51 protein-coding genes, 4 pseudogenes and 1 riboswitch (1 of these 56 running past the window's edge) are annotated in these 57,671 nt (G+C 44.7%); of the genes and pseudogenes, 45 read left to right on the top strand and 10 right to left on the bottom strand.

Going from position 1 to position 57,671, the window contains the following annotated elements; translation table 11 throughout:
- Both HPT30_RS08880 and HPT30_RS08875 read left to right on the top strand, forming a co-directional pair.
- Nucleotides 1-43, top strand: the final stretch of a protein-coding gene (locus tag HPT30_RS08880) for an alpha-helical endospore appendage domain-containing protein (protein WP_175371045.1). Its footprint begins 359 nt before the window's first position; 43 of the gene's 402 nt are visible here — the last part of the coding sequence; its start codon lies off the left edge, out of view; the stop codon is at nt 41-43.
- A 27-nt stretch (nt 44-70) separates the two neighbouring features.
- Nucleotides 71-328 (top strand): hypothetical protein, encoded by a 258-nt coding sequence (locus tag HPT30_RS08875; RefSeq protein WP_175371044.1) that lies wholly within the window; start codon nt 71-73, stop codon nt 326-328.
- 106 nt (nt 329-434) lie between these two features.
- On the opposite strand, the gene HPT30_RS08870 is transcribed toward HPT30_RS08875, so the two are convergent.
- Complete coding sequence (locus tag HPT30_RS08870) at nt 435-1,046, bottom strand: TetR/AcrR family transcriptional regulator (RefSeq protein ID WP_175371043.1); 612 nt, start codon at nt 1,044-1,046, stop codon at nt 435-437.
- A gap of 137 nt (nt 1,047-1,183) precedes the next feature.
- Here HPT30_RS08870 and HPT30_RS08865 point away from each other — a divergent pair, with 137 nt between their 5' ends.
- Entirely contained in the window at nt 1,184-2,716 is a 1,533-nt protein-coding gene (locus HPT30_RS08865) for an FAD-dependent oxidoreductase (protein ID WP_175371042.1), read from the top strand.
- Between the two features lie 142 nt (nt 2,717-2,858).
- Complete coding sequence (locus tag HPT30_RS08860) at nt 2,859-3,677, top strand: alpha/beta fold hydrolase (RefSeq protein WP_312876320.1); 819 nt, start codon at nt 2,859-2,861, stop codon at nt 3,675-3,677.
- Nucleotides 3,678-3,740: 63 nt separating this feature from the next.
- On the opposite strand, the gene HPT30_RS08855 is transcribed toward HPT30_RS08860, so the two are convergent.
- Nucleotides 3,741-4,064: a DUF2178 domain-containing protein gene (locus tag HPT30_RS08855; RefSeq protein ID WP_175371041.1), complete on the bottom strand. Its 324-nt coding sequence runs from the start codon at nt 4,062-4,064 to the stop codon at nt 3,741-3,743.
- Nucleotides 4,061-4,270 (bottom strand): helix-turn-helix transcriptional regulator, encoded by a 210-nt coding sequence (locus HPT30_RS08850; protein WP_175371040.1) that lies wholly within the window; start codon nt 4,268-4,270, stop codon nt 4,061-4,063. Before HPT30_RS08850 ends, HPT30_RS08855 begins: the two co-directional genes overlap by 4 nt.
- Nucleotides 4,271-4,904: 634 nt before the next feature.
- Here HPT30_RS08850 and HPT30_RS08845 point away from each other — a divergent pair.
- Nucleotides 4,905-5,555, top strand: coding sequence for a DUF5071 domain-containing protein (locus tag HPT30_RS08845; RefSeq protein ID WP_175371039.1), 651 nt, complete (start codon nt 4,905-4,907; stop codon nt 5,553-5,555).
- Nucleotides 5,548-6,189: an NUDIX hydrolase gene (locus HPT30_RS08840; RefSeq protein ID WP_175371038.1), complete on the top strand. Its 642-nt coding sequence runs from the start codon at nt 5,548-5,550 to the stop codon at nt 6,187-6,189. Before HPT30_RS08845 ends, HPT30_RS08840 begins: the two co-directional genes overlap by 8 nt.
- A gap of 174 nt (nt 6,190-6,363) precedes the next feature.
- On the opposite strand, the gene HPT30_RS08835 is transcribed toward HPT30_RS08840, so the two are convergent.
- On the bottom strand, nt 6,364-7,689 hold the full coding sequence (locus HPT30_RS08835) for an APC family permease (protein WP_175371037.1): 1,326 nt from the start codon (nt 7,687-7,689) through the stop codon (nt 6,364-6,366).
- 233 nt (nt 7,690-7,922) lie between these two features.
- Nucleotides 7,923-8,032, top strand: a riboswitch (guanidine-I (ykkC/yxkD leader).
- A gap of 69 nt (nt 8,033-8,101) precedes the next feature.
- Between HPT30_RS08835 and HPT30_RS08830 the strand changes: the two genes are divergently transcribed.
- From HPT30_RS08830 to HPT30_RS08795, 8 genes are all read left to right on the top strand, one after another.
- Complete coding sequence (locus HPT30_RS08830) at nt 8,102-8,815, top strand: urea amidolyase associated protein UAAP1 (RefSeq protein ID WP_175371036.1); 714 nt, start codon at nt 8,102-8,104, stop codon at nt 8,813-8,815.
- A gap of 1 nt (nt 8,816) precedes the next feature.
- On the top strand, nt 8,817-9,491 hold the full coding sequence (locus tag HPT30_RS08825) for an urea amidolyase associated protein UAAP2 (protein ID WP_175371035.1): 675 nt from the start codon (nt 8,817-8,819) through the stop codon (nt 9,489-9,491).
- Complete coding sequence (gene uca, locus HPT30_RS08820) at nt 9,484-13,104, top strand: urea carboxylase (protein ID WP_175371034.1); 3,621 nt, start codon at nt 9,484-9,486, stop codon at nt 13,102-13,104. The genes HPT30_RS08825 and uca overlap by 8 nt, the downstream gene beginning before the upstream one ends.
- Nucleotides 13,101-14,834 carry an allophanate hydrolase gene (locus tag HPT30_RS08815; RefSeq protein ID WP_175371033.1) on the top strand — a complete coding sequence of 578 codons (1,734 nt, stop codon included), beginning with the start codon at nt 13,101-13,103 and terminating at the stop codon, nt 14,832-14,834. Before uca ends, HPT30_RS08815 begins: the two co-directional genes overlap by 4 nt.
- Nucleotides 14,835-15,612: 778 nt before the next feature.
- Nucleotides 15,613-16,623 (top strand): LacI family DNA-binding transcriptional regulator, encoded by a 1,011-nt coding sequence (locus tag HPT30_RS08810; protein ID WP_175371104.1) that lies wholly within the window; start codon nt 15,613-15,615, stop codon nt 16,621-16,623.
- 135 nt (nt 16,624-16,758) lie between these two features.
- Entirely contained in the window at nt 16,759-17,688 is a 930-nt protein-coding gene (locus tag HPT30_RS08805) for a carbohydrate kinase family protein (RefSeq protein WP_175371032.1), read from the top strand.
- A gap of 56 nt (nt 17,689-17,744) precedes the next feature.
- Nucleotides 17,745-19,115, top strand: a complete 1,371-nt coding sequence (locus HPT30_RS08800; protein ID WP_175371031.1) for a family 4 glycosyl hydrolase — start codon at nt 17,745-17,747, stop codon at nt 19,113-19,115.
- A gap of 27 nt (nt 19,116-19,142) precedes the next feature.
- Nucleotides 19,143-20,075, top strand: a complete 933-nt coding sequence (locus tag HPT30_RS08795; RefSeq protein WP_175371030.1) for a sugar phosphate isomerase/epimerase family protein — start codon at nt 19,143-19,145, stop codon at nt 20,073-20,075.
- 83 nt (nt 20,076-20,158) lie between these two features.
- Here HPT30_RS08795 and HPT30_RS08790 read toward each other — a convergent pair whose 3' ends face one another.
- Both HPT30_RS08790 and HPT30_RS08785 read right to left on the bottom strand, forming a co-directional pair.
- Nucleotides 20,159-20,785, bottom strand: coding sequence for an HXXEE domain-containing protein (locus HPT30_RS08790; RefSeq protein ID WP_175371029.1), 627 nt, complete (start codon nt 20,783-20,785; stop codon nt 20,159-20,161).
- Nucleotides 20,786-20,809: 24 nt separating this feature from the next.
- Nucleotides 20,810-21,391: a TetR/AcrR family transcriptional regulator gene (locus HPT30_RS08785; protein ID WP_175371028.1), complete on the bottom strand. Its 582-nt coding sequence runs from the start codon at nt 21,389-21,391 to the stop codon at nt 20,810-20,812.
- 414 nt (nt 21,392-21,805) lie between these two features.
- On the opposite strand from HPT30_RS08785, the gene HPT30_RS08780 reads away from it, so the two are divergent.
- The 4 genes and pseudogenes from HPT30_RS08780 to HPT30_RS08765 all read left to right on the top strand — a co-directional run bounded on the left by HPT30_RS08780 (nt 21,806) and on the right by HPT30_RS08765 (nt 23,933).
- On the top strand, nt 21,806-22,573 hold the full coding sequence (locus HPT30_RS08780; protein WP_175371027.1) for an S-layer homology domain-containing protein: 768 nt from the start codon (nt 21,806-21,808) through the stop codon (nt 22,571-22,573).
- A 248-nt stretch (nt 22,574-22,821) separates the two neighbouring features.
- Nucleotides 22,822-22,987, top strand: a pseudogene (locus HPT30_RS29570) (winged helix-turn-helix transcriptional regulator); the annotation flags it as partial.
- Between the two features lie 49 nt (nt 22,988-23,036).
- On the top strand, nt 23,037-23,345 hold the full coding sequence (locus HPT30_RS08770; protein WP_175371026.1) for a hypothetical protein: 309 nt from the start codon (nt 23,037-23,039) through the stop codon (nt 23,343-23,345).
- Between the two features lie 51 nt (nt 23,346-23,396).
- The gene (locus HPT30_RS08765; protein WP_175371025.1) at nt 23,397-23,933 is read left to right on the top strand and encodes a GNAT family N-acetyltransferase; all 537 of its coding nucleotides are present in this window, start codon (nt 23,397-23,399) and stop codon (nt 23,931-23,933) included.
- Between the two features lie 148 nt (nt 23,934-24,081).
- Here HPT30_RS08765 and HPT30_RS08760 read toward each other — a convergent pair whose 3' ends face one another.
- Nucleotides 24,082-24,756: a stalk domain-containing protein gene (locus tag HPT30_RS08760; RefSeq protein ID WP_175371024.1), complete on the bottom strand. Its 675-nt coding sequence runs from the start codon at nt 24,754-24,756 to the stop codon at nt 24,082-24,084.
- Nucleotides 24,757-24,834: 78 nt separating this feature from the next.
- Nucleotides 24,835-25,467, bottom strand: coding sequence for a hypothetical protein (locus HPT30_RS08755; RefSeq protein WP_175371023.1), 633 nt, complete (start codon nt 25,465-25,467; stop codon nt 24,835-24,837).
- Between the two features lie 251 nt (nt 25,468-25,718).
- On the opposite strand from HPT30_RS08755, the gene HPT30_RS08750 reads away from it, so the two are divergent.
- The 11 genes and pseudogenes from HPT30_RS08750 (at nt 25,719) to HPT30_RS08700 (ending at nt 35,209) form a co-directional block, all read left to right on the top strand.
- A complete protein-coding gene (locus tag HPT30_RS08750; RefSeq protein ID WP_175371022.1) occupies nt 25,719-26,513 on the top strand; it encodes an SHOCT domain-containing protein in 795 nt (264 codons plus the stop codon).
- 430 nt (nt 26,514-26,943) lie between these two features.
- Complete coding sequence (locus HPT30_RS08745) at nt 26,944-27,315, top strand: iron chaperone (RefSeq protein WP_175371021.1); 372 nt, start codon at nt 26,944-26,946, stop codon at nt 27,313-27,315.
- Between the two features lie 500 nt (nt 27,316-27,815).
- Nucleotides 27,816-28,454, top strand: coding sequence for an FMN-dependent NADH-azoreductase (locus tag HPT30_RS08740; RefSeq protein WP_175371020.1), 639 nt, complete (start codon nt 27,816-27,818; stop codon nt 28,452-28,454).
- An 80-nt stretch (nt 28,455-28,534) separates the two neighbouring features.
- Complete coding sequence (locus HPT30_RS08735) at nt 28,535-28,909, top strand: ArsR/SmtB family transcription factor (protein WP_246316997.1); 375 nt, start codon at nt 28,535-28,537, stop codon at nt 28,907-28,909.
- A gap of 14 nt (nt 28,910-28,923) precedes the next feature.
- Nucleotides 28,924-29,376, top strand: coding sequence for an SRPBCC family protein (locus HPT30_RS08730; RefSeq protein ID WP_175371019.1), 453 nt, complete (start codon nt 28,924-28,926; stop codon nt 29,374-29,376).
- Between the two features lie 227 nt (nt 29,377-29,603).
- Nucleotides 29,604-30,212 carry a TetR/AcrR family transcriptional regulator gene (locus tag HPT30_RS08725; RefSeq protein WP_175371018.1) on the top strand — a complete coding sequence of 203 codons (609 nt, stop codon included), beginning with the start codon at nt 29,604-29,606 and terminating at the stop codon, nt 30,210-30,212.
- A gap of 137 nt (nt 30,213-30,349) precedes the next feature.
- Nucleotides 30,350-31,693, top strand: coding sequence for a metal-dependent hydrolase family protein (locus tag HPT30_RS08720; protein ID WP_175371017.1), 1,344 nt, complete (start codon nt 30,350-30,352; stop codon nt 31,691-31,693).
- Nucleotides 31,656-32,588 (top strand): sensor histidine kinase, encoded by a 933-nt coding sequence (locus HPT30_RS08715; RefSeq protein ID WP_175371016.1) that lies wholly within the window; start codon nt 31,656-31,658, stop codon nt 32,586-32,588. The genes HPT30_RS08720 and HPT30_RS08715 overlap by 38 nt, the downstream gene beginning before the upstream one ends.
- 373 nt (nt 32,589-32,961) lie before the next feature.
- Nucleotides 32,962-33,858, top strand: a complete 897-nt coding sequence (locus HPT30_RS08710; RefSeq protein WP_175371015.1) for an aminoglycoside phosphotransferase family protein — start codon at nt 32,962-32,964, stop codon at nt 33,856-33,858.
- 341 nt (nt 33,859-34,199) lie between these two features.
- A pseudogene (locus HPT30_RS08705) lies at nt 34,200-34,442 on the top strand (GNAT family N-acetyltransferase); the annotation flags it as partial.
- 26 nt (nt 34,443-34,468) lie between these two features.
- Nucleotides 34,469-35,209 carry an alpha/beta fold hydrolase gene (locus HPT30_RS08700; RefSeq protein ID WP_175371013.1) on the top strand — a complete coding sequence of 247 codons (741 nt, stop codon included), beginning with the start codon at nt 34,469-34,471 and terminating at the stop codon, nt 35,207-35,209.
- Nucleotides 35,210-35,240: 31 nt separating this feature from the next.
- On the opposite strand, the gene HPT30_RS08695 is transcribed toward HPT30_RS08700, so the two are convergent.
- Nucleotides 35,241-36,224, bottom strand: a complete 984-nt coding sequence (locus tag HPT30_RS08695) for a biotin--[acetyl-CoA-carboxylase] ligase (protein ID WP_175371012.1) — start codon at nt 36,222-36,224, stop codon at nt 35,241-35,243.
- Between the two features lie 237 nt (nt 36,225-36,461).
- Between HPT30_RS08695 and HPT30_RS08690 the strand changes: the two genes are divergently transcribed.
- The 15 genes and pseudogenes from HPT30_RS08690 (at nt 36,462) to HPT30_RS08620 (ending at nt 52,902) form a co-directional block, all read left to right on the top strand.
- On the top strand, nt 36,462-37,013 hold the full coding sequence (locus HPT30_RS08690; RefSeq protein WP_175371011.1) for a biotin transporter BioY: 552 nt from the start codon (nt 36,462-36,464) through the stop codon (nt 37,011-37,013).
- Nucleotides 37,014-37,139: 126 nt separating this feature from the next.
- On the top strand, nt 37,140-37,937 hold the full coding sequence (locus HPT30_RS08685; protein ID WP_175371010.1) for an energy-coupling factor transporter ATPase: 798 nt from the start codon (nt 37,140-37,142) through the stop codon (nt 37,935-37,937).
- Nucleotides 37,922-38,782 carry an ATP-binding cassette domain-containing protein gene (locus HPT30_RS08680; protein ID WP_175371009.1) on the top strand — a complete coding sequence of 287 codons (861 nt, stop codon included), beginning with the start codon at nt 37,922-37,924 and terminating at the stop codon, nt 38,780-38,782. Before HPT30_RS08685 ends, HPT30_RS08680 begins: the two co-directional genes overlap by 16 nt.
- The gene (locus tag HPT30_RS08675; RefSeq protein ID WP_175371008.1) at nt 38,772-39,560 is read left to right on the top strand and encodes an energy-coupling factor transporter transmembrane component T family protein; all 789 of its coding nucleotides are present in this window, start codon (nt 38,772-38,774) and stop codon (nt 39,558-39,560) included. The genes HPT30_RS08680 and HPT30_RS08675 overlap by 11 nt, the downstream gene beginning before the upstream one ends.
- A gap of 244 nt (nt 39,561-39,804) precedes the next feature.
- Entirely contained in the window at nt 39,805-40,899 is a 1,095-nt protein-coding gene (locus HPT30_RS08670) for a phosphotransferase enzyme family protein (protein ID WP_175371007.1), read from the top strand.
- A gap of 217 nt (nt 40,900-41,116) precedes the next feature.
- The gene (gene ppsA / locus HPT30_RS08665) at nt 41,117-43,717 is read left to right on the top strand and encodes a phosphoenolpyruvate synthase (protein ID WP_175371006.1); all 2,601 of its coding nucleotides are present in this window, start codon (nt 41,117-41,119) and stop codon (nt 43,715-43,717) included.
- A 29-nt stretch (nt 43,718-43,746) separates the two neighbouring features.
- Nucleotides 43,747-44,681: pseudogene (locus HPT30_RS08660) on the top strand (AraC family transcriptional regulator).
- Nucleotides 44,682-45,118: 437 nt separating this feature from the next.
- Nucleotides 45,119-45,475 (top strand): annotated as a pseudogene (locus tag HPT30_RS08655) (SDR family oxidoreductase); the annotation flags it as partial.
- Between the two features lie 363 nt (nt 45,476-45,838).
- On the top strand, nt 45,839-46,984 hold the full coding sequence (locus tag HPT30_RS08650; RefSeq protein WP_175371005.1) for a YdcF family protein: 1,146 nt from the start codon (nt 45,839-45,841) through the stop codon (nt 46,982-46,984).
- Nucleotides 46,985-47,241: 257 nt separating this feature from the next.
- Entirely contained in the window at nt 47,242-48,096 is an 855-nt protein-coding gene (locus HPT30_RS08645) for an alpha/beta fold hydrolase (RefSeq protein WP_175371004.1), read from the top strand.
- A 156-nt stretch (nt 48,097-48,252) separates the two neighbouring features.
- Nucleotides 48,253-48,441, top strand: a complete 189-nt coding sequence (locus tag HPT30_RS29565; protein WP_217622316.1) for a hypothetical protein — start codon at nt 48,253-48,255, stop codon at nt 48,439-48,441.
- Nucleotides 48,442-48,507: 66 nt separating this feature from the next.
- On the top strand, nt 48,508-49,326 hold the full coding sequence (locus HPT30_RS08635) for a MerR family transcriptional regulator (RefSeq protein ID WP_175371003.1): 819 nt from the start codon (nt 48,508-48,510) through the stop codon (nt 49,324-49,326).
- 73 nt (nt 49,327-49,399) lie between these two features.
- On the top strand, nt 49,400-50,083 hold the full coding sequence (locus HPT30_RS08630) for a DUF554 domain-containing protein (RefSeq protein ID WP_175371002.1): 684 nt from the start codon (nt 49,400-49,402) through the stop codon (nt 50,081-50,083).
- A gap of 137 nt (nt 50,084-50,220) precedes the next feature.
- Nucleotides 50,221-50,661, top strand: a complete 441-nt coding sequence (locus HPT30_RS08625; protein WP_175371001.1) for a DUF6097 family protein — start codon at nt 50,221-50,223, stop codon at nt 50,659-50,661.
- Between the two features lie 249 nt (nt 50,662-50,910).
- A complete protein-coding gene (locus HPT30_RS08620) occupies nt 50,911-52,902 on the top strand; it encodes a Na+/H+ antiporter (RefSeq protein WP_175371000.1) in 1,992 nt (663 codons plus the stop codon).
- Nucleotides 52,903-52,995: 93 nt separating this feature from the next.
- Here HPT30_RS08620 and HPT30_RS08615 read toward each other — a convergent pair whose 3' ends face one another.
- A complete protein-coding gene (locus HPT30_RS08615; RefSeq protein ID WP_175370999.1) occupies nt 52,996-53,988 on the bottom strand; it encodes an arsenic resistance protein in 993 nt (330 codons plus the stop codon).
- Nucleotides 53,989-54,202: 214 nt separating this feature from the next.
- Between HPT30_RS08615 and HPT30_RS08610 the strand changes: the two genes are divergently transcribed.
- Nucleotides 54,203-57,499, top strand: a complete 3,297-nt coding sequence (locus HPT30_RS08610; RefSeq protein ID WP_175370998.1) for a chitinase N-terminal domain-containing protein — start codon at nt 54,203-54,205, stop codon at nt 57,497-57,499.
- Nucleotides 57,500-57,671: the final 172 nt, after the last annotated feature.

Genomic DNA, 57,671 nt, shown 5'->3' with positions numbered 1-57,671 from the left:
AAGACTACTTCATTGGGAAGGGGAGGGGGATTCCGATTCATAAGAAGAGAAGTTGGGAGGAGTTACAAGTATGGCACGTAACAAGGAGCTTGCCTGGTCAGAGCTGCAATTAGCTGGTGAAGATACACTGAAAAGCCTTCACCTGCTACAAATCAAATCCAGTAATCATGTACCTCTGTTAAAGGAATCAGCATTTCGGATCCAGCCAGTGACTGAACGATTACTTCAGTATATCCATGTCATACAGGGTGACTCGGACTCTGTGTCCAAGCTTTCAGCCGCTGAGCCGAGAACGGCTCACAAACCGACGTTATTTTTCAGAAAATAACTATTCAGGTAATATCATACCCATATGTTGGACAAGACCCTCTGCCGAATTAACGGCCTAGGGTCTTCTAGTGTGCAAGGATACATATATCCAATAGGATTCAACTTTAACATTCAAGGGTCTCAATCCGTTGCAGTAAATCTGGTGCATATTGTTCCGTATGTCTAAAAGATTTGGAAAGTTCAGTGATGATCGTTCCCATCTCTATAGCAGAAAGCGGCATGCCGTTCATTAGCCAATCAACCATGATCCCGAACGCTCCGCTCAATTGGTATTTCATTGAATATCGATAATAGAGCTGTTTACTTAATTCCTTCTCATCTCCGCACAGCTCATCACTGTAGGCGCGTTCCAAACGTTCGAAATGCTTCATCCATAAATGTTCAATATTGGCCTTCATCAGTCTTGTTGTGATTTGGCTCTCCCGCTCCAATCGCTCGAACAAGAGTCGCGGAATGGCACTATCATTATCCTCACAGTCAATCTTCTTGATGTCCATAATAAATTCATTGAAGAATGTCTCGAGATACGTCTCAATAATGTCGTCCTTACTCTTATAATTCCTGTAGAAGGTCTGTCTTGCAACACCCGCTTTGTTCGTAATGGCGGCAATCTTGATCTTCTCATAAGGGATGGTCTCCAATAGGATCAGCAAGGCTTCCAATATCCATTCTCTCGTTCGTTGAACTTGCATATTGATCTCGCGTTGTGCTTGCAACACTTTCACCTCTTTTGTCCATTTTCGCCCATTAGACGTGTATTACGTTTGAACTCCACTATTATTTCAAATTATAATATACTCGCATTAGCCGTAACAAATGTTGCCCTTACAACCAACCTACAGGTGCGAAAGGAATGAACATTATGGGACAAAAATTAGAATGTGGTAAAGCTCTGGTCATCGGAGCAGGTATTGCTGGCTTAATGACCGCACGAGTTCTGTCTGATTACTATGAAGAAGTCCTGATTGTAGAACGTGACTTACTTCCCACAGAACCGGAGAGTCGTTCAGGTGTACCCCAATCGTTCCATCCTCACCGTGTGCTCCCTCGTGGCAGAATAATTCTAGAACGTTATTTCCCCGGCTATGTAGATACTTTAATAGAGTTGGGTGCTCAACCTACCCAAGGCGAGTCTACGATAACAGTTAATAAGTATGGGAGCTTGGTCAACCAACCTGCGGATAAAGATGCTTCGAGTAGCAGAGTGCTGCTGGAGTGGGTCCTGTATCAGCGTGTGAAGCAGATCTCTAATGTACAGTTTCTACCAAACACAGAGGTTAAGGGGTTAATCACTACAGATGACCAGCAGACCGTCACAGGGATTTATACGAAATCTCGTGATGAGCTAAAAACTGAATCATCATTGACCGCGGATCTGGTGGTAGATGCAGCCGGACGTTCATCTAAAGTAATCAAATGGCTTGAAGCCCTGGGACAGCAAGTTCCAGAACCGGAAATTCTGAAAGTTCCACTGGGATATAGCACCCGTTATTATAAAATCCCTTCACACGTTGATCAGAATTGGAAGTCTTTCTTCTATGATACTCAGGCAGGCGAGGGTGTAAGTGCCGTCATGGTGCACCGCATTGAAGATCATATTGCGGGGGCAACCATTGCCAGTACTGGAGGAGAACATTATCCTTCTACCGATATTACTGAATTTGAGGAAGAATTGAAGCAGTTAGTGGCTCCTGAGATCGCAGAGGCTCTCGAACAACTAGAGCCCTACCAAGGACCACGGGGTTATCGTCTAGCGGAATCGGTTCGTCAGCATTTTGAGAAGCTGGAGAGCTGGCCCTCAGGGCTGCTAGTGCTTGGAGATGCCTTATGTAGCTTCGACCCGATCTATGGGCAAGGCATGACCGTAGCTTCGATTGAAGCGGAGACCCTGGCTGCCTGCCTGGAAGAGCAGATTAGTAATCCCCAGCCGGATTTCGAGCTTCGCGTGCTGAACAGAATGCAGCAAGCCCTTGAACCCGCATGGTGGCTCAGCTCCGTGTCGGATTTACGTTGGAGGGGAGTCGAGCATGTCTATTCGGAACCTTTGAAAGGTATTGCCTTCGCACAGAAATATATCGATTTGTATACGAAAAAAGCGACTGCATTGGCTCTCGAAGAAGGGAACAGAGCGCTCTTTTTCACCTTGTTCATGATGAATGGGTTAGTTCTTCCGCCGCGGGAGTTCTTTAATGCTCATTTATTGACCATGCTGTTGAATGATAACGGATCCGTGGAAGAGCAACGATTAAGAGCAGAACTGGCAGAAGAGGACCCTCAGAAGTTCCAGGCCAGAATAGATGAACTTATCCCTTCCTTTGAAGCTGCATACGATGACCGTCTGAAGGAAATGCTGGCCGCAAATTACCAGCACGCAGCAGCGGAGTAAATACTATATTTAATCCAAGAACGATCGACCTGGACTGCGGTCGTTCTTTTTTTTGACTATGACAATGTCTGTCACTATTAATGTGTATACTTTAACCTGTAAGTTCAACTAGAATCCTATTCTGGAAGGGGAAAGATTACAGGTGTCAAATACTCATCATGAAATTACGGCAGTGCGGAAATATTTCAAATCCGGAAATCTTCAGCTATCTTACTTAGACTTTGGCGGTGAAAGTGAACAAATACTAGTGATGCTCCATGGGGCTATGGCCAATGCTAGAACATTCTCGGAATTAGCGGCCAAGTTCAGCAAATGGCGGGTGATTTGTTTAGATCAACGCGGTCATGGTTGGAGTGAGCATGCTCTACAGGACGAGTACTCCAGAGATCATTATGTAACAGATGTTCTAAACCTGATTCAAACGGAGCTTGGAGGGCAACCGGTAACGATCCTGGGTCATTCCTTAGGCGGGGTAAATGCTTATCAGTTCGCCGCCCGTTACCCCGAATTGGTTCAGGCTGTGATTGTTGAAGATATCGGTGCAGAGATTGATTCTGACTTCTCATTTGCTAACAAACTCCCTTACCGGTCAGCCTCCTTAAAAGAATTGAGAGATTCGCTTATAAACATTGGCCTTCGGGCGATCGATTATTTCTCAGAAAGTGTGTTGGAGGATGAGCAGGGCTGGGGATTCCGCACCGACATGAAAGGGCTGCAAACTACCATAGCACAAGTAAATGGGGATTGGTGGGAGGACTGGTTATCATCCAGTTGTCCTATTCTACTGATTCATGGCAGAAAAAGCATCTTTTTCGACTTACCCCAAGCGGAACAGATGGAGGCTAGAAGGTCAAACACAAAACTTGCTGTTTTCGAAGATTGCGGACACGGCGTCCATTCCGATGACTTAAACGGATTTTATCAGGTGATGAATGCATTTCTTGAGGATCTAACGCATTAGCATGTACCGCCGAACGTGGCGTATGTCAGGCTGTCGAGAATTCCTCGACAGCCTGACACAGTCCTATAAAACTTTATCAAAATGAAGTAAAGCAATTAATTCTATTGTGTCTCGTAAAAAAAATGCAAGTAGCAAGTACTGTAGTGCTAAATTAAGAGATATTGTAAATTGAGTATCAACAAATGATGTAATAGCAAATCCAATGCAAATTAGGAAACCAAGTACACTATTGTAGTGCATTGCCACATGGCTCGCCTTATTCTGAACGAGTTGCCAGCGTTCATCATTTTTGTATTTAGTTACTTTTATAGCTTTAAAGCATTGAAGAAAGATAAAACATATTCCTAATACAACCGCCACTGCTAACAGTACAAATTGATAACTCATTGTTCTTCATCCTCCTCAGGTACAAATACTTCATTAATGGATACATTAAATGCCTTCGCAATGTTGAAAGCCAACTCTAACGACGGTGTGTACTTATACTTCTCAATGGAGATGACTGCTTGTCGTGAGATCCCAACACGTTCTGCCAAATCAGCTTGTGTCCAGTCACGTTCAGCTCGCAAAACTTTAAGACGATTCTTGATCAATGTAACGGGTTCCTTTCTAAATGTAATGAGGTAGTTACACTTCAACTGTAATCACCTCATTACATTTTGTCAATAAAAGGATGTCATTCATTAGAACAGGGGGAATTGATATAATTAAAGGATTACATAAGCCGAACAATAGAAATTAACAAAAAGCGAGTATGAGTGAACGGGGAAGTTGGGAACTGTAGGCGCAAAGCGCTCAGCTGAAAGCTTTCTAGGGGAAAGTTAGCACCGGATCATAGTCTGTCGACAGACTTCAACCACTAGAAGCGTTAAATTCCTATTCGTCAGTCGTCTTAACAGTGAAAAAGTGGGAGCATCTACCCAACTAACGGCATTTTTGTACCTTATTTTCCTTTGAATTAAGTAAATGAGGTAAATAAGGGCATTATTGTATCTTGTTTTTCGAAAAAGCAGGCTGTACGGGGTATTCTGGAATATTTAAGGTACATTATTGCACTTAATCTCCACTAAAGCTCAGCTGTAGAGGATTTAAGGTACAAAAATGCCGCTAATTTCACATCCTATATGTAAGCTCTCTTTTTTCTTGACTATGTTTGTTTTTTAATGCGTTCTATCTAGTACAGGGTTTTCACTCACGAAAGTTCTTTAATAAAGGGGAGTCCCGCATATGAATCACACCTATCTACCCGTTGATAAGCATGATTGTAAAAGTGTTGAAGCCCTTGCAAGCATGGAAAGAGAAGTAGTAATTCCCTTGTTACCAGAACTATTGGAATGGATACAGGATATGAACTGGCCTATTGCTTCCGCAATGATGGACGTGTTACTTAAGTATAAGGTTGAAACCATACCGCACCTCAAAATCATCTTTTCTCAATCCGACAGTATCTGGACATACAACATCCTCTCTTATTTGATAAAAGATTGGAATACGGAACTGATTTCAGAATTGTCCTCAGACCTGCGAGAGCTAGCACAAACGATGGATCACTATGAAGATACAGATCTGCTGTCCATTGAAATTTTGTATAAACATCTTCTGATAGAAGCGAGCGAAGCAACGGAGCTATTAGCTGGAAAATTGCGTGAAATAGAAGAAGGTCTTAATAGTGTTACAAAAGAACAAAGGGTCATTTTCGCGGAGTTAGAGCTTGAAAGGTTACATATTCTAAACACGGATGCCAGGGGAATCTTAAATTACATAGAGGTTAACCGCAAGTCCTTGAAGGAAAAAGATCAGTACGAAAATTTGCTTCGCCGTTACCAGGAAATTGAGACAATGATAAATACGAATGGAGGCAGGCTCAATCGTGAATAGTGAAATGCTGAAGATTTTTGATGATAATCGAAATCCAATCGGGGTATCCACACGCGAGGAAGTACACAGATTTGGACATTGGCACGAAACGTTTCACTGTTGGTTTATAAGCAGTGAAGGGGATAAAGAATATATCTACCTGCAACTCCGGAGTGATCAGAAGAAGGATTATCCGAATCTACTGGACATTACAGCCGCCGGACATATATTAGCTCATGAAACTGTGCTAGATGGAATAAGAGAAGTGCACGAAGAAATAGGTATTGAGGTTACCATTGATGAATTAAAGTCATTAGGAGTTATTGATTATATTACCGAGCAGCCTAGCCTTATTGATAAAGAGCTGGCGAATGTATTTCTTTATAGATACACAAAAACACTTGAAGATTTTACACTACAAGAAGAAGAGGTAGCTGGGATTTTCAAGGCCGAATTTGATGATTTTTACGATCTTTGGCACGGGGAGAAGGAGCAGATTCAAGCCAGTGGATTTATTATAGAATGCGGTGGGGTAAGGATTCCCATGAAGAAGATGTTTGATAAAGATCACTTCGTTCCCCATGAGGAATCATTTTATCAACATATTGCGAGACTAATAAGAGAGTGTTTAATTAAGAAACCATTTATCCGATAAAAGGACTGGTGCCTCTCTGCCCTACAGCAAGCTGACTATAGGAAAGCATCAATAGTAATTCATGCAAATTAAAAGACGAGCTGAGAAGCCCGTCTTTTTGTGCTGACTTTGTAGTAATAACCACTTTTTATTTGAAAATGGGTATGTTCATCACTTTATGATGTCCTGGTGATCCTAGACTGCTTTATCCACCTCCACCATTGGTAATGGAGCTGATTTCATTCCTCTCAAAGTGTAGTACATAAATCCTACAACAAGCCACCCAGAGCCCAGCAGCAACGATGAGAGATCCAACAGCGTGATGAGATAAAATACAAATCCTGCGCCGATAAGCGGGCAGAGAAAACGTAAGAACAGATCCTTCGGAGAACGTTGCTTTTGACGAATGATGTAATGGAAAATGACGGAGAGATTCACGAACAGAAATGCGGTTAATGCGCCAAAATTAACAAATTTGATCGCGGTTTCGAGGCTGATGAAGATCGCGGACAACGAGATTACGCTTGCCAAAATAATGTTGAATACAGGGGTTCGTAATGTAGGGTGGACAGATGCGAATTTTCGCGGCAGCAGGGAGGTTCTGCCCATTACGAACAATAGGCGGGTTACGGTCGTCATGGAAGACATCCCTTGGGACAGTACGGAGAAAATAATGACGAAGGTGAAGAGGGATGCAAGCAGACTGCCTCCGATGGATTGCATCAATTCAAATCCTGCAGAGTCCACATTGGTGGATGTAAAGGAAGGGTACATTTGCTGAATGAGGTAAGCCGTGCCGAAATACATTAAACCTGCCAACAAAACGATCACTAAAATGGCACGGGGAATGGTTTTCTTCGGATTCTTGGTTTCTTCGGCCATCGTAGTAATGGAATCAAATCCAAGGAAAGAGAAGCAGACAAGCGAAGCACCGGCAAGGATGGATGAGAAAGATACACCTTCTTTAGCTGCAAAAGGGTTCAATCCGGCAGTTATACCGCCTTGCAACGCTCTATACACAAGCAAGGAGCAGAACCCGGCAATGAAGATGATCTGCATCAGCACAAAGATTTTGCTAACGTTGGCTGAAGTCTTAATCCCGATGATATTAATGATCATGACCACAAGGGTACATCCGACAATCCAGAAGGAGGTAGGAACGGAGGTAAACTGTGCATGCAGATTGATACCGAACATGAGCACTGCAATGATACAAGAGAAAAGATAATCCAGTAGAATGGCCCAGCCCACCAGGAAGCCGATGAAAGGATTCATGGACTTCGTGACATACGTATACGCGGAACCTGACACAGGGAAGGCACGAGCCATTTGACCATAACTTAAAGCCGTGAACAAGATCGCTACAAAAGCCAGGAGATATGCGGCCAAAAGCATACCACCAGATCCTGCATACAACACACCGAAGCTGGTGAAAAAAATCATAGGCGACATCCAGGACAACCCCATGGTCACGACATGTACTAGAGATAAATTTCTTTTCAAGGTCAGATTATCTGACATAAAATCTCCTCCTTCAGTTTGCGATGAATACTTGCTGTTTTAAACCAATGTCATGACACCTCACATTAAATCAAGGTTTTTCGTGAAAAACAAGCTTTTTTTCTTCGGTTTTCAAAAAAATAACCAATAATCTAACACTGAAATCGTCGCTATTATTGAAATAACTAAAAATTCGAAATATTTTGTTGTCATGAATTTTATTGTGTGTTAGGATTGTTTACACAAACCGAATAACAAATGTTTTCTAGGGTTCCGAACTGCTCTGACGGTTGACTGGTCCGAGAGAAAACGCATGGATGCCACTTAGCAACCGTGTACACGGCGGGAAAAAAGCCCGGGAGAATTTACCAAGTCTTATCTTTGGTATTTCTCCCGGGCTTTTTTATTTTTTTCACTAACAGGAGGGAATGACATGAGTTCAATCCGTATTCAAGCAGGCGGCAAATGGTCCGGTTATATTCGCAGAGGGAAAAGCATTGTAATAACAGCAACTGGCGAACGCGCCAATCTGACAACTCTGCTATATCATGCATCCGATCCTTCCGAGCGTTATAACATGCCTGACACTTTAAAGGCCCAACATACCGCTTATTTGACAGCGGGCCATGTACTCATGAGTGACCAGGGCCGGGTGCTTGCATCGATTACCAATGACACGGCAGGCTGGCACGACACTTTAGCCGGGTATACAACACGAGCAATGACGGATCGGAAATATGGTTACAGCCGGTATCAGGATGAACGTAACGCCTGGCTCCGCAGCGGTTATGAGAACCTGATCGTTGAAATGTACCGGCATGGGCTTGCCCCCCGCGATCTCAGTATTCCGGTTAACTTTTTTTCCAAAGTGGTATGTGAGCTGGACGGTACAATGCGATATGAGCAGCAGCCAACGGCAGGTAAGTCTCTTACGCTTCGCACAGAAATGGATGTACTTCTCGTGTTGTCTAACACCCCTAATCCGCTGGACCCGCAAGAAAGCTACCCCGATACCGCCATTGAACTCCTGTTAAGTGATGCTGAGACCGTAAGTCCTGATGACCGCTGTGTAGTTCACTGCAATGAGAACCGGAGAGCTTTTGAAAATACATGGAATGCCTATTCGTTACTGAAGGGAGCGAACTAACATGAGCACTTATACATTTGAACCTATACAAAGCACGCTCGATCCGGCCAAAGCTGTTTATGACAAAATCATTCCGGCAGGTGAAGGCTGGATTCATGACCTTACCGCCGGGCAGGTGCTCCGAATCCTTGATCTGGAGGGAAATCAAGCGGTGGATACGTTGTTTTACGCGGCTGAAGATCCTGCAGATCACTACAGTGCTATTCAGACGATTACCAGACAGCAAAATCTGTATTTGACGACAGGCTCAGTGCTGGTGGCTGAATCCGGACGGGAGCTGCTGCGTATCACCGCAGATACTTGCGGACGGCACGATACGATTGGAGGCGCCTGCTCGGCCCAGAGTAATACCGTCCGTTATTCTCACGATACCCTACCTATGCATAATTGCCGGGATACGTTCATGCTGATGCTGTCGGGCCGGAGTGAATTTTCCAAAAGAGATCTCGTACCTAATGTGAACTTCTTCATGAATGTCCCCGTTACACCGGAAGGCGAGCTAACCTTCGCAGATGGCGTGTCCGGCCCGGGACGTTATGTGGAGCTGGTCGCTCTTGTACCTGTAACCGTGCTGATCAGTAACTGTCCGCAGCTCAATAACCCATGTAATGCATACAACCCTACACCTGCACAAGTGCTGATCTGGGACGCAGAAGGGAGTGAGACTCATGTTTAAAAAAGTGCTTATTGCCAATCGCGGTGCCATCGCTGTCAGAATTATTCGTACACTTCGCAGCATGGGAATTGCCTCTGTTGCAGTGTACACCAAGGCAGACCGGGACAGCCTTCATGTTGAACAAGCGGATGAATCCATCCTGATCGGAGAAGGTCCGGCTAAAGAAAGCTATGTGAACGCAGCGCTTATTTTGCAGACAGCGGTAGCGGCCGGAGCGGATGCGATCCATCCGGGTTATGGGTTCCTGAGTGAGAATGCTTCTTTTGCCAGGGCCTGCGGAGAACACGGTATTACTTTTATTGGCCCCTCCCCGGAGCATATTGAGATGTTTGGGCTAAAACATACCGCACGTTCCATTGCTGAGCAGGCTGGTGTTCCCATGCTGCCCGGCACGGGATTGGTTCCATCCCTGGAGCTCGCTGTTGAACAGGCAGCCGGGATCGGTTATCCGGTCATGTTGAAGAGCACTGCTGGTGGCGGTGGGATTGGGATGAGAATATGCGGCGATGAGTCGGCGCTGCGGGAAGCCTATGATTCTGTCACACGTCTAGCGACGGCGAACTTTAACGACGGCGGTGTTTTTCTGGAGAAATACATTGCACGGGCACGTCATGTGGAGGTTCAAATCTTCGGGAATGCCTTCGGCGAAGCTGTTGCTCTTGGTGAGCGGGACTGCTCAGTGCAGCGCAGGAACCAGAAGATCATAGAGGAGACACCAGCTCCGAATCTGCCGGATAGCACGCGGCATGAGATGCACGAAAGCGCCCGCCGACTGGCGGCGACAGCCGGGTACCGCAGTGCGGGGACTGTAGAGTTTTTATACGATCCTGAATCGACGGAATTTTATTTCCTGGAGGTGAACACTCGTCTTCAGGTGGAACACGGTGTAACAGAGGAGGTACTGGGAGTAGATCTAGTGGAGTGGATGATCCTAGAGGCTGCCGGAGATCTTACGAATCTCGCCGAACGCATCCAGCCTCCGCAAGGTCATAGTCTTCAAGTCCGATTGTACGCCGAGGATTGCTTCCATGATTTCCGCCCTAGTGATGGCCGCATTGATAACATTGTATGGCCAGAGGGGGCGAGGATCGAAACATGGATTCAAAACGGGCTTGAGGTGACTACGCTGTATGATCCGATGCTTGCCAAAATCATTGTTCATGGGGATTCGAGGCCAGCGGCGATTGAGAAAATGAGGATAGCTCTGGACCAATTGCGTGTGTATGGCATAACGACGAATCAGACTTACATTCATACTTTTCTGGCGACGGACCTGTTTCAAGAAGGGCTGGTGTATACGAATATGCTGAGTGGATTCCATCCCGTGGAACATGCACTTGAAGTGCTTGACGGGGGAGTCCAGACGACTGTGCAGGACTATCCGGGACGAAAAGGCTATTGGGATATCGGTGTTCCGCCTTCCGGACCAATGGATGCACTGTCCTTTAGAATCGGGAATATCTTGCTCGGAAATGCCGAGAATGCAGCAGGGCTGGAAATGACATTACGTGGCGGGTCCTACCGCTTCAGGGATGAGATGGTATTTTGCCTCACCGGATCAGATATGGCGGCTACGCTGGATGGCAAGTCAGTTCCTTTATATACACCTACGCTGACAGCTGCAGGCTCGACGCTGATTTTGAATGAATCTGTTAGCGGTATGCGCAGCTACTTACTCGTAGGCGGCGGATTGGATATGCCGCTAACCCTCGGCAGCTCGTCTACATTTACACTGGGCGGATTCGGGGGTCATATGGGCAGTGCACTTCGTCCCGGCGCGGTCTTAAAGGTGCATCCGCATCCGGGTACAGTTCGGCAACCGCTCTCGCTGCAAACCATTCCAGAATTTACACAGAAGTGGACGATTGGTGTGATTCCGGGACCCCATTGTACGGAGGAGTATTTGCTAACCGAATATTTGGAACAGTTGACGGAGACAGAGTGGGAAGTTCATTTTAACAGCTCGCGGACAGGTGTGCGTCTGATTGGTCCTGCGCCGTTATGGGCAAGAGAGGATGGGGGGGACGCCGGACTTCACCCCTCGAATATACACGATAATGCTTATGCTGTCGGTGCGCTGGATTTGACCGGAGACATGCCCATACTGCTTGGGCCGGATGGGCCGAGCCTGGGAGGATTCGTCTGTCCGGTTACGACCGCTTCCGCTGAATTCTGGAAGGTGGGCCAGCTTCGGCCGGGAGACAAACTCTCTTTTAAACTGATTACGGTAGAAGAAGCAGAGCAGCTTAGAGAAGAGCAAAATGCCTTCCTGGACGCCATGGTGAACGGTCAAACCACCCCATCTCTGCCGCAATTGCAGGACATTTCTACGGGTGGTTATATGCCGCTGCTCGCTTATGAAGAGGATGGACGCCGGTTCAAAATCGGAATTCGTTGTTCTGGAGACGAGAACATTCTGATTGAGTATGGTGATCGTGAGCTGGATCTGCTCTACCGCTTTCAGGTGTATGTCTTAATGCAGGCTGTGAAGGATAGCGGGAACATTCCTTTTATTGAAATGACGCCGGGAATCCGTTCGCTCCAGATTCATCTGGATACGACCCGGATTACAGTAAAGGAAGCGGCTGCGATCATTCTGGATCTGGACCTGCTACTGCCGTCTCTGGAGTCGAATGAAGTCCCTTCGCGGATTGTGAAGCTGCCGCTGTCATGGGATGATCCTGCAACACAGCTTGCCATTGAACGTTATCAGCAAAATGTACGTCCTGATGCCCCTTGGTGTCCGAGTAATCTGGAGTTTATTCGTCGCATGAACGGACTGGGTTCATTGGAAGAAGTGGCAGAGGTGGTATTCAACGCTTCCTATCTCGTGATGGGGCTTGGAGATGTATATCTTGGTGCACCTGTAGCTGTACCGCTTGATCCGCGCCATCGGCTCGTTACCACGAAATATAACCCTGCACGCACCTGGACACCGGAGAATGCCGTAGGTATTGGCGGAGCTTATCTCTGTGTCTACGGGATGGAAGGACCGGGGGGATATCAGTTTGTAGGCCGAACCGTGCAAATGTGGAACAAGTTCAGGTCAACGGCGAATTTTGAGCAAGGAAAACCCTGGTTGCTGCGCTTTTTTGACCAAATTCAGTTTTACCCCGTGTCTCAGGAAGAATTGCTGCAGATGAGAGAGGATTTTCCACGTGGGGAATTCGTTGTGGAGGTAGAAGAGACCACGTTTAACCTGGGGGATTATCTCCGGTGGCTGGAGCAGATTCAAGAGCAGTCTTTCGCTTTCCGTCAATCACAACAAGCTGCATTCCAGCAGGAGAGAGCTTATTGGAAGGAGCTTGGCATTGCCGAGCATGTGTCTGAACCGGAAAGTGTGGAGGCTTTGGAAAAGCAAGATCTGCCTGAAGGAAGTATGGGCCTCAGCAGCTCCATGTCAGGAAGTGTATGGCGGGTGCTGGTGGAAGTGGGTCAGAGTGTCCGGAAAGGCGAAGATCTTATAATAGAAGAAAGTATGAAAATGGAGTTCCCGCAAAAGGCACCTTATGACGGAATTATCGCTTCGCTCTATGTATCGTCCGGTGACCAGGTGCGAGCGGGCGACTGTATCGCAGCTTTATATCCTGCTGAGGAGGTGAATGCATCATGACGATGAAATCTGTACCTCATCTGTTGTCCATTGAAGTACTGCAAAAGGGATACCGCAACCGTCAGTTTACGCCTCAGGATGTCATAGCGGCAATTATTCACCGGGCCGGGCAGACTCAGGAGAAGAACATCTGGATTCTCCCGCCATCCTTAGAGCGAATTCAACCTTACTTGGACCAGCTGATGCAAAAGAGTCCGGAAGAGTTCCCACTCTGGGGCATTCCATTTGCGGTCAAAGACAACATCGAGGTGGCTGGCTGGCCGCTGAGCGCGGCCTGTCCTGACTTTGCTTATGTTCCGGAGCATCATGCGACTGTAGTGGAGCGTCTAATCTCAGCAGGCGCGATCCCTGTTGGGAAAAGCAATCTGGATCAGTTCGCCACCGGACTGGTCGGGACCAGAAGTCCCTATGGCGATACACATAACGCACTTCGTGCGGAGTTAATTAGCGGAGGTTCGAGTTCCGGTTCGGCAGTGTCTGTAGCCTGCGGTCAGGCTGCTTTTGCGCTGGGTACTGATACTGCAGGATCCGGGCGCGTTCCCGCAGCCTTAAATCATCTGATCGGTTATAAACCGGCCGTAGGCGCATGGCCTAACAAGGGGGTACTCCCTGCTTGCCGTTCTATTGATTGTGTGACTGTATTTACGCATGTGCTGGATGATGCGGAGCGGGTGGACCTGGCAGTTCGCGGAGTAGACCGCGAAGATCCTTATTCAATAGATCGTCCCCTGCGGCGGGGAGTTATGCCGGGCACCTTTTTGCTTCCGCAAGGCTCGCTTCAGTTCTACGGGCCTTATGCGGAGCAATACGAGATCGCTTGGAATCGCAAGAAAAAAGCAATAGCAGAGCTGGGCGTGCGTGTGAAGGAAGTTGACATTTCCCTGCTGGAGGAAGCAGCGGCGCTCTTGTATGAAGGTCCTTTGGTTGCAGAACGTTGGGCAGATCTTGAGGATTTTGTGGAAAAGCATACAGGCTCCGTCTTCCCTGTGACCGAAACGGTTCTGCGCTCGGGAAGCAAGCCGGAGTTCACGTCTGCCTCTCTTTTCAAGGCACAGCATCGATTGGCAGAGATTCGACGTAGCATTACTGCAATGCTTGAAGGTAACGTACTCGTGTTGCCGACTTGCGGCGGGACCTGGACGAGGGAACAAGTAAAGGCGAATCCGATCGAGACGAATAGTAAAATGGGACTCTACACCAATCATTGCAATTTGCTGGATCTCAGTGCCCTTGCGTTCCCTGCGGGGTGGGCTGAAGCCGGGCTTCCCTTTGGGATTACACTGTTCGCACTTCCGGAAGAAGAAGCTAATCTAGTTGTGGCCTCCAGAATTCTGCTGAAGCAGGAAGATAGGATTACGGTTGCGGTGTGTGGATTGCATATGCGGGATATGCCGCTTACGCATCAAATGACGGGACTGGGAGCAGTTTTCCTGGAGGAAACCGTAACCGCACCGAAGTATGAACTGTATAAGCTTCAGACAGAGCCTCCTAAACCGGGTCTCATCCGCGCAGAGCAAGGAGGATCGTCTATCCTAGTAGAGTTGTGGGAAATGCCAAGTGCTTCCTTTGGAGCATTTGCGGCCTCCATTCCTGCTCCGCTAGGGATAGGGCGAGTGGAGTTAAGCGATGGCCGGCAAGTTAGCGGCTTTCTATGCGAAGCCTATGCTACTGTGAATGCAGAGAATATTAGCTTATTTGGAGGATGGAGAGAGGCGGCTTTGCTCGGATGATGTTTTGTTTGATGGAAGCAGGTGAAGATAAGCAGGCTCAGCATCCTCAACACAACGTTATCAACATAGCTTGTCGATTTGGCCTCATCAAAACAGCCAGTTTTGAAGGTTGAACTCACGCCCACAGAGCTAACGGACCGTAAAGTCCTTATTTGCAAATAAAGCTGCTTTAAGAGCACATAGCGGACTCAGATGACGCTATGTGCTCTAAAACAGCTGATTTTGAATATGATTTCTGCCAATAAGGGCTCTGGAGTCCGTTAAATTCCTGAAAGGCTTGATTCTATAGTAATAAGGCTTCTGGAGTCCGTTGTTTGTCGAAGAACAGAAGAGCTAGAAGCACAGAAGATTTAAAGACGCAGAAGAGCTAAAGGCACATAAGAGATAAAGGCATAGCAAAACTAAGACACATACTAACCTAATCACATATACAAAACGAACATCACCCAAAGCGAAACACGCAGCCAGAATCGAAACATCCGCGATAGTGAAACACACAGCCAGAATCGAAACATCCGCGATAGTGAAACACACAGCCATAGTAAGACGCGCACCCAAAGCGAAACACATAGACAAAACGAACCAGACTGCCAGACTATAACCCGGCTGTCTGGTTCGTCTGCTTCAGCTAACAATGAAAATATTACAGAATAAAAAAGCATAAATTATAAAAAAATAAAAAGTGTTGACGAATCTGAAAACGTTTTGATATATTTTGATTATCAACTAGAGCATCATTGAAAACCATAATGATTGCTAAGAAGAGGAGGGAAACGTTCTGTCTGTCAACATTAAAGATGTCGCGAAGAAGGCCGGCGTTTCCATCTCGACCGTATCCAGGGTACTGAATAACGGGAAGTATGTGAAGCCAGAGGTTAGGCTGATTGTGCAGCAAGCGATTGAAGACCTCAACTTCGTTCCTAACAGCATTGCCCGCAGTTTGGTGAGCAAGAAGACGAATCTGATTGGTGTGATCGCTTCCGATATCTCTACCAGTTTCTTCTCTTCCACACTTAGTTATATTGAAGAAGCTGCAAGTCAGAATCGTTACAACATTCTTGTCGGTAACATCAAAGACAATCTGGACAAGGAATTGAAGTATCTGCAGGTCTTTAAGGAGATGCAGGTTGACGGCATTATTATTATGCATGAGATGATGGATAAACATATTGAGCGGTTTCTCCAATCGTTGACGACACCCACCGTGTTTTGCAGCGCCAAACCGAATTCATCTGTGAATTGCCCTTCGGTCAACATAGATGATATGCAAGCGTCGTACGACACTGTGAAACATCTGATCTCGTTGGGACATCGGCGTATCGCTTTTATCGGGGGAGATACGAAGGAGCTCTCGACAGGGCGCTATCGTTATGATGGCTACTTGAAAGCACTCGTGGAAGCGGGGATCTCGGTGAATCCGGATTGGGTCCGTTTCGGTAATTTCAAGCTGCAGGATGGCTATGATATTATGCAGACTTTCCTACAAAGTGAACAACTGCCAACTGTTGTCTTTGCAGTCAGTGACGATATGGCCGTAGGGGCACTCAATTGTATTGTGGACCATGATCTAAAGGTGCCAGATGACATTTCGCTTGTTGGGTTCGATGATTCGAGTATTACAGAAACGGTCCGTCCGAAGCTGACTTCATTGCATCAACCGATTCAGCAGATCGGGCAAATGAGCGTCGATATCCTGATTAAAATGATTGAAGGGCAATCGCCAGGAGTTAAGGAAGTCGTACTTAGCCACAAGCTGGTGGAAAGAAGCAGTCTGAGAAGCTTGCTGTAAGAGTCTCAGGCATCTTTTTTACTCAAATCTGATAACGTTACCAGATAATCATACGATAAAACACTTACAACTCTTTTATTTATAACTGGTAACGTTACCAGAATAATTATTCGAGATTGATAGGAGGTAATTCTTGTGCAAGCTGAAAAATCTTACGATGTGCTGCTCGTGGGAGCAGGGAACATTGATATCGTCGTTAGCGGCTGCAACGCCATTCCTGATGCGGGACAAGAGATTCGGGTGCCGAATATCTCTTTTCACATCGGGGGCGGGACTGCACTCAGTGGGTTGGGCATGGCCAAGCTTGGAATGCGCCCAATGATTACTGGACTTGTAGGCGACGACTATTGCGGAAGGTTCATCATCGATGAACTTCAGCGTTATGGGGTAGCTACAGACATTGCTTTTAGCCGAACGCAAAGTACTGGGATCAGCATCGCATTTAATCCGGAAACGGACAGGAGTTTTATCACTCACGATGGCACCGTCACAGCATTTACGCTGAATGACGTCAAGGGGCAGCTGCTGTCCGAAGTCCGACACGTCCATATCACTGGATATAACGGGCGCTCCAACCATGAGGAATATATGACTTTCGTCAAGAAAGCCAAGCAAGCTAATTTGACAGTGTCCATGGACGTTGGGTGGGATGAATCTGGCGAGTGGTACGACGGTATTTTTGAGGTCATCCCATTTGTGGACGTGTTTTTTTGCAACGAGCTGGAAGCTCTCCATTATACTCGCAAATCCGATGTCAAGGAGGCCCTCTCTGTATTCGCTGCTCATGTACCTGTTGCTGTCATCAAACTTGGAGAGCAGGGAGCTATTGCTGCCAGTGGAAGGACGATGCTGCATCAACCTGCTTACCGGGTAACCGTTGTGGATACAACTGGAGCTGGAGATTCATTTAATGCCGGTTATCTCTACGGTTATCTGAATGGTCATGATTTGAAAAGCTGCTTGAACTTTGGTACCGCCTGTGGCTCGTTCTCAGTTACGAATCGCGGAGGCAACGCAGGATTTCCTACGTTACCTGAGTTGACCGCGTTTTTGGCCGAAAATTAGTCGCAGTTTCTATAGCTTCATTCTTAATTCCATATTAAATTTGAGGAGGATTTACAATGAAATTGGCATTAATCGGGGGCGCGGGTGTTCGCGCGGTATTTTTCACTAAGAGCTTAACAATGTTGGCCCAAGAGATTGGAATCACGAAATTCGTCATGTATGACATTAACCGTGAGAAATTAGAAATCATCGGCAAGTTGTGCAAGCATGTCGTTGCGGAAAGCGGCATTCCCATGGAGCTGGAATTTAGCGATGATATCGAATATGCTCTCACCGATGCGGATTACGTTATCACGACCATTCGGGTAGGGAATGACCGCTCCCGTGTTATCGACGAGCAAATTGCCCTGAAGTATGGCGTAATTGGACAAGAAACAACGGGTCCTGGGGGCTTTTCCATGGCAATTCGTACGATTCCTGTACTGCTGGATTATTGTGAGAAAATCAAACGTCTGGCGCCAAACGCTTGGGTGTTCAACTTTACCAATCCATCCGGGCTTGTCACGCAAGCCATGCACACCGCCGGTTATGACCGTGTGATCGGTATTTGTGATACACCAAGTTCGACCAAGATCCGCATTGCCGAAGCGATTAACGCTAACCCAGACGAGCTTTATGTGGAGTTTGTTGGACTGAATCATCTTTCCTGGATTACGAGCGTTGTACAGGACGGCGAAGAATTGCTGCAAGACCTCGTATCGGATAAAGCGTTTATTGCCAAGGTTGGCGAGTTCAAAATGTTCGATCCCGATTTGATCGACACGCTTAAATTACTGCCTAATGAGTACCTGTATTACTACTATAACCGGGAGCAAGCAGTTGAGAACATCATGAAGAGTGGCGATACCCGCGCCAAGTTCGTTGAAGCTAACAATGCAGAGATGCTGCGTGTGCTGGGAGAAATGGACATCGACGCTGATCCGGAAGCAGCACTGCAAACCTACCTGCGGTTCATGCACAAACGTGAGTCTTCATATATGGCTATCGAAACAAGCAAAGGCCCGATTGAGCAACCCGCAGAGAACGAGAAGCTGGAAATGCCGAACACACTCGGCTATGCCGGTGTCATGCTGGACTTCGCGAGAGCGATGAATCAAGGCATTGAGAAGCATATTGTGCTGAACATTCCAGCCGGCGACTATGTCGAAGGTTTTGAGAAAAATGATGTTCTGGAAATCACCTGCCGCATGACGGCCGAAGGCGCGGTTCCGGTTACACCGAAGAAACTGCCTGAGCATGCCTATCAACTAATGAAGAATGTGAAGTTATTCGAAAGATATACGGTAGAGGCTGTGTTGAACAAATCCAAAGATTCCGCAATCAAGGCACTGATGGTGCATCCGCTTGTCAATTCCTATTCCATGGCCAAAAGCTTGGTGAACGATTACCTTGAGGCTTACGCAGATATTCTCGGAGAATGGGAATAAGCCGGGCGTATAATAGGAGGCACTCGTATGAATAAAAAAGGGATTGGAATCAGTCTGAACGCAGAGCTTGTGAATGGAGATTTAGAAGTGCTGGAACGCCACCTGGGGTATATTGCAAACGCCGGGTGCGATTACGCCGAGCTCATCTTGCATGGACTTGACGTAGTGATCGGGGGCCGTGTTCACCAGAGACGGCTGGAGAGAGTGCGCCAGGTGCTGGATAAATACGAGCTCGGATATACGATGCATTTACCCTATGAATTGAATTTACTGTCGTGCAGTAAAGGCGATGATTACGAAAGGGTCTTCGAAGCAGGGATTGAGTTGTCAGCAGCGATTGGCGCGGACACCATCGTGTATCATAGCTCCTTTGCTGAGTTGACGGACCATAACCTTATGCAGCATTATTTTCCGACGTATGGCCGATTGCCAAGGGAAGAGCTATTTCAGATCTTGCTTGAAGAGGATGCTATGAAGCTGCGTAGATTGGGGAGCATCGCCAAGGACGCTGGCATTACGATTGGAGTAGAGAACAACATCTGGTACGATATTAAGAATGATTACACCTACGGCATGAATCCGCAGACGTTGGTGGAGCATGTTCGCTACGTCGGACTGGACAATGTAGGGATTACGCTAGATGTTGGACATTGTTATCTGACTTCCATTGCTTACGATTATGATTTCAAAAAAGCCATTGAAGCCGCGCTGCCTTATGTGAAGCACCTGCATGTACATGATAACTTCGGGGAACTGTACGATGCCAAGGCATTCATGAGCAATCTGCCTTATGGTTACGGTGATTTGCATTTGCCTGTGGGCTGGGGCGATATCCCTTATGAGGAAGTTTTCCAGTGGATAGATCAGTATCAAGGTATCGTAAACATGGAGATTGAATTCCGGCTGTATCCTCATTTTCAGGAAGCTGTCGAAGACATGAGGAAGCTATTAGCCAAGTAAGGGTATTAGTACAGATACATTGATCATCCAATGAACAAAAGTCCGCGATTTCGCGGACCTTTGTTTTTTTGAACGGGTAGAATTTATTTTTTGTGATAAGCCCCTAATTGTTGTTGTGAAAAAATATGGATGGAGTTTTTGTTTTCTAGCCACGTATTTCCTTTCACTATTAAAATATAGACAGCTACGGCAAAATAAATCGCGCTCCAAATCCAGTCAGTTACGGTTATTAAATGATGCTCATACACGTAGTTGATATACCAGATTCCAATTGGCAGATGTACAAAGATCGCGGTGAATACGCCTGGATGGTATATCCTTTTTGCTTTTATATTTGCGACGATTCCATGGAATATGATCTGGAAAAAACCCATCAAAACAGGTGCCATACCCAGCCATACGACAGATGGGAACAATAGAGGGAGCAAGTAAAACACATACGCAATAACCACATTAATTATCATTGCGGACTGTTGATTTAACGGATATCGCTCAGGGGCTTCACTTTTAAACAAAACCGTGTTAAATACGCCTGGAAAGTAACCTGGCCAACGATATTCCTCAAACTGATGCAGTAGGATCGCCACGAAACTCAACCACAAAATACTGTTAATCCGCGGAATCGTGCCCCAATTCATTGCAACATAAATGCATACAACAATTCCAATGATAAGCCCTAAATCCTGCCAATACTTTTTCAAGAAATTCATTTGAATCACCCCAATCCAAGGTTTTTAGTGAAAGTATCTGTCAAAGAGCAAATCAATTTGTTCCTCTATCGGTGCAATCTTCACGGAAGCGCCTGTTTCCAGAATAGGACTCATAAGTGCCGGAAGAAAAAGGGCTCCGAAGATCTGCATCGTCATTGTCATCAGGTGCTCTGGCTGCTGTTCATCAGCTAACTCTCGCAGCGTACTTTGGACCTTGGGGAATCCCAGTAAGTTTAGAAATGATCCATATTCATGCTGGGATGAGAAAACGGTCTTGCCCATTAAGATGATTCTAGAGAGCAACTCGGGATATTGACGGATGACTTGCAAATAATCAAGTAAGAAGTGCCTCAATCTAGCCCGTGCTGGGAGGGAGGAATCATCAAGGATAGCAAAGGTATGCTGAAAGCTATTCAATATCAACTTCACCGACTCGTTAATCAAGTTTTCTTTGGACCCAAAGTAATAGTTCACTAAGGCGACATTAGTGTTAGAGGCTTCTGCAATTTTTTTGATGGTGATACTTTCAAAGCCTTCTTGTCTGGTTAGCTCCAGTGTGGCGCGCATAATCTTCTCTTTTGTTTCCAGTTTTTTGTCTGTTTCCATCGTGTAACCTCCAAAGTATGCTTCTTTAAATTAAACGATTCGCACTAATTTAAATGATGATTTAAATAACATTTTAAATGCCATTTAAATTTAGGTTTGAATTCAGTATAGCAATTATTTTCCTGATTGCAAGCTTGATTTTGACAGTGGGCTCCCGGAATGAGAAAATGTTATTTCATAGAACTACAAAATAATAGTCAGAGCAAAGGTGGCAACAGCAACTTGCAGCAGCCAAAACGAGTGTTATACCGTTTAATTCTTTATTAGTTCTAAAGGTTGATTGCCGATTTCAAAAACACTGTTAAACAATATTTTTCTTTTTTGTATAATCTTTTCCTACAGGAATGCCGATATAGATTTGAGTCTTAAGGACTATTTTGTATTTCGATTTTATTCAAAGGAAGTGGCAATGAAGTGTTTAAAAAGAAGTGGCTTATCACCCCGCTGGTTGCGGCTACACTGATGTTCAGTCCATCCGCATTCGCAGCAAATACGTTTCCCGATGTGGACGGGACAAAATATGAATGGGCTGCCGAATCGATTCGTTCGATGGTCGACAAGGGCGTTGTCAACGGTTATGCAGATGGAACCTTCAAGCCAGGCAAAACCATAACGAAAGCAGAGTTTGTACATATGTTTCACAAGCTTTTTCCAGAAATCAATTATTCCTCCGGCAAATCTTCAGATTTTGTGGATGCGCGTAAACACTGGGCCAATAAAGATTTTGCAGCAATATTCAACGGGGACTATATATGGCCTTACACTGAAAGTCTAGCGGGCAAATATCCTGACTATCAATTCTATGTCAAGCCGGACAAACCGTTGACCCGCTGGGATGTAATGATGATTTCTTCGATCCGGACGGATTATACCGAGCAGACGCTCCATCCGGAGATTGAGGAAGTGATCACCGCAGCTTCGCAGTTCAAAGATATTAAAGTTCGTCAGGCAAATTACAATGACAATTTCTCAGCCTACTATCCGGTACTGTACATCGACAAGACCGGAGAAGAATTCTACTATGACGGTGATTTTCAGGATCTAAAGGCTGAGGCTTTCTACACTCTGACCCAAATGGGCGTTCTTACGGCTAATCAAGGATACCTTTTCCCAAAATCGCTAGTCACACGGGCTGAAGCGGTTACCATCCTACAGCGTTTGTACGAAGCCACAACTCAGTGACCTGTAAGAGAATGTGATACCAGGTCTTCAATAACCTGCTAAATGCATGGTGTAGCTTGTTAAAATATAAGGCGGCTCTCCCTTCCGTTGACGAAGGAAAAGCCGCCTGTTTGGTGTTTTTGCTAGTTTAGGATCAGTTCGTACTTCCAGACGAAGTAGTAGTCAATGGCCGGTTACAGATGCTATTATGGATGCTATGAACCATCCGGTGAAGTACACTCTTTAAAGTAAAGCAGCTACTTGAGAACAAGCGCATCAATGAGCTGAGAAGACTAATTCCTAATATCACCCATAAAATGCTGACATAGCAGCTTCGCGAGCTTGAAATCGGTGTGGGAAAAGTTATGCTTATGGGGAGAGAGTTACTTGGACAAAGTTTACGGAGACAGAGCTGCCTACTTGGAAGAGTATTAGCAACTTTCTAACCGATGCAGAATTACAAAACAATATTGGAGGCATAACAATGAATCAGCGTTTTCGGATAACAAGATCGATGCAAGAAAATAATGTGGAGCAAACCATTTCCTTGGAAGAGTGCAAGGACTACTTCTCTTCCCAACCCGACTTTACTTACTCACAGGTTCTTATTGTTAAAGGACCTGAAAGTACCATGTCTATAGATGGAGATTTTTTCAAATGGAAGCTGCTGGACGTGGAAATTCCCTTCCGTCTTTACATGGGCGATCTATACGTAGCTATTTCGCACGAAGCAATTGTTCCGAAAATGCTTGAGATCGCAACGGATCTGCGTGCAGATATCGTTGAAGGGTAACCTAAAGAAATCCCAACAAGATAATATCAATTAAACATGGGGATGATGCAGATGGTAGAGCCGCAAGTATACGTCCGTTTCCCGGAAGAAGCGGATGCCGCAGAATTGGCAGCATTGTACAAGCGTAATCGGGAGTTTTTTGAGGAGTTTTCGCCAAGCATCCCAGAGGAGTTCTACACAGAGGAATATCAGCTTGAGAAGATTATTAAGACTAAGACCGATAGAGAAGAGGACCAGCGATATGACTTCTTGGTATGCCACAGGGAGGACAATCGCATTATTGGTAGCGCAGGGTTGTCCTTTGTGTTGCGTAGCTCGCTTCAAAGCTGCATGATCGGATACAACCTGGACCGGGATTATAACGGCAAAGGCTATATGACCGAGGCTGTGAAGCAGGTCGTACGCTATGCATTCGAGGAGCTGAAGTTCCACCGGATCACAGGGGAAGCCTCTCCCCGGAATCCTGGGTCTATACGTGTACTTGAGAATGCCGGGTTTCATAAAGAAGGCATCTCCCGAAGCAATGTGAAGATCAACGGAGTGTGGGAAGATCATCAGGTTCTGGCCATTATCAATCCTGCAGATTGAATCTAGTCTAACATTTAAATCCATATAACGTAAAAAGGGTCGATATTTCTGACAACAGAAACATCGGCCTTTTTACCGTGTACACCTATTTATAAGTAACGTGCCTTTTACCAGAGCAAGTTGCCGCCGATAGCAGGGAGGCCAGGGGTCATTTTTTAAACGGTTCGACACCAATCGTAGTACCGGTATCACCGGGGTCCTTCATTTTAATATTCGTAATATACCAACCTTCATAGCCCTGGGATGTCATTTTCTGTACAGTGACAATCGCAGATCCAGTGCCTTTCCAATTGGAAGAACGGAGACCATAGTCGAATGAGAACTGAGTCGTTGTCTTATTCAGAGATTTTGTTTTAAGCTTATCAATCTCGGTCATATGTGGGCTCGATCCGCCTGTTGTCCAGTAATAATACTCGAATTCTTGCTTCGTTTTGGTGCGCAGCTCAGGGGAGAAAACAGCATATTGCAATGCGCCATTGCGAGTCTGAATGCCTTTGACCCATGTATTTAAAGCTTCTTGTGCCGTAGTGGGAACCAGCCCAGCTTCCAAACGCCCGATCTGAACCGCTTGTTGAGCGGAGTCCGGTAGCATCACTTGAACTTCATTCTTATCGGCATCATAGACTGCTTTTCCTTTAAATTTTTCGGCAAGCAGATCGATTGGAACTAGTACTTTACCATCTTTGACTTGCAGATCTAATTTGCTCGTATCAAATTCTTGGCCATTGATAATCAGATTCAATTTTGATCCTGCATAAGCGGAGCCTACAGCAATCATCGCACCGAGGCCGGTAAATAGCACAATTTTCGACAGGGATTTCATTAGCGCTTCACCTCTTCTTAATATATACAGAGATAGACGATATTCACTGGGAAAAGTTTCATATAAAGTTTTTATGCTCTACTCACTAACCTCACTTGTTTTCTCTTTATATTGATTAATCAAGTGATAGATATCCATTTTCCATATCTTATCTTCTTTTTGTAGACCTAATGCCAGGGAATTTGTCATTATTCCTACCCCCGCTGTAATAATTACGGTGACTTTATTCTCCTCTGCGGTATTTTCATCAATTTTCAGGGATTCATAATACCGGTAATGAACTGCTATTTCTGAATCATAATTCGATGCATATTTAAAATATTCATTGCGAAACGTCTCCTGATCAGGTAATAGACCCGCATTATAAGTGATCGCATAGATCAAATCAGGATCACCAACGGAGAGGGAGTATAGATAAACGAGTACCATGTCCTCTGGGGTAAAATCGTAAAGATAATGAAAATTCTTCTCTTCGGCTATAAATTTCACGAATGATTCCTGTTTCGCCAATGACAACTGTCTTAGATAAGAGAACCTTTTATCGTTCCCATCATTGATGCTTTCAATGCTGCCGTTAGTATTAGATAGCCGCTCGTCAAAGTGAGCTTCTGATGTTGGGGAATTTTTCTCGGTCGTTGCCGGCTCACTCTTTGTATAATCACAACCTACTAGAGAGATTAAAATAATCATTGTCAATATGAGTTTTCTCATTTTACATTCCCCTTTTGAAACCCGTTGTTCTAACTAACGAATGGAGTTACCAACATATTTTTCTATTCGACGTTGTGTTGTTATGTTCCTTGCTGTTGATCACTTACTGGACCCAAGCAAAACTCAATGGTGAAAAATGAATAGGTTCAAACCTTCAGCGAACTTTCAGTTGGCATTAAGGGTGTCTTCATATTAGAGCTTTATGATACGGATGTAACCCCACAAAAAAACAATCGTAGGAGGATCTGAACATGAAGAAGAGACTGATCGCAGCAAGTGTATTGGCACTATCGGTAACGTTAGGTGGAGGCACACTTCTAGCCGGAAATGTTCTGGCAGCCAGTACCGTGCAAACTACGCCGAATCCAACATCAGCAACGAAAGGTCCGGTTAACGGAACGTTGAAAGGTAAAGGCTTCGAATGGGGCGGCGAACGTGGTGCACATGCTAGATTGGATAATGCAGCGATTGCCACACTTCTCGGAGTAACAGAAAAGGATCTGAAGACGGCAGAACAAGCAGGGAAATCACTTGCAGTGATTGCTGGCGAGAAGGGCGTAGCAGTGCAAACAGTGGTAGACCTCGTGACCAAGCAACTGACAACGAATCTGGACAAGCAACTGGCGGACGGTAAAATTACACAAGCTGAATATGATAAGCAGAAAGCGAATCTGGCTACAAAAGCGGGCGAGATAGTTAATCGGACATTTACGGGTAAGGGAGAACACGGGAAACGCGTGAAGCTGGATAATGCAGCGATTGCCACACTTCTTGGAGTAACAGAAAAGGATCTGAAGACAGCAGAACAAGCAGGGAAATCACTTGCAGTGATTGCTGGCGAGAAGGGTGTAGCAGTGCAAACAGTGGTAGACCTCGTGAGCAAGCAGCTGACAACGAATTTGGACAAAAAACTGGCGGATGGAAAAATTACTCAAGCTGAGTATGATAAGCAGAAAGCAAATCTGGCTACAAAAGCGGGCGAGATTGTAAATCACACTTTTGTGAATCGAGGCGGTCACGGCAAATTCGATCGTAATCAAGGATGATCACTCATTTTTGGCTGCCGAAATAAACCAACGAACTGATGAGCATTGTTATCAAAAGAAAACGTACACTTTATTAGATTGAGTAAACTGTATTTTTACTGCCACAAGCTCTTGGCCTAGCGGATGCCAGAGTATTTAGTGAACAACGCAGATTATCTATGCAGAGCAGTCGATCACGGAAAAATATTAGATGTAATCGGATATGATCATGCAATAAAAGAAGGAGCAGTTTGCCAATGGCATCTGCTTCTTCTTTTGTTGCTAACGGACACCATACAGTACGCTTAGTTAGCTATCAACTGCAATTATAAAAGCATGAGGGAGGCCCATGTGATAGAATAAGTGTGAAGTATCACACTAGTGGACAGATTATCGTCGATAGGGAATGGGTTTGAGGACTCCTCTAACGACATTTAGGAGGAGGGGACATATGGAATTTTTTGCAGAATATTTAGCGGGTATTGATAACCCAGAGCATCGGAAACGAACGGAAGAAGTGTTGAATTGGGTGAACCAAACATTTCCGAATTTAGTGCCAAAAGTGGCTTGGAAGCAACCGATGTTTACCGATCACGACACGTATATTATAGGCTTTAGCGTATCCAAACAACATTTGGCTGTGGCTCCTGAAATTGCAGGGATTACTCACTTTTCTGCTGACATTGCGCAGGCAGGCTATGATCACACCAAGCAGTTAGTACGTATCAAGTGGGAGCATCCGGTAGACTACTCATTACTTGAGCGAATGATACATTTTAATATTTTGGATAAGGCGGAATGCACAACATTTTGGCGGAAATAGATCAAATGTAATGCTCAACGTCATAATCTGTTCAGAAGGTTAAAGATCATGCCCAGGAGCTAACGGATCCTACAGTCGTTATTTGCGCATAAATCTGCTCATGAAACATAAAACGGACTCAGATGACGCTATTTCCACTTAAACAGTGAATTTGACCAGATCGATTGAATTCATATTTCATCTTTTTAATGGCTGCGTTAATCGCGGCTTTTTTTGCGTTCTGTGATATACAACAATGGACAAGTAGCATCTATAGGAAGGGATATTAACGAGAGTTTCTACTTGACAGTGGATAAAAGCTGCTTTATATTTAATCAAGTGGTTAATTAACTATATGGTTAAACATTCCGCAGATAGTCTCAAATTGCTGGATAATGTCTGACCAGTCTCAATGAAAAAGGAATGGAGGTTGTGTTAGTTATAAGGTTATAAACGCAATGAGAAGTGCTTCATTTTCACAGGAACAAACACAAATTAATTGAAGGCAGGTTATTTAAATTATGGCAACAGTATTGTATATCACAGCAAACCCGAACGCTCAGGGAGCATCTTATAGCTTGACTGTAGGGGAAGAATTCGTTGAGGCTTATCGCTCCGCTAATCCGAATGATGAGGTTATTCGTCTGGATCTATTTCAATCGGATATTCCGCAACTGGATGCTGATGTTTTTAGTGGCTGGGGCAAGCTGGGAGCAGGAACTGCCTTTGCAGAATTGACTGATGCTGAAAAAGCGAAGGTAGGTCGTCTTGGGCAATTGGTTGATCAATTTGTGGCTGCCGATAAATATGTTTTTGTCAATCCGATCTGGAACTTTTCTATTCCACCTGTGTTGAAAGCCTATATTGATGCGATCTGTGTTGCCGGCAGAACGTTCCGATATACTGATAAAGGTCCGATTGGCTTGATGACTGATAAAAAAGCTGTTCACATCCAAGCGAGTGGAAGCGTATTGTCCCCAGGCTCAATATATGCGGATTCTGAAATGGGACACCGTTATTTGGACTCCATCATGAAGTTCATTGGCGTTCCTAGCTTTGAAGCCATCTTTGTTGAAGGCATGGCTAAGTCTCCCGATCAAGCGCTAGCGATTAAAGAAAGAGCGATCCAACGAGCGCGTGAAGTCGCGACTAGCTTCTAATCACCCTCTGCATAGCCGGGCGGGTTTCAGGTAACTAATCCTGAACCGTTCGGTTCTTTTTTGTTTGCAGATGTAACTTCTTGACAATAGCTAGAAATCCGAATAAGCTTAAACACATGGTTAAATACGACGATGAACTTTTGAATAATGTTTTCCACGTGCTCTCTGATCCGACGAGAAGAGAAATTTTAAGACGTCTGGGTGTCGGAGAGATGACCGTGATGAATTTGGCGAAACCTTTTGAAATGTCGTTGCCAGCAATCTCTAAACATCTACGGGTGTTAGAAAAGGCTGGTTTAGTTTCGATTCGGAAGGAAGGGACTTATAGATATTATTATTTAAATCCAAAGACTGTGGATAAAGCGCACGAATGGTTAATGGAACTCAGAAACTTCTGGACTCCCCAACTATCTAACCTGGAGCTTTTTTTGGACAATCAATCAAAAGAAGACTGACGGAGGCACTCTTAATGATAACAATGCTGAATGGAAAATACGTGCTTACGCTTCAACACGTTTACAATGCGAGCAAGGAAAGAGTATTTATGGCTTGGACGAAAAAAGAACAGTTAGAGAAGTGGTGGGGGCTGGTAGGTTTTACGACAACCATTGAACAAATGGACGTTGCTGTAGGTGGGAAATACCGTTTTCATATGCAAGCTCCGAATGACGGTATGGTTTTCACTTTGGAAGGCCGGTATGTCGAGATCGTTCAGAATGAGAAGCTGTCATTTACTTGGAAGTGGCTGAATGAAGGAGACGAAGCAGAGGAAACGCTTGTTACCATTGATTTTGTTGAACAGGACAATAAAACAGAGCTTGTAATTACACATTCTGCATTCTCCAAGATGAATGTTGTGAAAAGACATCATAATAACTGGAACAACGCTTTAGAAAATGGACTGTTGAATTATGTCAACTAAAGCCAAGTTGGACGACAAGTGCGTAGAGCACTAAGAATCCTGGTAAAATGCCGATTCAGTTTCGAGAGAAGCCCTCGTTGTTAACAGTGAGGCTTCTTTTTTATGATAACAACCAATGCCCAGGAGAGCACAGAACTCCTGAATGAATCTCAAATGATTGAAATATCGAACGAATTGAATTATATTATTAGCGAATAACAAATTCATTATTAATGACGGGAGACAGTATGCAGTCAAAAAAAGAAGAAGTAAAACAGCAAATCGAAGCTGCTGCTTTAAAGGTGTTTTTCCGAAAAGGCTTCTCGGACGCCAAAATGAATGATATTGCCGATGAAATCCAAATTTCAGTCGGAAATATTTATACTTATTTTAAAAATAAAAAAGAGTTGTTCTATTCAGTTGTTCCTGCGTCATTAGTCGATTATTTGAAGCATGTGCTAGTGGAGAATATTCGGATTGATAATCAGACTTCTTTTGATGATGTCAATAATGAGGAAAAATCGGCCCTCGTCCAGGAGCAGGTAAACATATTAACCCAATACCGTATGCAAATCGTCATTATTTTTGAAAGGAACAAAGGGACTGTATATAGTAATGCCAGAAATGAGCTCATCGATCTGATGATCGAAACTAAAAAGCCCTATTTGAAAAAAAGTTATAAAAGATATCAAATCGAAACCGAAGAAAACCTGATTTTGCTAAACATCATCGCGGGAAATGTCATCAACATGGTTTTGGATTTATTAAAGCGGGAAATGAGTGCTGATAGCAGGAAACGGATCTTTGAGGCCCTGAGCCTATACTGGTTGCACGGAATAAAAAGCATAAATGAATAAAGCTGAGGCAGGGCGCAGCTCTGTAATTGAGGGCCGATTTGCACATTTTGAAACGAAGAAGCCCTTATTTTTTTAAATTAAAAATGAATTAATTATTCACTATTGAGAGATGTAACTATAAAAAGGAGGAACAAAGGATGAAGAGAGGTTATGCATTTAAGAGTTGCAATGTTATTTATGGAGATGCAGGAAGAAGCATAGATAGAAATATGACGATTCTAATCCATGAAAAGGGACTTATAGAGAAGATCGGGAAGGCAAGTGATGTGGTTATTCCAGAAGATTATGAAACGATAGATTTAGCAGGGGAATATGTCATGCCCGGTCTGATCAACGCACACGTCCATCTTTTTGCCGACGGCAAGCCATTTACGCTATCTGTTAACGAAAGGCTGCTGAAGTTTGCATTTCATCATATTTTGGATACGAAACTGGGCAGAAACGTACTCAAGAAGAGAATGAAGCGAAATGCTCTGACCGCACTGCATTCTGGTGTAACAACGATGCGCAGTGTGGGTGAGTTTTTTTATACCGACGTTAAGTTGAGAGACGAGATTAAAGCAAACCAGTTTGTTGGACCTAACCTTCAAGTGTCCGGTTATTTCCTGAGTGTAACTGGCGGGCATGGTGCACCTTATTTGGCTTTGGTTGGCGATTCTCCGTGGGAAGCCAGAAGGAATGTACGAATTAATGTTAAAAATGGTGTAGACCTCATCAAAATCTGCGTGACAGGCGGGGTTACGGATGCTAAAACGGTAGGCGAAGCCGGCCGCTTGCAAATGACGGAGGAAGAGGTTGCTACCATTTGTGAAGAAGCCCATAAAATCGGCATTCGAGTGGCTGCCCATGTGGAAAGCACCGAAGGCGTGAGAATCGCGCTAAAGGGCGGGGTGGATACGATTGAGCACGGTGCGGAGATGGATGAAGAGATTATACAGCTGTACAAAAATAATCCCAAAGCCTTAAAGGGTTACACCGCCGTGATCCCTACTCTACAAGCAGGGTATCCCAGTGCGAAATTGGACACGAGCCTGACGAAGTTGAACGCGACCATTAAGGAAAATTCCCGGCTAGTGTATGACTCTATGCTGAAGGGGCTGCAACAAGCTATAGAACATGATATCAAAATTGGAGTTGGCACGGATGCCGCGATGTCCTTTGTCACTCACTATGATATTTGGCGTGAGTTGGACCATCTTATACGTCAAACGAAGCTGAATACAGCTCAGGTCATTGAACGAGTAACCAAATCAAATGCAGAAATTTTAGGAATCGATCACCTAACGGGAACTATAGATATTGGCAAACAGGCGGATTTAATCGTAATGAAGCACAACCCGTTGGACAACATAAAAGCTTTGTCGAATGTAACTATGGTTATGGTCAACGGCAATCTTATACAAACACCATCAGTGACCAGAATTCAAGAAGTGGACGAATTGCTTGATACGGTTTGGGACAGTACTTCATACGAATATTGACTCGGTCATTATCGAATCCAACAAAGGTGAGCTCTACTATACGTCGAACCTAACGAACGTTTCGCTGCAAAGTCTCTCGGTCTATCCGAAGGAAGCCATCGACGCGTGGTTGGTTCCGACCTCGACGTTGACGCAGGGCTATTGGAAAATCATGCTGTTGATGATCGTTTTTGCCCTCATCAGCATTTTAACGGCAATCGGGCTTCCCACCGTCTTTTCCCGTCTTCTAACTCGGCCCCTGATCCGATTGAGCAAGGCCATTGTCGAGGTGGGAGCCGGGAATCTCAATACGCGTGCACCAGTTGAAAAACAGGACGAATTCAGCCAGCTGGGCACAACGTTCAACGAAATGGTTGATCGCATCCAGGATTTGGTGTATCGAGTTGAAGATGAAGCGAAGAAACAGCGGCTGCTGGAGCTACGGCTCTTGTACTCGCAGATCAAACCTCATTTTTTGTATAACACGCTGGAGACGATACGTTTCTACCTCTATGACTTTTTTGCAGGTATCGATTACAGGATCAACCTGTCGAAGCCCGCTGGAGAACGCATCGTTAATGTCATGTTCCAAGGCCGTCCACTTGCGGATACGGATGAGCTACAGCTCGCGGTCAACAATTATCGGTACAGCAGTCTACTGAAAGCTTCTAAGCTAGTGAAAGCTACGAAGCATTGGGAGTCGCCTTGCAGCATCCGTGATTGTCTTTTGGACTATGTACGAGAGCGCCATACGCTAACTCCCGAAGTCGACAATAATTGGTCAATTATAGGCATCGATTTAAGCAGCCCCTACCGAGACGAGGTCATTAGACTCGTCAACGAAGGCAAGCTTGATTCTCCGTATGATAAGTCGCTTAATGTTAAAGAGCTGCTGGAGGCAGGATGGATCTCTTGATTTCTATAGGAAATGGTTTATAATGGAATAAAATATGCGATCGGTGGGATAAATACAGTGATGATGATGACGGTGTTCCTGACAGAAGTAATAGGGTGATTTCAACCTAATAACGTATGAGCAAGACTGAAGTACTCTTTATTATTATGAAGGGTTCGTTTTCCGATGTCTTTGTTCATACACTCTGTTATGAATTCTCATCATTATCATCGCTTTCGTACTCAATGCTATGGACAGGTATGTCTTCTTTAGCATACGTACGTTTAAAAAGCTGTGGGATGAACGTTGGTTCATTCTACGGCTTTTTGTGTTTTCCCAAATGGATCTAAAAAAGGAGAGGTTAAAAATGGGTCATAGTAAACCGGAAGTCTCGATGGAAGAAGTGCAAAAGTTGGTTAAAGCTCACTTGGGGAAATCTGCTGAGAGCATACAGGCAATCGAAGGTGGCAATTTTAGCAGCGTTTTCTCATTTGCGATTGAGCAAAGTGAATACGTTATTCGCTTTAGCGCCGACCAAGAAGCCTTTGTAACAGAAGATTATGTAGCGAATTTACTTGCTTCTAATCATGTGCTATTCCCACAGACATTAGGATCAGGGAAAGTGGGCACATTGAAATTTTGTATATCAGAGAAGATAAAGGGCAAGCCACTAGCTGAGTATGACGTAGATCAGAGAACCCAGCTACTCCCGGATCTGATTCATCAAATTACAAGGATGAACCAGGTGTCTTTGACAAGTAAACAAGGATTCGGGTATCTGAGACCAGATGGCTCTGGAAGCCATGAGAACTGGGAGGATGTTGTTACAGCAGTTTATGCAGAGGATCAAACGGGAACCTTTTGGGAGAATTGGTATGCGTTATTTGATACAAGTTGTCTGGAACGTGATGTCTTTAACGAATGTTATGCCCGGCTACTTGATTACAGTAAATATAACGCTCCGCATCGCTACTTCGTACACGGCGATTGTCATGAGTGGAATATCCTTTCCGATGGCTCCAAGATCACGGGGATTATTGACGGTAACTTTTTGTATGGGGATTTTCTGATTGATATTGCTACAATTGAGCACATTGTACCTAACAAGGATTTAGCCATTGATTTCGGAATCTATTATGAGAAAATGGGGATGCCGATTCCTGATTTTACGAACCGATTGATCGGTGCTCGATATTTTAAAGGCTTAGACGGATTACGATTCTTTGCAAAAATGGGCTGGGATCATGCGTATATTGAACTGCGGGACAGCCTGTTGTCTTTGGCTAAATGATAGAACAACATTCAAGAAAATATATCGCTTTGTACAAACAATTGCTAGAGAATCAGCTACAGCCTTCTTCTTCTTTAGATGAAGTCGGTCAGATCTGTCATTCCAGGAGGTTATTGCTACATTTGTTCTTGTCACCTAGATATGTGTTAAATTATCCCGATCATGCACTTCGTCGAGTTTTAGAAGCAATTCATGATTCATCTTATAAGCTAGGTAAGCTTGGATAGAAAATGTTTAGAACTTTTTATTACCAAGCGTTGGATCAAAAAAACAGTAAAATATCACTATTGGACCTCTAAGTATTAATAAAAAATGGTGGTGTTTGACATGAGGTAGGGAGTGTCATGGCTTGGATTGATGAAGATGGAGATGGAACAATTGAAGATCTGTTTGTGAGGAACCCTTATCGAAAACAAGGCATTGCAAGGTATTTGCTATCTCAGGCATTAACTTATCTCAAAGACCACGGCTGTACGTCCGCAGAACTTCAAGTCGAAACAGCCAACAGTTCCGCACTATCTTTATATCACTCTGCTGGCTTCAAAGAAGTATCGGAAGAAGTTCGTTATCATCGAGAGCTCTAAAGCGTTAAACAAGGAGGAGAAGTACATTGCCTTATGTTAAGGTTTTTGACTTGGAATTGTTTTACGAAAAAATGGGTAACGGGGATAATATCATTTTTTTGCACAGTGGCTACTCACGCGGCATACTGGCTTTCGCTGGCCAAATGTTAGATTTTCAGAAGAGATATACCTGTTATTTCCCAGATTTCAGGGGGCATGGAAGAACAAGATGCGAAAGCCTCGAATGGTCTACACCTCAAATTGTAGATGACATCTTACAATTCATGACTCAATTAGATATTCCAAAAGCTCATTTCATTGGATATAGCTTGGGAGGGAATGTTGGGCTTTACCTCGCGGTAAATCATCCTGAAAGAGTTATTAGCCTCACTACAATAGGTACTAGTGGCTTTTGTGACCCTAGTGGTGTTGAAGAATTTGAGCCTGAATGGATCCTCGAAAGAGGATTACACGATACGATCAATCAAATGATCGAAAGACATAAAGAAGCGCATAAAGGGAATTGGGAAGAATTTATGAGGCAATCGTCGCAAGATTGGCGATTATATCCTCAACTTACAGAAGACCAACTTAGGAGCATTGAATGTCCATCGCTATTTATTACTGGCGAGCATGATCAATATGTGGGTGAGGAGAGAGTCAAACATCTAGCTTCACTTGTCAAAGGATCACATTATCTAGTTGTCCCTAACGGAAGTCATAGGCCGCATATGGTCAGAGAAAACCCAGCTTTAGTAAATGATACGATATTGCAGTTTTTGATGTAAAATAAAACCCCAGCCAATTGGCTGGGGCTCTCTATCCATTAACTTTAATACTAACTTCTCCGCTTGAAAGATATTCCTCTTCGCCATTCTCATACCTGACTTTGAGCCGACAATTGTCATCAATATCAATGGCTGTTGCCTGGCATTGTTTGTTTTCTTTCAGTACAGTTACGGCTTTGCCAAGGAAAAATATACGTTTTTTATACTCAGGCAGAAATAGTCTGTCCGTCAAACTTGCATAGAAAACCATGAAATTATTGAGCACCTCTGCCGCTAGTCGGTTACGAAGATCCCCGCTGTTCTTGTCATCCGAAAATACGGACGTAGCAATATCTGTAATCTCTTCAGGAAATCCGTGAGAGGGTAGTGATACATTAATTCCAATGCCAAGCACAGCATAGTCAAGCCAGCCACTTTCCACTGAAAGAGCGGCTTCAGTAAGGATTCCGCAGACCTTTTTACCGTCCATGAATACGTCGTTAACCCATTTTATCTGCGTGTCCTTATGGGCTACACTCTCGATGGCCATCGAAACAGCTACTGCGGCGGAGGTCGTGAGAAGAAAAGAATCTTGCGCTGAGATCTTCGGACGTAGAAGGATGCTCATATAGATCCCCGTTCCTGAGGGAGAAAAGAACTGCCGGCTTTTTCTGCCGCGTCCGGCTGTCTGCTCCTCCGAAAGGATCACTATGCCCTCAGCCGCTCCGTTCAAGGCAAGTTTTTTAACGGATTCATTTGTTGACGGTACTGTTTTGAGGACTTCAATATGTAGATTGTTACACTCCATATTTAAATAATTCGAAATTGCAACAGCGGATAGAATATCCGTATTAGGTGATAGAGAGTACCCTTTATTTGTTACAGCCGTTATGGAGTAACCTTCGTTCTGCAGCGATTTGATCGACTTCCAAACAGCACTGCGTGTAACGGATAGCTGTCCAGCTATCTCCTCGCCGGAGATATATTCGCCTCTGTTGCCGTCGAGTAAAGCTAGAATACGTTCTTTTACCGTCATGGCAATAAACCTCCACTAATATATGCCTAACAACCTTATCCCTATATTTTAACATGCTTAGCTAGTCAATAACCAGCTACAAAAGTTAAGCACATGAATGATCTATTTAAGTGTTTGATTGTGAACCTACAGTAAATTTAGGTTTACAATTGAAATTCACTCTATTATAATTCAGCGTATGGAACAGCTCGTTAGCTTAATCAAATACATTTCACGTTCCCAATGGAGGTCTATTTCTTGAAAACAAAAGAACTTGTCTATGCGGCATTATTCGCCGCTCTAATCGCAGTGCTGGGTCTGATCCCGCCTATACCACTCGGGTTCATACCCGTTCCAATCACTGCCCAGACACTCGGTGTCATGTTGGCTGGATGTTTTCTGGGTAGAAAAACCGGCGGCCTAAGTCTTGTACTCTTCATCATTCTGGTGGCTATTGGTTTGCCTGTGTTAACAGGTGGGCACGGTGGTCTGGTGGCGTTGGTTGGACCGTCTGCAGGTTACATATTCAGCTGGCCGATTTCGGCCTTCCTGATCGGATGGGCTTCCGAGAAAATCTGGCTGCAGGTCAAAACATGGAAGCTGGTAGTCATCAATCTGATTTTTGGTGTAATAGTGGTGTATCTCATTGGTGCCCCTGTCATGGCTCTGATCACTAATACGTCCATTTGGGCCGCCTTAATAGGTTCGATAGCCTTTGTTCCAGGTGATATCATTAAAGCCGTCATTGCAGCCATCATTACGATGCAGCTTAGAGCGATTAGTCCTATTGAAGAAAAAGTACAAGCTTAGTATCATTGCTCCAATAGTCCTCATCAATATGATTACACTTTGGCGAAAGCCAAAGCCTTCCAGACTGGTTACTACCGAGCTGGAGGGCTTTTTCTCGGCTTCGAAGTAACGAAGGGAGCAACACAAATGCTTGTTTTTGATCAAGTTAATTATCATTACCGCCGAGAGCATCCCATCATTCAAGATGTGAGCTTCGAAGTTCAAGAAGGAGAATTTGTCGCCATCGTCGGAGGGAACGGAAGCGGGAAATCCACACTTGCCAAGTTGATCAACGGATTGCTACTGCCGAGGAAAGGACAAGTAAGACTTAATCAGTTGAATACCCTTCAGCATGTGGATTTGAAAAAGATTCGTGAGCAGGTTGGACTGGTCTTTCAGAATCCTGAAGATCAGTTTATTACGACAACCGTTCTCGATGAAGTCGTGTTCGGATTGGAGAACCTTCGCATCCCAAGAGAAGAAATGATGCCTAGGGTAGAAGGGGCTTTGCAAGCTGTCCGTATGGAAGATTATTTGGACGCGATGCCGCATCAGCTGTCAGGAGGCGAGAAACAACGGGTGGCGATTGCGGCCATTCTGGCCATGCGTCCGTCTATCCTGGTATTCGATGAGGCTACTTCCATGCTTGATCCGCAGGAGAGAAAAGACATCCTTGAGGTGATGCGCACCCTTCATCAATCAGGCTTGACGATCATTCATATTACTCACCACATGGATGAGATTCTGTCAGCGGATCGGGTTCTGCTGCTAAGTAATGGGAGTATCCGTTTTGACGGTACTCCGTCAGCCTTATTCAACAGCGTGTCCCTGACTGACCAGTTGGTTCCTCCTTTTGCTGTGAGGCTGCATCAGACACTGGGATTAGATGTCCCCTTAGGTTCTGATTGGAAGGAGACGATCACCAACTTATGGTCTATGCATTAAAGGATGTAAGTGTAAGTATGAACGGCAGAGAGGTTCTACAATCGTTGAGTTGTACACTTCAGGAGGGGAAGTGGATCTCTGTCATAGGTCACAACGGGGCCGGTAAGTCCACTTTTGCCAAGCTTATAAAAGGTCTGATTCCTTCATTCAGTGGTGAATATACGTATAACCAACAGCCGCTTCCGCGGGACAGCAAAGGGAATATGAGGGTGGTTCCACAAATTGGCTATGTGTTTCAGAATCCGGAACAGCAAATCTTTGAAACGACTGTTTATAAAGAGCTGGCCTTCGCTCAGAAAATAAAAAAAGGTCACACTGGGGATACGAAGGCTGAAATCGAATCTGTGATGCATCAAATGGGGCTCTCGTCAGACCTTCTGGACGCGTCTCCATACCAGCTCAGCGGGGGACAAAAGCGGCGTGTTGCCATTGCTTCGGTGCTTATTGCAGATCCCGAGTTGCTTATTCTGGATGAACCGACCGCTGGACTTGATCCTTTAAGCAGGATTGCGCTTCTTGAGGAAATCAGAGCATGGCAGCGGACAAAGAATCGAACGGTGATCTTCATCTCTCATCAGATGGAAGATGTAGCTGAATACTCAGATGAGGTTATGATCTTTAATAGGGGACGTTTATTGGTACAGATGAGTGCGAATGATCTTTTTTTACAACATACAGCGTTCATGGAGCAAGCAGGGCTGCCTTTGCCGGAGCCTGTACAGCTCCTCAAGCTGATCGAGGAATTGTCCGGCCGTATTATCGAACCAGTCAGTTGCAGAGAAGAGGACATTATGCAGCAGGTTAGATCAGTCTGGCAGGCAAGGGGTATTCAACATGATGGATAAAATCATACTGGGTCAATATGCAGATACTGGCTCAGTCATTCACCGGCTGGATCCCCGAACTAAACTATTGAGTATCCTTGCCATCATGATTAGTTTTCTTTTGCTTAAAACATTTGCCGGATATATTGCGACAACTGTCCTGGTGGCAGGGTTAATCCTGACCGCTAAATTGCCGGTTGTAATGGTCTTCAGAGGATTAAAGCCAATTCTCTTCATTCTTTCCTTCACCTTTTTGTATCATGTCTTGCTGACGGATGGAACGCCACTCTGGCCTGGCTTCTTTCTAAAAGTGACCCTAGAAGGGATAAAGAACGGCAGCTTTATTGTTTGGAGAATGATATTGCTGATCTTACTTGCTTCGGTGCTCACGTTAACAACCAAACCGCTGGATCTGGCGAAGGGTCTTGAAAAACTGCTTAAACCGCTGTCCCGCTTAGGTGTTCCAGTCGAAGCTTTTGCACTGATGATCGTGCTTGCCATCCGGTTTATTCCAACGATCATTCAAGAGCTTGATCGCATTATGCTGGCTCGTAAGGCTAGAGGATATGACACTACGTATACCAAAGGCTACAAGAAGATCGTTGCTTATACTTCAATACTGATTCCGTTATTCGTTACAACGATTCAGCGGGCGGAGCAACTGACTTTAGCGATCGATGCAAGAGCTTACGGGGATGGAAGGGGCCGGACATCCTATAAGGAGCTGAATTTCGCGCAGGTGGATTATGTCGCTGGCGGACTAACGCTTGCTTTTGTATCGCTAATCCTTTATCTCTGAGTTGCAAAAGAACAATTAAGCTAAGCGTATTATAGAGTCACATTAGAATAATATCTGATGTGACTTTTTTGTATAAAGAGTGGTGTTTAACTGTTCGTTGCTGGGTGTCAGGTGATTCTCGCGAACAGGATCAATCAATTTTAATTGTTTTCTACTATCCCATTTACCGGAATTTGTTAGTAAAATATACATATAGTTCAAAAGAATTAGGTTTTAACAAATGATTAGCTAAAGGGGAAATGTTATGACTTATGACGAAGTTGTTCAAATTGGTGATACCTATTTGCTTCCATTAGTATCAGAGCTATATGGCTTGGAGGGTTATGAGATCAGCCGGATTAACCCACATGACGGAGGGCGGAATATCGCTTATAACTATGAAAAAGACGGCGCTGATGCCAAAATACTCCGAATCGCCTTTTTGAATGACAGGAGCCGGGAAGATTTTCTGGCCGAAGTCCAGTACATCAGGTATTTATTCGAGCATGGCGGCAGCGTATCGAATGTAATCAATTCCCGGAAGGGGAATCTGCTGGAAGAGATCACTCATCATAATGACACTTTTTTTGTCTGCCTGTTTGAAAAAGCCAAGGGTAAGCATCTGGTGGAAAATAACTACCAGTACCGGGAAGGCGTTCCCATTACCGAATATTATTATAACTGCGGTAAAACTCTCGGTAAATTGCATCAGTTGTCGAAAGGTTATACGCCAGTCCAGCGCCGATATAGCTTTTTAGATAAATATAACGCAGAATATATTGAAAAATTGATTCCCGATTCCTTATCTCGGTTGAAGGAAAAGCTGGTAGCGCTTCTTACGACAGTGGAGGGATTGGAACGAAGCAATGAATCCTATGGTATGATTCATTTTGATTACGGGGATGGGAATTATCATATCGATTTTGATACCGGGCAAATCACTGTATATGACTTTGATAATTCGTGTTTCTGTTGGTATATGTGTGACCTGGCGTCGATCTGGAGAAACGGAGTGGGCTGGATACAGTTTGAAACAGACGCCAACAAACGTAAAGAGTTTATGGATGATTATTTCAAAGTCTGCCTCGAGGGATATCGATCCGAGACCAATATTGGAGATGCGATGCTGGATCAACTACCATTATTCATCCAAATAAACCTGCTGGAAAATATAGTAGATGCATTTGAGTGTATGCAGCACGCCGGTGAAGAGCCAGAGTATGATGAGGCATTGTCCTATTTAATAAAATGTATGGAGGAGGATATTCCGTACATGGGATTTTTTCATGAGATTTACTCGTGTGAAGAGCCCTTTGAATATGCTTTGAAAGAAGCTGCAGGCGAGGTATATGATTCTTGAAAGCACTAAAGATAGCGAAAAAACAAAGAAAGAACCTGAATCTTTCATTCAGGTTCTTTCTATATTGCACATGACCAGACTAGATGATATAATCTGATCGCAACTTTTCAATTTATGAATAGGCATAGAAAGTCTATCTTATATATTAATCTTACTATGCCGACCAAAGTCTTGTCAAATGTTTTTTCCTCAAATGAATGGTTAGGAGAGATGTGGAATGCGTTCGTTAGTTCTCAATTTTCAGGAAATGAACAACACACAGCTTATGCTTGTTGGCGGAAAAGGGCTGCATTTAGGGGGATTGTCTAAAATTGAGGGTATACAAGTACCAGAGGGATTTTGTGTGACAACCGTGGGATATCAAGCAGCAGTCGGACCAAATGAAACATATCATGCTTTGTTGGCTCAACTAGCCATGCTAACCCTAGAAGATCGAGATCAGATTGCTGAAGTCAGCGGGAAGCTTCGACAAATCATTTTGGAAGCAGAAATTCCATCCGAGGTTGTGCAAGCAGTCACCCATTATCTCTCCAAGTTTGGTGATGAGCATGCTTATGCAGTGCGCTCTAGTGCGACTGCTGAAGATTTGCCCCATGCCTCTTTTGCCGGCCAACAAGACACCTATTTAAATATCATTGGCCAACAAGCAATTTTGGAGCATATCAGCAAATGTTGGGCATCCCTATTTACAGATCGCGCGGTCATCTACCGTATGCAAAATGGATTTGACCACAGTCAAGTTTATTTATCCGTTATCGTGCAAAGGATGGTGTTCCCGCAGGCCTCCGGGATTTTATTTACCGCTGATCCGATGACTTCTAACCGGAAGCTGCTATCGATCGATGCCAGTTATGGACTTGGAGAAGCGCTGGTTTCTGGCTTGGTTTCTGCCGATGGTTATAAAGTACGGGAAGATGAAATCATCGAGAAGAGAATAGCAACCAAGAAGTTGGCTATCTATGGTCATCAAGAAGGCGGTACAGAGACTCGGCAGATCGATCCTGATCGGCAAAAGTCTCAGACACTGACTGATCAACAAATTTTACAATTGTCACGTATCGGAAGACAGATCGAAGCTTATTTTGGTTGCCCGCAAGATATTGAATGGTGTTTAGCGGAAGATGTCTTTTATATTGTTCAGAGCCGGCCGATCACAACGTTATACCCGATCCCTGAAGCGAACGATCAAGAGAATCATGTCTATATCTCTGTAGGCCACCAGCAAATGATGACGGATGCGATGAAGCCACTGGGATTATCGTTCTATCTGTTAGTAACTCGTGCACCTATGTGTACTGCTGGCGGAAGGCTCTTTGTTGATGTCACACCTCAGCTGTCTTCACTTGCTAGCAGAGACATGTTATTAAATATTTTGGGGCAATCCGAGCCGCTCGTCAAAGATGCACTCAAGACTGTTATAGCACGAGAGGATTTTATAAAATTATTACCTAATGATACCGCTGCACCGAACAAAGCCAAAAATTACGCAGGTATGCCAGCACCAACTGAAACCGATCCGTCAATTGTTTCTGACTTGGTTGAGCGGAGCGAGACATCGTTGGCGGTGTTAAAAGTAAATATCGAAGGAAAATCAGGCGCAGACTTATTTGATTTTATTCTGGAAGATTTGCAGGAATTAAAGAAGATTCTCTTTGACCCACAAAGTACAAAAGTCATTATGGCTGGTATGAACGCGTCCGCTTGGATCAATGAGAAAATGCAAGAATGGCTAGGTGAAAAAAGTGCAGCTGACACCCTGTCCCAATCTGTATCGAATAATATTACTTCAGAGATGGGGCTGGCGCTCCTGGATGTCGCTGATGTCATTCGTCCTTACCCGGAAGTCGTTGATTATTTACAGCAACTAAAAGAGGACAGCTTGGGGGACGAACTGCTTAAGATTCGTGGGGGACAGGCAGCGTATGAAGCGATTACTGCTTTTCTGGACAAATACGGCATGCGGTGTGCCGGTGAAATTGATATCACGAGAACCCGTTGGAGCGAAAAACCATCCGCCCTTGTCCCGATCCTTCTAAGTAATATCAAGAACTTTGAGCCGAAGGCCAGTCATCGAAAATTAGAACAAGGGCGGCTTGAAGCTTTGAGCAAAGAACAAAAGCTATTAGAACGCCTAAAGGCATTGCCAGACGGAGAGCAGAAAGCAACAGAAACCAAACACCGGATTGACTTGATCCGAAACTTCAGCGGCTATCGGGAGTATCCCAAATACGGCATGGTGAATCGTTACTTCGTTTATAAGCAGGCTTTACTCCAGGAAGCTGAGGCACTTGTCCGGGAAGGAATTATTCATGAAAAAGAAGATATCTACTATCTTACTTTCGATGAACTTCACGAGGTCGTGCGTACCCATAAATTAGATTACCAGATCATAGACACACGTAAAGACGAGTTCAAACGATATGAAAAACTAACTCCGCCGCGTGTGATTACATCTGATGGAGAAATCATTACCGGGGAGTATAGACGAGAAAATCTTCCCGCCGAAGCGATTGTTGGTTTACCTGTTTCTTCCGGAGTGATTGAGGGACGAGCACGTGTTATCTTTAACATGGAAGATGCTGATCTAGAAGATGGAGATATTTTAGTTACTGCATTTACTGACCCTAGCTGGACTCCATTGTTTGTATCTATCAAAGGACTGGTTACTGAAGTGGGTGGACTTATGACCCATGGCGCCGTGATCGCACGTGAATATGGCTTGCCAGCAGTTGTTGGCGTGGAGAATGCTACCAAACTGATTAAAGAGGGGCAGCGCATTCGCGTACATGGAACGGAAGGATATATTGAAATATTGTAAGGGTGAATTTGTAATCTTGCAAAGCGGGATTGCCGCTCACCATTATTGCTGAACCAGTAGTCACTACCACCAAATATTTCGCGATCTGGCAGGCCTATTCTGACCTTATTGGTGACACTGCCAAAGGCATTATTGAACTGGCGACCGTATATGAAACTGCGAAGTACCCACCATCCGTCTTGGCGACTTACCATGCTCGTGACTATCGTGACGCGCTGAGTCGAATGACTCGTTACAAGCAACTATGCCCGCCCGAAAGCTTGCGTATCACGGAGGAAGGAGAACACTGTGTAATCGAGCTGGAATGGCAGTATACCGAGCAATCTGGTCCGCCGCTGCTGATTGGGATCACGCTGGCAAATCTTCTGGAGCTCGGGCGCCGGGGCACAGGTCAACCTTTGACGGCGCAGCTGGTTGAATTTACGCAGGCAATGGGTGATTTACGAGCCCTTGAGGCTTATTTTGGCTGTCCTGTTCGGATTGGCGCGAAGAGTAATCGGCTGACACTGCATCGAAAAGATTTAGACCTTTCCTTTCTGTCGTACAACGAAGAGCTGCTGGTGATCCTGACGCCAGTATTGAACGAATCGCTGGGCGAGCATCAGGGCAGTCGCTCCATCACGGAGAAGGTCAAATGGATCATGAAACGCAGTCTCACCGGGGACATCCAGACATTCATTCCATCGCCAAAGAGCTCAATATGAGTGATCGGATCTTGCAGCGCAGGCTTACTGACGAGAATACGAGCTTCAAGCTTCTGTTGACACAAGCAAAACACGAGCAGGCACTGGAGTATTTGGCAGACCCCTCGCTCGATATTAAAGAAGTTGCTTTTCTAATTGGATATGAGGACCAGAATTCGTTCTACCGTGCCTTCCGCATATGGGAAGATGACACTCCTTCCAATTGGCGTGCAGAGCATTTAGGTGCAAATTCGATATCCGAAAATGCTACTATATACTGATTTTTATTATTTGGCGTGTTAAACAAGATCTTTGGCATCCTATGCTAGTTACTGAATCCCCAAGACAACGTAATATAGTCCCTATCCGGAGCGCAAGGCTGTTGTAAATAAAACTACGAATTAGCTTGACGTTATATAAGACGAACAAAAAGAAAATAACAAAAAACGAGAAGGAGCGAAGGGGGAAGTTTGGAACTGTAGGAGCGGTAGCGACCGCCTTTGTCTCCAGATTTCAACCGCAACCGCGATACACTGGAAAGAAATCTGGAGACAACAGCGGCCGGAAGTCCAAACATTCCACCGTAGTGACGACCGAGTCTTACGTTAGGATTTTAAGTTCGTCTTATATAGATGCAAATAAAAAGGAGTAGAGTAGATATGGATATGGGATTACAGGGGAAAACAGCTTTAGTGACAGGATCGACCAAAGGAATAGGCCTTCAGGTCAAATGCCGCAATACTGTATGACTAAATCAATGCTGCTATCGCTCTCCAAAAGCTTGTCCAAGCTAACTGTAGGCACAGAAGTTACCGTCAATACCATTATGCCAGGACCGACACTCTCTGAGAATGTACAGCAAATCATTGAGGGAATCTACCCTAATGAAGAGATGGCTTTTGCGGAAAAAGAGAAAGACTTTATGATTAAAAACCTGCCGCAATCGGAAATACAACGATTTATAAGGCCTATTGAAATCGGCAGACTCACTACATTTGTATGCAGCCCTTATGCATCCGCCTTTAAAGGCTCTCCAATCCGCATGGATGGAGGAATGGTTCCGACGATTTTTTAATATTTTTCATAAAGACATCAATTCCATCTTGGAATAATTTCCGTGCAAAAAGCGTCATACTTTCGGACACGCTCACAGGGGTCACCCCCAGAGCGCATACTGAATGTATGGCGCTTTATTGGTATTGAAACGATAAATATAGTGAGTTATTTAGCTATGTTGTCAAACCTTATCGTTTGTTCCTTTAATATATGGTTACTTCACTAGTCGCATCTTTACATACTGGAATATTTATACTATACGACTTTACAATAGATTTACGCTGTCTTCATTCTACGTTGATAAATCAGTGTTAACTTTACATAGTCAAGTAATGATCAAGCCTCATCAAACATGAGGCAATATGAAGGCGTGGGGGACAACATGAAGAACACAAAGAAGAAACTAGCATTAGCGTTAGCCATTACGATGTCTACAGTTACATTTGCAACGGCGTACGTAACGATGGCACCGCCAGTAAGAGCTGCAGAAGTAGAGACCTCCAATGCAAAGCCGATTAGAAATGATGAACCGACTTATGAGAGAATTAATCAATATAAGGACCTGGCCATGTATTACTACTGGCATGGCGGTGATATTAAGCAGTCCGAGAAGGATATTTTCAAAGGCATTACGCTTAAAGGGAAATATGATGTTGTAGAGAATGCTTTTAAAGAAGCAACACTCCTCGACCCGTTCGATCTGGATTTGAAGTTCTCACTCGCTTCTACACTAATTATTGAGAAGAAAGTTCCAGAAGCTCTGCATACGTATAGACAAATTTTGAATTTGGATCCTAGCAACTTTAATGCAAACCTGCTTAACGGAGTGTATTCGAAGGCATCTGGAGACGAGGCTACGTACAAAGCTTCTATTGCAAAGCTGAAACTGATCAATGCTCAGAAAACCAATCAGTATCTGCAAAAAATAGAGCGTACAGAGAAGGTATTTAATGAAAAACTGAGTACAACTCCTCCGGCAAATGTACAGTCAAAAAATCATGCGATTGTGATTCTGGGTTATGCACTTGCTGATGACGGAACGATGCAACCGACGTTGATTGAGCGTTTGAAAACAGGTCTGGCTGTAGTGAATAAATATCCGAACTCTAAAATTATTGTTACAGGCGGAGTACCAAAGCAAGGCGTTACAGAGTCCGATGCCATGAGCCAGTGGTTGATTGCTCAAGGCGTTAATCCGAATAGAATTATTCTTGAAAATAAATCTACGGATACCGTTGAAAACGGTCTGTTCTCTACTGCCATTCTGGAAAGAGAAGGACTGAAAGACGTTACGATTGTGACCAGCGCAAGCCACATTCGTAGAGCACTCGCGGTCTTTAAAGAAGCTGATAGTTTCTATAGCAAAATGAACGGCAAAGCAGCAAGCAGAAACTTTACGAATGCTGTGTATTTGGATTACAAGTCTCTTGAAGAAGCACAGAAAGTAACAAATGATGAAAAGCTCGTTATTTACCGTGACCTGCTTAGAACTTCTGGTATTTGGCAATATCCTGGGTTGCAAAGATAACTACTTGCAATGAAAAAATGAGTTTGAAGGCATTATCTATGGGCGTTCCTTTACAGGACAAGCTCAGGGTAATGCCTTTTCTTTTTGACTGATCCATGACAGGTATATTAGAAATAGATACACGGTATCTTATTTTTGCATTATTCATGATTGCAAGAACGATGTATCATCATAGAAGAGATAGAATTTCTGCTATTAAAATTGTGCATATCTGTCCAGAAGTGGGGAATAATCATTAGTAAAATTAGGAGGTTTATATGACGACTTATCATTCAGTAGAGGTTGAAGGATTAGAGGTCTTCTATCGCAAAGCGGGAAATCCGGATAAACCAGTCATTGTATTGCTGCATGGCTTTCCTTCTGCTAGTCATATGTTCAGAGAACTAATCCCTGTGTTGGAGAAAGATTATTATGTCATTGCTCCTGATTATCCGGGGTTTGGGAAGACATCATCACCTGACAGAGAAGCATTCCAGTATACATTTGACCATATTACTGAAGTTATGGAGTCTTTTATCGATACACTAATGCTGACTAAATATGCGTTATACGTCTTTGATTATGGAGCTCCGATAGGCTTTCGTATCGCCATGCACCGTCCAGAGCGTGTAACCGCAATAATAAGCCAGAATGGAAACATTTATCGTGAAGGACTAGGTGGAAAATGGGCAGCACGAGAAGAGTACTGGAATAATCCGACTCCAGAAAAAAGAGAAAGTTATCACACAGCATTTGCACCTGATACGATTAAGAATCAATATGTTCAAGGAACAGAAGACAACAGAGTTTCTCCTGATGGCTATACGCTTGATATTGCTTATATGTCTCGTGCGGGAAATGATGAAAAACAATCAGATTTGATTTTCGATTACCAAAGCAATGTAAGATTATACCCGCAATTTCAAAAGTATCTCCAAGAATATCAACCGCCCTTATTGGCAGTATGGGGGGAAAATGACGTATCCTTTATTCCGGCCGGTGCCGAAGCTTTTAAACAGGATTTACCCGAAGCGGAGATTCATTTATTGGATACAGGGCACTTTGCATTGGAAACACATGCGCTTGAGATCGGAGAACTGATGCTGAATTTTTTAAAGAACAATGGAATATGAAAAAGTGGCCGGGGCGGGGCATCGACTAAAGTTCAATATCGCATACCCTCAACTGGAATTCAGTTAAAAATTGTTCGGTAATGATCGTATCACGGTTATCGATTTCATAAATTTCGCAAGGGTCTCCGAATAGACGGGGGCCTTTTTCGTTGGCATGTGCAACGACCTCAAGCATTTTTTCGTGACTTTGGCCTACCGGAAGGATGTAATCATAGCAGACGTTTCATTCTGGCCGGGGTAGCTGTACTCGCAGTTGCTCCCGTAGAACTTCCAGTCGGTGTTGTTATGGGCGCGCTTGGCGCGCCGTTCTTTCTCTATCTGCTGCGTTCCGCAAAGAATATGTAGCGGGTTTACACACGAATGTCTTAAAGATATGATTTATAAACAGATATTCGAAAAGGCGGTATAGGCATGAAGGAATTATTCACAATAGGTGAATTATCAAAATTATTTCAGGTCAAAATCTCCACGCTCAGATATTATGATGAGATTGGGCTTTTGAAACCAGAATATATAGATAAGAGCAATAATTATCGCTATTATTCAACTCAACATTTTGAAAGATTAAGTACGATCAAATATTTAAGAGCTTTGGGCGTGCCAATCAGCGACCTTTTGGATTTCTTCGACTACCGTGATACGGATAAGCTGATCGAGATGTTAAACCGGCAACAGACTGAAATTGCGAATAAAAAAAGAGAATTAGAGTTAATTGATAGAAAAATCAAACGACGGCTGACTCAGATCCATGATGCAATCAACCATCCAATGGGTACAATAATGGAAGTGAAGCTGCCTAAACTAAGAGTGGCCCATTTAACCCATGACTATAGACCTGGTGAGGATATTGAGTATCCCATTGCCGAACTCCGAAAAAATTTCAACATTGATGAAAGTATTTTCCTGGGTAAAATCGGGCTTTCAGTTGCGCTTCAGGATATTGAGGCCAATACATTTGACCGCTACAACAGTATTTTTATGATCTTAGAAGAAGGAGATAATATCCCCAAAGCGGAAGTCGTTTTTCCCGCCCGTGAATATTTAAGAGTACGTTTCAGTGGGACACATGTCCATGCAGCTGGCTTTTATGAAGAATTACTCAAGTATAGTGAACAGCATGGTTATACCATCATCGATGATTCAATTGAAATTACATTGATTGATTATGGGATTACAAATAGCGTGGACAAGTACGTTACAGAAATTTTATTGCCTTTTAGTCGAAATTAATAACTTGACCCTCTAGTTACTAGAGGGTTTATTTTTTTTATATTGCCAATTTTGAAGGGAGAAAGAAACGATAATGTTGGGTACGGCCTTTAATGTGTTAATGATTATTCTAGGTAGTATTATTGGAAGTGTTTTTAAAAAGGGGATCAAGAACGAGTATCAAGATATTTTGATGAACGCAATGGGATTAGCTGCGCTAGCGCTTGGAATGAATACGATCGTGCAGCACATGCCTGATAGTAAATATCCTGTTCTGTTTATCGTTAGTTTAGCTCTTGGCGCTTTAATTGGACAAAAGATTAACTTGGAAGAGAAATTTAATAATCTTGTTAGTAAGTTTTCGAAAGGAAATCTGGCCGAGGGATTATCAACTGCTATTTTATTATTTTGTATCGGTTCACTATCTATACTTGGTCCGGTCGAAGCAGCGTTAAAAGGTGATTACACTTATTTATTTGCTAATGGAATGTTGGATTTTATAACTTCTATCGTATTAGCGTCAACATTTGGTCTCGGTATAGCATTAGCTGCTCTAGTATTATTTTGCTGGCAAGGTTCAATCTATTTGATCGCGAAATTAATAGAGAATTCTTTAAATGCTGATCTGATGAATGAGATATCTATCATTGGCGGTATTTTAATATTATGTTCAGGCTTAAGTATTTTAGGGATTAAAAAAATGAAAACATTAAATCTTTTGCCCGCATTAGCTATTCCACCGCTTATGTTTTTGATCATTTTTGTTTTTAATTTGTAGTACAATCCCATCATTTTAGTACCTCAGGGCCTAGTGTGCGACTGTTTATCCAAGTTATAATATAAAATTCCGGAGAATCGTGAACCTGATGTTCGAAAGTTACCGCCGGAATTCATATACAACGAGAGGAGACAACTATGAATATGGGAAAAACCCTCCTGAGCTCGATGGAGTTTAGCCAGGAGTTAGATATGCTTCACAAGCATATTACGAACAGGGAGCTGCCGGTGTCCAAAAGCGATTCCTTCGACAAGCAGTGCATGCTGCTCGAAGAATCTCTCGGTGAGCATGCTTATCAATCTACATACAAGAAAATGAAAAAGGTGAATATCTTGTCTGGTTTGTTCGCCCTGCCAGTGCTGCTGGTTGTGGCCGCTGCTTTTATCTATGGGCGATGGATCGACCGAGACTATGATGTTTTTGGATTTTTCGTGGATCATCCTATCCTGTATATTGTGCCTGCCGCTCTGATCGTAGTGACTCTGGTGCTGGCTGCGTTTCATTCGGCGCTACGTCGGAAGCTGTATGGTCATATCTATCTGGAGCTGAAAAGCAAACTACGGATGAATGCCAACTGAGTGTGAACGGGTTCGCCCACTAGTGCGTATCAGCAATCAAGAACTGGTTGTAGCATCAGACTGATGATATGTGGATATGCCTCATAAGTGTAAAAGGGTCAGCGTCTCCATATGGAGGCACTGATCCTTTTTTATACATGGTAACCATCGGATTTACATTCAGTTTAAAAATACATTTTATACTAAGTTAAATATTAGAACTCTGATATTATGAAATCTATTGATTGTAGATCTGGAGGTAAGATTCACTTGGAATTGTTTGAATTTATTTTGCTGATGTTGGCGGCTGTCTCTTTATCCAATTTAGTGAACAGATTTATTCCTTCGGTCTCCGTGCCGATTATTCAAATCGTACTGGGGATGATCATTACTTGGCTACCTGTTCACTATGAACTGAAATTAAATCCGGAGCTATTTTTGCTTCTATTCATTGCCCCGTTGCTATTCAATGATGGCAGACATGCGGATAAAGAGGCGCTATGGAAGCTGAAAAAACCAATCCTTTTACTAGCGCTGGGTCTGGTGTTTGTGACGGTAGGTGTGATGGGATATTTCCTGAATTGGCTACTTCCGGTCATCCCGCTGGCAGCATCCTTCGCACTGGCGGCTGCACTAGCACCTACCGATGCTGTGGCCGTGGGTGCACTGGAGCAGAAAGTGAAGATCCCTCATCAGACGATGCAAATTCTGGAGGGAGAATCTTTAATCAACGACGCATCGGGGCTGGTTTCCTTTCAGTTTGCCGTAGCCGCTATGGTCACTGGTATGTTTTCTTTCAAAACGGCCAGCATCAGCTTTATCTCCATTTCACTTGGTGGTGTGGTACTGGGACTGTTGCTCACGTTTGTAAAATATGGCGCGGTGAAATGGCTGCGGAGACTGGGGATGGAGAATGTCACGCTCCACATGCTGATTGAGATTATGACTCCTTTTTTAATTTTCATCGCTGCCGAGGAATTGGGGGTCAACGGTATCCTTGCTGTTGTTGCTGCAGGAATCGCTCATTCTTTAGGTTACAAGAAAATGAATCCCGAGGTTGCCAAGCTAAGAGTTGTATCCAAAAGCACCTGGTCGGTCATTATCTTTGTATTGAACGGACTGGTTTTTCTGCTGCTGGGAACACAGCTTCCGGAAATTATTCAGACGATTTGGAACAGCCCGGAAATAGGGAATGTTAAAGTCATTTTGTACACACTATTATTGACTGTGGCTGTACTCGGGCTGCGGCTCATCTGGGTGCTTCTAATGGATATCTCTGAAAAGGCTAATCCGCGCGAACCATGGCCAGTCAGATTCAAGAAGGCGCTGATCCTCAGTCTATCAGGAGTACGAGGAACGATCACACTGGCGAGTACATTGTCGCTGCCGTTTTTTCTTGATGATGGCACAGCCTTTCCGGCGAGAGATTTAATTATTTTCCTTGCGGCTGGAGTAATATTGTGGACCCTGCTAGCCTCCAACTATCTGTTGCCGCTTTTATTGGGGAAAGAGACGCAAAATGAGCAGGAAGAAGAGGATATTCAGGCCAAAATTGAGATTCTGCGAAATGTAGTTACAGGTTTAAACGAACAGACCAGAGATGAGAACCGGCTGGCAACGGTCCAGATTATCAATACGTATACTACCAGGATTCGCACGCTCAAAAAAGATGACAATCAAGATAAGGTACAACGGTCCTTGGGCATATCTGTCCTGAAATGGGAACGAGAGAACACGCTGCTTGCGCTTGAAGAGAAAGAAGTGAATCCATATATTGCATATAGTTACCTTAACAAAACTAATAAACTGTTATTTATGCAAACAAGAGATTCCAGCTATAAAAAAGAGCTTTTCCCCATTAAGCATTGGATCGAAATATTCGAAAAACTACCGCATGCTCCGTTAAGCTTCCGTGAAAGACGTGCCGAATTGCTTCGGCTCAGAATTCATAATATTGCTTATGTCATTAAGCAACTAAACGTTCTGCTTGCAGAAGGTGAGCCAGATCATATGGTGACCGTCAGCGCACTGATTCTGCATCAGGAACGTACGCTACAGCATCTGAGCAAAAACGAATCGGTCACCGATACCCGAAAAGAGTTCGACATCTCGCTGCAGGAGCTGGCCCGGATCGGAATTCAGCTGGAGAGAGACAACATCCAATCCATGTTCGAGACAGGGCGAATCTCTAGACAGGGCATGAAGGATATGAAACGCGATATTCTCTTTATGGAGCATGATCTGCGAGAAGAGATGGCTTGAGTGTGAGGCTGGACTATTCCTAATGAAGAGAACTGTTTAAATGGAAAATTTGAGAAGTTCAATAACATATTCAATACAAAAAAAGGCAGCCCATTATAGGCTGCTTTTGCTATGTTCATGCTCTTTATCCCGCAAAATTAATGCAGGAACGATGCGTATGTAAATCAGTTCACCTACAAGCTCCACAATAGTCTGAGTTACTATAACAGCCGCTGCTATGGTAGCCCATTCCCCTGGTAAGGATAATCCCAAAGGAAGAACTACGAGCGAATTTCGAGTTCCTGAACTGAAAATAAGCGCTCTTCCTGCCCCGGCATCCAGGCGGAACCATGCCGCAAGCATGCGTGATAACATTGGCATCACAATAAGAAATAAAATATAAATGGGGAGGACTTTTAGAATAATATCAAAATCGTTGGTAACCTTCTCGATTTGAGAGGCAACTACAACAATTAAGGCTAGTGCCATGAACGGAACGGGTAACCAAGCTGATAAATGAAGTGCTCTTTCTCCACTTGTTTTATTCTTTGCCCACAGTTGCGTCATAAGTGCCAGAAATAGAGGGATAACAATTAGAAACGAAAATGCTTCGACAAAAGGTCCAACCTTTACAATTTTAGCTGCTTCATTTCCAATGAATAACCATAAATAGAAAGGAAGCAAAACCATTTGAACAACGAATAGTATAGGAGTTGCTGCTAGCATAAGCTTTTCATTCCCACGTCCCAGTTGTGTAAATACGATTACGTAGTCAATACATGGCGTTAACAGTACCAAGTAAACTCCGACTAAGATTGGAGGGGATTGGGGGAAGATCTGAGTTAATATCCATACTACGATTGGGACGATGACAAAGTTAGCGACCAATAAAGCCCCAATAAATCTTCCATTGGAAAGCGAATCTCGTAGTTGAAGAAATGGGATTTGGGCAAACATGCTATACAGAAGAATCGCAAGAATTGGTGAGATCGTAAAATGAAGCAATGAACCAGTCTGAGGGCTAGTCAATCCTATAACTCCACCAATAATTAGAACAATTACATACAGCCAAATTTGTTGATGTTCAAGTCTTTCTCTTGTTAACATTTCATTCTCCTTTCAACCATTAAGAAAATTATACTAACAAAGAGTGGAGGGGTAAACTTATTTTGTAGTACTCGATACATAGGCCAAAAGATTTATTTACATAAGTTTACATAAATCTATGTTCCTCCTAATTCTTGGGCGATAGGATAGTAGACGACAAGCAGGTGGTTAATTCTGGCAAGACCTGCCGTTCTATCACTGAAGGAGGATGGGGATGAAGAAGAGTCATTCAGATTGGAAAAAGAAGCTGATCAAAGGCATGTTCGCAGCGGCGGTAGCCGTTCCAATGCAGTTATTCGCATTTGGAGCCGGTCCGGCGGTATATGCTGAGGGACCAACCGACCCTGCGCCGTTCATTGAAGCCAAAGTAGTCAATGAGAATGCGGGCAAAAAGATTTTGTTCGACAATACCCATGAGCAGACTGCGGGCGCAGCCGACTGGGTGATTGACGGCGCTTTTTCCGATTTCGGTAACGCACTTGCGCAGAATGGTTATTATGTCAAAGAGCTTCGTAAGACAACGCCGATTACTTTAAGCGATCTATCCGCTTATGACGTCTTCATCACAGCCGAGGCCAACGTGCCATACAAAGCCAGTGAACAGCAGGCAATGGCGCAATACGTGCAGAATGGCGGTAGCATATTCTTCATCGCTGATCATTACAACGCAGACCGCAACAAAAACCGCTGGGACGGTTCCGAGGCGTTCAACGGATACCGCCGCGGAGCGTGGGACAACCCGGCCAAAGGCATGAGCGCCGTAGAGGCCGCTTCCGATGCAATGCAGGGTGTAGTCAGTTCCGACTGGCTGGCAAATGAGTTCGGCGTTCGGTTCCGCTACAACGCCCTCGGCGACATCAATGCAACCAACATTGTCCCTCCTAATCAGGCCTTCGGCATCACGACAGGAGTGTCGGCCGTAGCGATGCATGCAGGTTCCACGATCGCCATCCTGGACCCGCACCGGGCCAAGGGCATCGTGTACTTGCCACAAACGAGTGCAGCTTGGCCTAATGCCGTGGACCAAGGTGTCTATAGCGGCGGCGGAGTAGCGGAAGGTCCATATGTGGCAGTTGCCAAAAAAGGGGCCGGCAAGGCAGCCTTCATTGGTGACTCTTCCCCAGTAGAGGATGCGACGCCAAAATACCTTCGTGAGGATACCGGCGCTAAGAAAACAACTTACGACGGCTTCAAAGAAGTGGACGATGGCAAGCTGCTGGTGAATACTGTTAACTGGCTAGCCAAAAAAGAGAGCTATACAGATTTCACCCAGGTCAGCGGCCTGACACTGGATCAGCCGACAGCGTTGCTGCCGTTTGAAGAGCCAGCGCTATCCACCGAGCCAAAGCCTGAGCCATGGGCCGAGCCGAACGCCGGTTACAAATGGTATGATCGTAGTACGTTCAAGGCCGGCTCCTACGGCGGACCAACAACTAGCGCGAACGCGGTGTACAAATTCACGCACCAGGCCGTATTACCGAATGCGCAGGATTTTCAGATTCGAGTGATTGCGGATAATTTACCACCCGGTACTACAGTATCCGGCTTCCAGGTAGGTATCTACCAGGTAAGCGGGGGTACCCAGATTGCTAAGATTCAGAACAACGATGGCTCCTGGCCGAGCAGCTATGGCTACAGCGCCTCTTTCAGCCTGACTGCTGATCTGAACGGCCATGCCTACAAGGATCTGACGGTACAGATCAAGCCAGGCACGACGGCTGCTTCGAACCTGCGACTTCGCCTTAATAGCACCAACCTGACGACCGAAGCAGTGACGCTGGGCAATGTTCCGGCCGAACCGCTCCCGGCAGAGGAGGATCCGATACCAGCCGCGATTTCCGTCAGTGAAGCCCGTAACAAGGCCACAGGAACACTCGTGACCGTGGAAGGGACTGTGACGACTGAGCCGGGTATTTTCGGCGGTCAGAGTTTTTACTTACAGGATGAGACTGGCGGATTGTATGTCTTCCAGAGCCAGAGCGGCTTCCATGCCGGTGATAAGGTTAAAGTGACGGCGCCTACAACTCTGTACAATACAGAGCTGGAGCTGTCCGACGTGGTGCAGATTGCGAAGACCGGAACGGCAGTACTCCCGCTGCCGGTGTCGGCAACAGTGGTGAACGATGCTAATCAAGGGCAATTGCTCAAGTTGTCCGACGTGACGGTGACTCATATCATTAGCGCTGCCCCAAGCGGTTCGTTTGAATTTGACGCCATCGCCGCTGACGGGACAAGCAATCATGTACGGGTAGATGCCCGGACAGGCATTACTAAGGACAACTTCCCTTATACGGAAGGACAGCAGCTGAACATTACGGGCGTTTCTGCAATTTTTAATGGCGTCTATCAGCTAAAGCCAAGAAGTGTTGGGGACTTTGTCATTGCGGAAGCGAAGAACGCGCCGGTGACTACAGCAACGCTATCGGCCCAAACCAATGCTGCCGGCTGGCTGAATCAGTCCGTAGAAGTTACTCTCATAGCCGACCCTGGCACGGCTACGATCTATTACGCGCTGAACGACAGTGCGGAAAAAGTGTACAGCGCGCCAGTATCCGTGAGTCAAGACGGCCGGCATATGCTTGCTTATCATGCATTGCCAGGCAAGGGCAAGGCTGAAGAAGTCAAAACACTTGGCGTAAATATCGATACGACACCGCCAACCGCTGAACTGACAGAGTCCGGCCATATTGTCAAAGATGTAGAGGAAGAGGCACAGCTTCAATTTGAATTAACCGCCTCCGATACGTTGTCCGGCGTTGCCTCCAAGCAGCTTCTGCTGGATGGGTGTCCGATCACCGAAGGGCAGATCGTGAATGCTGCCGATCTGGGCGCAGGAGCCCATACGGTTGGATACGTCGTAACCGACGCCGCTGGTAATAAAGCGGAGAAGAGCTATTCCTTTCAGGTTAAGAGCGGTACTTCACTAGCTACAGGCAAGCCCGGACAAGTGGTACTGTCTTCGAATAGCGGCTATGCCAGCGGACTCAGTGACGGCAATTATACCGTCACCATGAATCTCTGGTGGGGCAACAATGGCACCAGCTACAAGCTCTATGAGAACGACGTGCTGATCGACAGCAAGTCGCTGAAGGATGTTTCTCCATCGGCCCAGACCACAAGCACAGAGCTTAACGGTAAGCCGAACGGCACGTATGTGTACACCGCAGAGCTGACCAACAAATATGGCACAACCAAGAGCAATACGCTCACAATCACTATTCGCGACGCCGCCCCGGGCAAACCAGTATTGTCCCATGACAATTGGGATGGTGATGGTGACTATAAGGTGACGATGAACCTGTGGTGGGGTACCAATGCTACGGAGTATCGCCTGTATGAGAACGGTAAGCTTATCGACACGCAGACGCTAAAAGCGAACGCGCAAACTGCGCAAAGCGCCGAGACGACCATTAGCGGCCGTGAACCCGGATTGTACGAGTACCAGGCCGAGCTGGTCAATGCGGCGGGAGTGAACGTTAGTGATACAATCAAGGTAACGGTCAACCGTTAAGTAGATGAACGTTAAGCATGACGTTAATGACGATCGAGTAGGAGGGGGCGTTAAACCCCCGTCCTCTCACACCACCGTACATGCGGGTCCGCATACGGCGGTTCCAAAAGGTTAACAAAGCTCTAAGTAACGTGAAAGCAAACTTTTCAGCCCTTTCGCTTCCCAATAGGAA

The sequence above is a fragment of the Paenibacillus agri genome, from assembly GCF_013359945.1.
Classification (GTDB): domain Bacteria; phylum Bacillota; class Bacilli; order Paenibacillales; family Paenibacillaceae; genus Paenibacillus_AQ; species Paenibacillus_AQ agri.
This window is presented reverse-complemented; position numbering and strand designations above follow the sequence as displayed.

Bases quoted from the DNA above. Each gene is read 5' to 3' on its own strand.
- HPT30_RS08875 (WP_175371044.1), top strand. From the start codon at position 71: ATGGCACGTAACAAGGAGCTTGCCTGGTCAGAGCTGCAATTAGCTGGT.
- HPT30_RS08865 (WP_175371042.1), top strand. From the start codon at position 1,184: ATGAACATTATGGGACAAAAATTAGAATGTGGTAAAGCTCTGGTCATC.
- HPT30_RS08855 (WP_175371041.1), bottom strand. From the start codon at position 4,064: ATGAGTTATCAATTTGTACTGTTAGCAGTGGCGGTTGTATTAGGAATA.
- HPT30_RS08845 (WP_175371039.1), top strand. From the start codon at position 4,905: ATGAATCACACCTATCTACCCGTTGATAAGCATGATTGTAAAAGTGTT.
- HPT30_RS08835 (WP_175371037.1), bottom strand. From the start codon at position 7,689: ATGTCAGATAATCTGACCTTGAAAAGAAATTTATCTCTAGTACATGTC.
- HPT30_RS08830 (WP_175371036.1), top strand. From the start codon at position 8,102: ATGAGTTCAATCCGTATTCAAGCAGGCGGCAAATGGTCCGGTTATATT.
- HPT30_RS08825 (WP_175371035.1), top strand. From the start codon at position 8,817: ATGAGCACTTATACATTTGAACCTATACAAAGCACGCTCGATCCGGCC.
- uca (WP_175371034.1), top strand. From the start codon at position 9,484: ATGTTTAAAAAAGTGCTTATTGCCAATCGCGGTGCCATCGCTGTCAGA.
- HPT30_RS08815 (WP_175371033.1), top strand. From the start codon at position 13,101: ATGACGATGAAATCTGTACCTCATCTGTTGTCCATTGAAGTACTGCAA.
- HPT30_RS08800 (WP_175371031.1), top strand. From the start codon at position 17,745: ATGAAATTGGCATTAATCGGGGGCGCGGGTGTTCGCGCGGTATTTTTC.
- HPT30_RS08795 (WP_175371030.1), top strand. From the start codon at position 19,143: ATGAATAAAAAAGGGATTGGAATCAGTCTGAACGCAGAGCTTGTGAAT.
- HPT30_RS08790 (WP_175371029.1), bottom strand. From the start codon at position 20,785: ATGAATTTCTTGAAAAAGTATTGGCAGGATTTAGGGCTTATCATTGGA.
- HPT30_RS08785 (WP_175371028.1), bottom strand. From the start codon at position 21,391: ATGGAAACAGACAAAAAACTGGAAACAAAAGAGAAGATTATGCGCGCC.
- HPT30_RS08770 (WP_175371026.1), top strand. From the start codon at position 23,037: ATGAATCAGCGTTTTCGGATAACAAGATCGATGCAAGAAAATAATGTG.
- HPT30_RS08765 (WP_175371025.1), top strand. From the start codon at position 23,397: ATGGTAGAGCCGCAAGTATACGTCCGTTTCCCGGAAGAAGCGGATGCC.
- HPT30_RS08760 (WP_175371024.1), bottom strand. From the start codon at position 24,756: ATGAAATCCCTGTCGAAAATTGTGCTATTTACCGGCCTCGGTGCGATG.
- HPT30_RS08755 (WP_175371023.1), bottom strand. From the start codon at position 25,467: ATGAGAAAACTCATATTGACAATGATTATTTTAATCTCTCTAGTAGGT.
- HPT30_RS08750 (WP_175371022.1), top strand. From the start codon at position 25,719: ATGAAGAAGAGACTGATCGCAGCAAGTGTATTGGCACTATCGGTAACG.
- HPT30_RS08745 (WP_175371021.1), top strand. From the start codon at position 26,944: ATGGAATTTTTTGCAGAATATTTAGCGGGTATTGATAACCCAGAGCAT.
- HPT30_RS08740 (WP_175371020.1), top strand. From the start codon at position 27,816: ATGGCAACAGTATTGTATATCACAGCAAACCCGAACGCTCAGGGAGCA.
- HPT30_RS08730 (WP_175371019.1), top strand. From the start codon at position 28,924: ATGATAACAATGCTGAATGGAAAATACGTGCTTACGCTTCAACACGTT.
- HPT30_RS08725 (WP_175371018.1), top strand. From the start codon at position 29,604: ATGCAGTCAAAAAAAGAAGAAGTAAAACAGCAAATCGAAGCTGCTGCT.
- HPT30_RS08720 (WP_175371017.1), top strand. From the start codon at position 30,350: ATGAAGAGAGGTTATGCATTTAAGAGTTGCAATGTTATTTATGGAGAT.
- HPT30_RS08710 (WP_175371015.1), top strand. From the start codon at position 32,962: ATGGAAGAAGTGCAAAAGTTGGTTAAAGCTCACTTGGGGAAATCTGCT.
- HPT30_RS08695 (WP_175371012.1), bottom strand. From the start codon at position 36,224: ATGACGGTAAAAGAACGTATTCTAGCTTTACTCGACGGCAACAGAGGC.
- HPT30_RS08685 (WP_175371010.1), top strand. From the start codon at position 37,140: ATGCTTGTTTTTGATCAAGTTAATTATCATTACCGCCGAGAGCATCCC.
- HPT30_RS08680 (WP_175371009.1), top strand. From the start codon at position 37,922: ATGGTCTATGCATTAAAGGATGTAAGTGTAAGTATGAACGGCAGAGAG.
- HPT30_RS08675 (WP_175371008.1), top strand. From the start codon at position 38,772: ATGATGGATAAAATCATACTGGGTCAATATGCAGATACTGGCTCAGTC.
- HPT30_RS08670 (WP_175371007.1), top strand. From the start codon at position 39,805: ATGACTTATGACGAAGTTGTTCAAATTGGTGATACCTATTTGCTTCCA.
- ppsA (WP_175371006.1), top strand. From the start codon at position 41,117: ATGCGTTCGTTAGTTCTCAATTTTCAGGAAATGAACAACACACAGCTT.
- HPT30_RS08650 (WP_175371005.1), top strand. From the start codon at position 45,839: ATGAAGAACACAAAGAAGAAACTAGCATTAGCGTTAGCCATTACGATG.
- HPT30_RS08645 (WP_175371004.1), top strand. From the start codon at position 47,242: ATGACGACTTATCATTCAGTAGAGGTTGAAGGATTAGAGGTCTTCTAT.
- HPT30_RS08635 (WP_175371003.1), top strand. From the start codon at position 48,508: ATGAAGGAATTATTCACAATAGGTGAATTATCAAAATTATTTCAGGTC.
- HPT30_RS08630 (WP_175371002.1), top strand. From the start codon at position 49,400: ATGTTGGGTACGGCCTTTAATGTGTTAATGATTATTCTAGGTAGTATT.
- HPT30_RS08625 (WP_175371001.1), top strand. From the start codon at position 50,221: ATGAATATGGGAAAAACCCTCCTGAGCTCGATGGAGTTTAGCCAGGAG.
- HPT30_RS08615 (WP_175370999.1), bottom strand. From the start codon at position 53,988: ATGTTAACAAGAGAAAGACTTGAACATCAACAAATTTGGCTGTATGTA.
- HPT30_RS08610 (WP_175370998.1), top strand. From the start codon at position 54,203: ATGAAGAAGAGTCATTCAGATTGGAAAAAGAAGCTGATCAAAGGCATG.